Source organism: Leptospira dzoumogneensis (genome assembly GCF_004770895.1).
Lineage (GTDB): Bacteria > Spirochaetota > Leptospiria > Leptospirales > Leptospiraceae > Leptospira_B > Leptospira_B dzoumogneensis.
Genome location: NZ_RQHS01000015.1, coordinates 57,672 through 115,342 on the forward strand (window position 1 = coordinate 57,672; position 57,671 = coordinate 115,342).

General features: G+C 41.3%; 46 protein-coding genes (2 of these 46 cut by a window edge). 9 read left to right on the forward strand and 37 right to left on the reverse strand.

Annotated features, from left to right (window positions below; all coding sequences use genetic code 11):
* The 4 genes in view from EHR06_RS09645 to EHR06_RS09660 are tightly spaced (at most 14 nt apart) and all read right to left on the reverse strand, a layout consistent with a single transcriptional unit that may run on beyond the window.
* On the reverse strand, positions 1–6,034 hold the 5' portion of the coding sequence (locus EHR06_RS09645) for a TolB-like translocation protein (protein ID WP_135756809.1). Its footprint begins 1,559 nt before the window's first position; 6,034 of the gene's 7,593 nt are visible here — the first part of the coding sequence; it begins with the start codon at positions 6,032–6,034; the stop codon falls past the left edge of the window.
* 4 nt (positions 6,035–6,038) lie between these two features.
* A complete protein-coding gene (locus EHR06_RS09650) occupies positions 6,039–6,662 on the reverse strand; it encodes a DUF1318 domain-containing protein (RefSeq protein ID WP_135756810.1) in 624 nt (207 codons plus the stop codon).
* Positions 6,663–6,667: 5 nt separating this feature from the next.
* Positions 6,668–9,694: an LIC_11026 family protein gene (locus tag EHR06_RS09655; protein WP_135756811.1), complete on the reverse strand. Its 3,027-nt coding sequence runs from the start codon at positions 9,692–9,694 to the stop codon at positions 6,668–6,670.
* Between the two features lie 14 nt (positions 9,695–9,708).
* The gene (locus EHR06_RS09660) at positions 9,709–10,050 is read right to left on the reverse strand and encodes an STAS domain-containing protein (protein WP_008594836.1); all 342 of its coding nucleotides are present in this window, start codon (positions 10,048–10,050) and stop codon (positions 9,709–9,711) included.
* A gap of 198 nt (positions 10,051–10,248) precedes the next feature.
* On the opposite strand from EHR06_RS09660, the gene EHR06_RS09665 reads away from it, so the two are divergent.
* From EHR06_RS09665 to EHR06_RS09675, 3 genes are read left to right on the forward strand one after another with little or no spacing between them, the layout of a single operon-like run.
* Entirely contained in the window at positions 10,249–11,226 is a 978-nt protein-coding gene (locus EHR06_RS09665) for a glycosyltransferase family 2 protein (protein WP_135756812.1), read from the forward strand.
* Positions 11,223–13,157 carry a hypothetical protein gene (locus EHR06_RS09670; RefSeq protein ID WP_135756813.1) on the forward strand — a complete coding sequence of 645 codons (1,935 nt, stop codon included), beginning with the start codon at positions 11,223–11,225 and terminating at the stop codon, positions 13,155–13,157. Before EHR06_RS09665 ends, EHR06_RS09670 begins: the two co-directional genes overlap by 4 nt.
* Before the next feature lie 45 nt (positions 13,158–13,202).
* A complete protein-coding gene (locus EHR06_RS09675) occupies positions 13,203–15,218 on the forward strand; it encodes a PAS domain S-box protein (protein ID WP_135756814.1) in 2,016 nt (671 codons plus the stop codon).
* A 39-nt stretch (positions 15,219–15,257) separates the two neighbouring features.
* Here EHR06_RS09675 and EHR06_RS09680 read toward each other — a convergent pair whose 3' ends face one another.
* The 13 genes from EHR06_RS09680 to EHR06_RS09740 form a co-directional block, all read right to left on the reverse strand.
* Entirely contained in the window at positions 15,258–16,085 is an 828-nt protein-coding gene (locus EHR06_RS09680; protein ID WP_135756815.1) for a sterol desaturase family protein, read from the reverse strand.
* Positions 16,086–16,155: 70 nt separating this feature from the next.
* Positions 16,156–17,259 (reverse strand): AraC family transcriptional regulator, encoded by a 1,104-nt coding sequence (locus EHR06_RS09685; RefSeq protein ID WP_135756816.1) that lies wholly within the window; start codon positions 17,257–17,259, stop codon positions 16,156–16,158.
* The gene (locus EHR06_RS09690) at positions 17,256–18,020 is read right to left on the reverse strand and encodes a Rossmann-fold NAD(P)-binding domain-containing protein (protein ID WP_135756817.1); all 765 of its coding nucleotides are present in this window, start codon (positions 18,018–18,020) and stop codon (positions 17,256–17,258) included. Before EHR06_RS09690 ends, EHR06_RS09685 begins: the two co-directional genes overlap by 4 nt.
* On the reverse strand, positions 18,020–19,321 hold the full coding sequence (gene purB, locus EHR06_RS09695) for an adenylosuccinate lyase (RefSeq protein ID WP_135756818.1): 1,302 nt from the start codon (positions 19,319–19,321) through the stop codon (positions 18,020–18,022). The genes EHR06_RS09690 and purB overlap by 1 nt, the downstream gene beginning before the upstream one ends.
* A gap of 298 nt (positions 19,322–19,619) precedes the next feature.
* The gene (locus tag EHR06_RS09700) at positions 19,620–20,687 is read right to left on the reverse strand and encodes a hypothetical protein (RefSeq protein ID WP_135756819.1); all 1,068 of its coding nucleotides are present in this window, start codon (positions 20,685–20,687) and stop codon (positions 19,620–19,622) included.
* Positions 20,688–20,701: 14 nt separating this feature from the next.
* Positions 20,702–22,540 carry an extracellular solute-binding protein gene (locus tag EHR06_RS09705; protein WP_135756820.1) on the reverse strand — a complete coding sequence of 613 codons (1,839 nt, stop codon included), beginning with the start codon at positions 22,538–22,540 and terminating at the stop codon, positions 20,702–20,704.
* A 117-nt stretch (positions 22,541–22,657) separates the two neighbouring features.
* Positions 22,658–24,691, reverse strand: a complete 2,034-nt coding sequence (locus tag EHR06_RS09710; RefSeq protein ID WP_135756821.1) for a RelA/SpoT family protein — start codon at positions 24,689–24,691, stop codon at positions 22,658–22,660.
* Between the two features lie 2 nt (positions 24,692–24,693).
* Complete coding sequence (gene nadC / locus EHR06_RS09715; protein WP_135756822.1) at positions 24,694–25,566, reverse strand: carboxylating nicotinate-nucleotide diphosphorylase; 873 nt, start codon at positions 25,564–25,566, stop codon at positions 24,694–24,696.
* Positions 25,567–25,710: 144 nt separating this feature from the next.
* Positions 25,711–27,294 (reverse strand): lipoprotein LipL71, encoded by a 1,584-nt coding sequence (locus EHR06_RS09720; protein WP_135756823.1) that lies wholly within the window; start codon positions 27,292–27,294, stop codon positions 25,711–25,713.
* 41 nt (positions 27,295–27,335) lie between these two features.
* Positions 27,336–27,671 carry an STAS domain-containing protein gene (locus EHR06_RS09725; protein WP_008595243.1) on the reverse strand — a complete coding sequence of 112 codons (336 nt, stop codon included), beginning with the start codon at positions 27,669–27,671 and terminating at the stop codon, positions 27,336–27,338.
* A gap of 69 nt (positions 27,672–27,740) precedes the next feature.
* Complete coding sequence (gene tgt / locus EHR06_RS09730) at positions 27,741–28,865, reverse strand: tRNA guanosine(34) transglycosylase Tgt (RefSeq protein WP_167492286.1); 1,125 nt, start codon at positions 28,863–28,865, stop codon at positions 27,741–27,743.
* Positions 28,862–29,350: a Fur family transcriptional regulator gene (locus EHR06_RS09735; RefSeq protein WP_008595524.1), complete on the reverse strand. Its 489-nt coding sequence runs from the start codon at positions 29,348–29,350 to the stop codon at positions 28,862–28,864. Before EHR06_RS09735 ends, tgt begins: the two co-directional genes overlap by 4 nt.
* Before the next feature lie 139 nt (positions 29,351–29,489).
* Entirely contained in the window at positions 29,490–30,050 is a 561-nt protein-coding gene (locus EHR06_RS09740; protein WP_135756825.1) for an LPS assembly lipoprotein LptE, read from the reverse strand.
* Between the two features lie 134 nt (positions 30,051–30,184).
* Here EHR06_RS09740 and EHR06_RS09745 point away from each other — a divergent pair, with 134 nt between their 5' ends.
* A complete protein-coding gene (locus EHR06_RS09745) occupies positions 30,185–31,993 on the forward strand; it encodes a M23 family metallopeptidase (RefSeq protein ID WP_135756826.1) in 1,809 nt (602 codons plus the stop codon).
* A gap of 144 nt (positions 31,994–32,137) precedes the next feature.
* Here EHR06_RS09745 and greA read toward each other — a convergent pair whose 3' ends face one another.
* From greA to EHR06_RS09785, 8 genes are all read right to left on the reverse strand, one after another.
* Entirely contained in the window at positions 32,138–34,915 is a 2,778-nt protein-coding gene (gene greA, locus EHR06_RS09750; protein ID WP_135756827.1) for a transcription elongation factor GreA, read from the reverse strand.
* Between the two features lie 708 nt (positions 34,916–35,623).
* Positions 35,624–36,568 (reverse strand): flagellar filament outer layer protein FlaA1, encoded by a 945-nt coding sequence (gene flaA1 / locus EHR06_RS09755; RefSeq protein ID WP_135756828.1) that lies wholly within the window; start codon positions 36,566–36,568, stop codon positions 35,624–35,626.
* 19 nt (positions 36,569–36,587) lie between these two features.
* A complete protein-coding gene (flaA2, locus tag EHR06_RS09760; RefSeq protein ID WP_135756829.1) occupies positions 36,588–37,304 on the reverse strand; it encodes a flagellar filament outer layer protein FlaA2 in 717 nt (238 codons plus the stop codon).
* Positions 37,305–37,338: 34 nt separating this feature from the next.
* Positions 37,339–37,572, reverse strand: a complete 234-nt coding sequence (locus EHR06_RS09765; RefSeq protein WP_100710530.1) for a DNA-binding protein — start codon at positions 37,570–37,572, stop codon at positions 37,339–37,341.
* A gap of 324 nt (positions 37,573–37,896) precedes the next feature.
* Positions 37,897–38,703 carry a hypothetical protein gene (locus EHR06_RS09770; RefSeq protein ID WP_135756830.1) on the reverse strand — a complete coding sequence of 269 codons (807 nt, stop codon included), beginning with the start codon at positions 38,701–38,703 and terminating at the stop codon, positions 37,897–37,899.
* Positions 38,704–38,708: 5 nt separating this feature from the next.
* On the reverse strand, positions 38,709–39,722 hold the full coding sequence (locus EHR06_RS09775; RefSeq protein ID WP_244288562.1) for an LIC10775 family protein: 1,014 nt from the start codon (positions 39,720–39,722) through the stop codon (positions 38,709–38,711).
* A 92-nt stretch (positions 39,723–39,814) separates the two neighbouring features.
* The gene (gene radA, locus EHR06_RS09780; RefSeq protein WP_135756832.1) at positions 39,815–41,182 is read right to left on the reverse strand and encodes a DNA repair protein RadA; all 1,368 of its coding nucleotides are present in this window, start codon (positions 41,180–41,182) and stop codon (positions 39,815–39,817) included.
* Positions 41,179–41,817 (reverse strand): ribonuclease D, encoded by a 639-nt coding sequence (locus EHR06_RS09785; RefSeq protein ID WP_135756860.1) that lies wholly within the window; start codon positions 41,815–41,817, stop codon positions 41,179–41,181. Before EHR06_RS09785 ends, radA begins: the two co-directional genes overlap by 4 nt.
* Positions 41,818–41,923: 106 nt before the next feature.
* Between EHR06_RS09785 and EHR06_RS09790 the strand changes: the two genes are divergently transcribed.
* From EHR06_RS09790 to EHR06_RS09800, 3 genes are all read left to right on the forward strand, one after another.
* Positions 41,924–43,849 carry a glycoside hydrolase family 36 protein gene (locus tag EHR06_RS09790; protein WP_135756833.1) on the forward strand — a complete coding sequence of 642 codons (1,926 nt, stop codon included), beginning with the start codon at positions 41,924–41,926 and terminating at the stop codon, positions 43,847–43,849.
* 86 nt (positions 43,850–43,935) lie between these two features.
* Positions 43,936–44,397: a putative lipoprotein gene (locus tag EHR06_RS09795; RefSeq protein WP_135756834.1), complete on the forward strand. Its 462-nt coding sequence runs from the start codon at positions 43,936–43,938 to the stop codon at positions 44,395–44,397.
* Positions 44,398–44,410: 13 nt separating this feature from the next.
* On the forward strand, positions 44,411–46,255 hold the full coding sequence (locus EHR06_RS09800) for a hypothetical protein (protein WP_208757771.1): 1,845 nt from the start codon (positions 44,411–44,413) through the stop codon (positions 46,253–46,255).
* Here EHR06_RS09800 and EHR06_RS09805 read toward each other — a convergent pair.
* Genes EHR06_RS09805 through EHR06_RS09815 form a run of 3 tightly spaced genes read right to left on the reverse strand, consistent with a single transcriptional unit; the run spans position 46,238 to position 49,019 of the window.
* Positions 46,238–47,341, reverse strand: coding sequence for a SpoIIE family protein phosphatase (locus tag EHR06_RS09805; protein WP_135756836.1), 1,104 nt, complete (start codon positions 47,339–47,341; stop codon positions 46,238–46,240). The two genes, EHR06_RS09800 and EHR06_RS09805, sit on opposite strands and share 18 nt — an antisense overlap.
* Complete coding sequence (locus tag EHR06_RS09810; protein ID WP_100722915.1) at positions 47,342–48,157, reverse strand: hypothetical protein; 816 nt, start codon at positions 48,155–48,157, stop codon at positions 47,342–47,344.
* A 4-nt stretch (positions 48,158–48,161) separates the two neighbouring features.
* Entirely contained in the window at positions 48,162–49,019 is an 858-nt protein-coding gene (locus EHR06_RS09815; RefSeq protein WP_425269495.1) for a histone deacetylase family protein, read from the reverse strand.
* Between the two features lie 152 nt (positions 49,020–49,171).
* Between EHR06_RS09815 and pyk the strand changes: the two genes are divergently transcribed.
* A complete protein-coding gene (gene pyk, locus EHR06_RS09820) occupies positions 49,172–50,596 on the forward strand; it encodes a pyruvate kinase (protein ID WP_135756838.1) in 1,425 nt (474 codons plus the stop codon).
* Between the two features lie 80 nt (positions 50,597–50,676).
* Positions 50,677–51,057: a hypothetical protein gene (locus EHR06_RS09825; protein WP_135756839.1), complete on the forward strand. Its 381-nt coding sequence runs from the start codon at positions 50,677–50,679 to the stop codon at positions 51,055–51,057.
* 1 nt (position 51,058) lies between these two features.
* Here EHR06_RS09825 and EHR06_RS09830 read toward each other — a convergent pair whose 3' ends face one another.
* From EHR06_RS09830 to hisG, 9 genes are all read right to left on the reverse strand, one after another.
* The gene (locus EHR06_RS09830) at positions 51,059–51,928 is read right to left on the reverse strand and encodes a mechanosensitive ion channel family protein (RefSeq protein ID WP_135756840.1); all 870 of its coding nucleotides are present in this window, start codon (positions 51,926–51,928) and stop codon (positions 51,059–51,061) included.
* 49 nt (positions 51,929–51,977) lie between these two features.
* Positions 51,978–53,072 carry a 3-dehydroquinate synthase gene (aroB, locus tag EHR06_RS09835; protein ID WP_135756841.1) on the reverse strand — a complete coding sequence of 365 codons (1,095 nt, stop codon included), beginning with the start codon at positions 53,070–53,072 and terminating at the stop codon, positions 51,978–51,980.
* Positions 53,069–53,530 (reverse strand): NUDIX domain-containing protein, encoded by a 462-nt coding sequence (locus EHR06_RS09840; RefSeq protein WP_135756861.1) that lies wholly within the window; start codon positions 53,528–53,530, stop codon positions 53,069–53,071. The genes aroB and EHR06_RS09840 overlap by 4 nt, the downstream gene beginning before the upstream one ends.
* Positions 53,531–53,541: 11 nt before the next feature.
* Positions 53,542–54,279, reverse strand: a complete 738-nt coding sequence (gene rnc / locus EHR06_RS09845) for a ribonuclease III (protein ID WP_244288563.1) — start codon at positions 54,277–54,279, stop codon at positions 53,542–53,544.
* 67 nt (positions 54,280–54,346) lie between these two features.
* The gene (gene acpP, locus EHR06_RS09850; RefSeq protein WP_008594933.1) at positions 54,347–54,580 is read right to left on the reverse strand and encodes an acyl carrier protein; all 234 of its coding nucleotides are present in this window, start codon (positions 54,578–54,580) and stop codon (positions 54,347–54,349) included.
* 443 nt (positions 54,581–55,023) lie between these two features.
* Positions 55,024–55,788 carry a 3-oxoacyl-ACP reductase FabG gene (gene fabG / locus EHR06_RS09855; protein WP_135756842.1) on the reverse strand — a complete coding sequence of 255 codons (765 nt, stop codon included), beginning with the start codon at positions 55,786–55,788 and terminating at the stop codon, positions 55,024–55,026.
* 263 nt (positions 55,789–56,051) lie between these two features.
* Positions 56,052–57,056, reverse strand: coding sequence for a phosphate acyltransferase PlsX (plsX, locus tag EHR06_RS09860; protein WP_135756843.1), 1,005 nt, complete (start codon positions 57,054–57,056; stop codon positions 56,052–56,054).
* A gap of 5 nt (positions 57,057–57,061) precedes the next feature.
* Positions 57,062–57,262: a 50S ribosomal protein L32 gene (gene rpmF / locus EHR06_RS09865; protein ID WP_008593555.1), complete on the reverse strand. Its 201-nt coding sequence runs from the start codon at positions 57,260–57,262 to the stop codon at positions 57,062–57,064.
* A gap of 56 nt (positions 57,263–57,318) precedes the next feature.
* A protein-coding gene (hisG, locus tag EHR06_RS09870) for an ATP phosphoribosyltransferase (protein WP_135756844.1) crosses the window boundary here: on the reverse strand, positions 57,319–57,671 show its 3' portion. It continues 277 nt past the right edge of the window; the window shows 353 of its 630 coding nt (coding positions 278–630); the start codon falls outside the window, past its right edge; the stop codon is at positions 57,319–57,321.

The following is a 57,671-nucleotide window of genomic DNA, read 5'->3' on the forward strand; positions in this document are numbered from 1 at the left end:
GCGATATCCTATGCCCCATTTTTTTACGGTTCTCTAAAAATGCCAAATGCCTTGGATAATTCCTCTCTTGCGGATCCAATTCGATTTGATTTGAATTCTCCGGCCAATCTTCCTCTTCTTCCAAAAGAGCTTTTTCTTTTCTGATCCGAGCTTCCATCTTCTTCCAAGTTTCCAGATCCGAACCCGAAGAGATAAATTGTTTTGCAAGTCCAAGTTGAGAAGCAGCCAGATCGGGATAATAAGCCTCCAAAGCTAAATTAGAAAGTTTTAATCTAAATAAGAATGGATCATATTTATCCGAAGAAATACTGAAGCCGAGAGATATGCCTGGAAATTTTCCTTCTTTCAAGGCCAATATTGCATTTAAGATCTCATTCTTTGCTTCCGGCAGAATGATCCCACCGCAGTCCTTATATTCCGTTTCAAGTAATCTGGACAAACATAGATTCAATCCTAACTCTTTCTGAGAATTCAGATCTCTATTTTCATAACGTAAGGAAAAAATTTTGCCCAAAGAAAAATCAGGTTTTAATCTTTGGTAAGCCCTTAACAGGTCCGATTCGATTTTGAGAGCCAAATTAGAATTCGATTCCGCATAAGAACGTGCCTTATGTAGATCGGAAAACACTTCGGAAGAGTCCGAAATTCTTTCATCTTTCCTGGACTTAGCGAAAAGCCTTTCCGCTTCCCCATTTCTATTTCCGGATCTTTCCGGAAGTCTTCCGAAACGGATCCCGGAATTAGATGTTTTGCCTGAAAAAATTTCTCCCAAAGATTCTTTTACGCAAGTTTCTCCGGGGCATACGTACATCAAATTTACACCAGAACCGGAAAGCCCCGTATACGCCTTTAATATCTGTCGCCAGCTTGGCTTTTCGGAATAGGTAAATATGACTGCGCCTAATCTATGATCTCTGGAAAAAATTTCTCTTAATTCAAGTGTATCCTTTTTTCTTTCTCCAAAGGTAGAATCTCCTTTTAGATCCGGGAAAGAACTTACCAACACATCAGTATCTTCTAATATATCTACCCAGGAATCGGAATCTATCTTTCTATAATCCCATCCGCTAATAGGTAAAAAAGAAGAGATCACTTTTGAAGTTCTTTCTTCCCTATTAGAATTAGAAGAAGAAAGTTTAAAACTAATCCCGGAAATCTGAGAATTTAATATTTCTCCGATCGAAGTATTTCCGGGATCTAAAACAAGATTACGGCCGGAATTTTTAAAATTGGATTTAATCCAGGCTTCTGCCTTGGATCCATTCTCAAAATTCAGAAATTTGATAGTAGAAGAATTTCTAACTTTAGCAAATACGGAACCTCTGGATTCTAATAACCGAATTTCGGTTTCATTCTGATTTAAAACTTCGTCAGGAACCGGGCCGAAAGGATCCAAAAACGCAGTTTTTTTAGGGAATTTGGATCTTAACACTTCTAAAGATTTAGAAACTTGAGTTCCGGCTTGAGAAAGTGTAAATTCCTCTTTTTTAACATCCCCCCTTGTTTCCAAAGCGTTTTGGTATTTAAAATAAGTATTTCTGTAATTTTTCCAATCGGATTCGAATTTTATATATTCAGCCCTGGCTTCCCTAAATTCCCAATTTCCTTTTTGAAAATTACGGAAATTTAATAATCTTTGCAGCCTTATCCAATCATTAAATGCGGCATTCGTATTCCCCGAATCCAATTCCGCTCTGATCTTTGTTTCGTATAGATCCCTTAGTAAAAAACTTTTATTGTCCGAGATCAGGTGAAATTGTTTTTTAAGAAGATCTTCCGCCTTGGATAGTTTCACCTTTGCTTTATCCGGTTTTTTAGAAATTAGATCCAGTCTTGCTTGTAAAACCCAAGTTTGGATGAGTTCGGCTCCAAAATAAAATACATTGGCCATCTCTTCCGCGGCTTTTAAACATTCCTCCGCTTTCGCCAAGTCTCCCAATCTATAAAATACGCTGGCCCTGCTTAAAAAGTGAAATACCCTTTCTTTTCTTGGAAACGGATCCTTGGAAAGCCCAACAATCTCTTTCGGCAATCCGGAAGGAGTTTCGAGTAAGGAAGAAGAAATTCCCAATTTTTCGAAACCTTCCAACCATTCTCCTTTTTTAAAATTCTCCTCTCCGGAATAATAGAGTACCGTCGCTTTCAATATATCGAAATCATAATATTGTTTATAAAACGCTTCCGAACACGCAAAATTCCCTTCCAGCAGATCTTCCGTCCATAAAGAAAGGCAGTTTTCCATGGATCCTCTTTTGAACCTATCAAGCTCTTCCAGTGCTTTGTTCAATTCTTCCGAATATCCGGTTTTATCTTTTTTGTCGGAAGCTTCTATCGAAGCGAATAATGAATATAAATATCTTTTAAAACTGCCCGTGGACCTTCCCGAAAGATTTGCGGAGTCCTTTAAGAATTCATTCTCTTCAATAAATGCTAATTTGGCTTTTTCAAATTCATTTCTTTTATACTGAAAAAATCCAAGATCTGCATACGACTGGGATTGGACCAATTGTCCCGCCAAAGTTTTTTTCAGACCTTTTTTACTTACGTATTCCAATCTTCTGTCCGTTTCTTCCGCGGCTAAACGATAGTTTTGCTCTAATACAAGATTATTTACCCTGATCCCGGAAGATAATAATGGTTGGAATACTGGAGGTATAGCTTCCGGAAATCTACCTGATCCAGAAATACGGACCGAATCCGGAAGAACTGTTTCAAAAACGAAGTCCCAAATCGAATCCCAGACAGACTCCCAAAATTTAGGGCTTACCTTCTTCGGCAGCCAAAGAGTTTTACGGGAAGAGGCTTCCTTCTCCGCTTCTTTTAAATTTTCTTCCGACTTGGAAATATAACCTAACTTTTGATAAGAAATTGCTAATGCGTTTCTGAGATTGATCGGATCTACCAATCTAGACGGTTCATTCAGCTCCAATGCTTCCGTCAAATAAGGAAGAGCAAGTGTATATTCTCCCAATTCCATATGGGACAAGCCTGTCAACGTCCTGAGTAGAGTTAATTTTTCCCTATAACTTTGCAGGTTTTTGGCGTAATCCGTTCCGGAGTGTAACTGCAAAAATTCGTTTTTAGAATATATATCGGATGCGTTCTTTAATTTTCGAACAGCGTCCCCATACTTCGACATGTACATGGAAGCTCGAGCAGAGTTGAATAAGAAGACCGCCTTTTGTCTATAATCCTCGAATTGCGCCTTAGATATTATATAATTCGAATAGGATTCCACTAAAGAATATTGTTCATCTGCCTTAGGATAATTCTTTAATAAGAAATAATTATTACCTAAATTCAATCTCAGATCCGAGAGCGCTTTTTTGTTTTGGAAATTTTCTCCAAGCAACTCCAAGATCTGGCTGTATAATTCTATATTTTCCTCGAAGTTTTTTTCAGGGAAATATTTGGAATATACGTCTTTGTATTTATCTTCGTCGGCCGGTTCCTTATCGTTAGGCTTTCTGGACTTCATGATATCCACATACTGGTATAACCAGCCTAAAAGCTGGTAAGCATCATGATATGTCGGCTCTGCGAATATGATCCATCTTAGTTCGTATTCTGCCTGTTTGAAATCCCTAAGAGCCGCCTCTTTTTTGATACGGTCCATCGTTCCGGAATTATAATAGAATGTTTCCCGGATCACGGAACGATTGATCAGATAATACGCGTATCCGTATAATGTGGCTAGGTCCAAGAAGGCTCGAGCGCGGGGCAAAATTTTCTCTTTCTCGAAATACTGGTCTATATAAACCAGCCCTTCTTTTTTATCCAATGGATCATATTCGAGAGGATTCAAATTCCCTAAAATACCCGAAGCATTCTTTTCGCTTATCGATCTAGCTAATTTAAAAGAAGTATCCACCATCAGTTTTTGATAATAGATGGCATAGTCCTTATAAACGGTGTCCTGAAAGAGATTTTTACTCTTTGCCAGGAACATATTTTCGGTATTATAAAAATAATGTAGGGACGCCTGGAAGAAGTCGGATCGATTCTCATAATTCCTTGCCAGATTCTCAAAATAGATAAAGAACCTTTCCATCTCTTTATCAGAGATCTCCACTCCGGAATCATGATCATAATTTTCCAAAAATGTGCGAAGTGATTCCAAAGAGTAACGAACGCTTCCGAGACCCTTAAAATTAGAGGATCTTAATAGATGGATTTTTAAAAAGAGCGGATCTTTAGGAGTAATATCCTTCAACAAAGGTTCGAGCAAAGAATTACTTTCCGCAAACCCTCCCTGACCGGAAAGTCCTGCCGCCTTCGTATATATTAAAAACCTATATAATACGGGAGAGCGTTCTTTGATCTTATTCGAAGATTCTATCTTTTCCGAGAGAGAAATTTTCTCCGAGTCCGATTTGCCTGCCAATATCTGTTCTTCAAAAAGTCCGTACAAATTCCTAAGTTCTATCGTCTTGGATTCAGATTCATTGGCGGCTTGCAAAAGTGTAGAAGGAATGGTCCAGTCCTTCTTCTTTGCTTCCTTAAGCTGTAGAGCGCCTATATTTCTCAAAATTTCGTGGATATTATAATATCCCGGGAACCTAGTCACCAATTCCTGTTTTGAATTGAGTGAAGCTTCTATTTTACCGGATCTTTCTTCCAAATTTCCGATCTCTTCTAAGATCGCACCCGCCACTTGGGCATCCGCATTGTTTTGAATATTATGGAAATATTCTTTGATCTCGGAGATCCCTTTATTTTCGGATTCTAAGTAGAATACATAAGCGAGTCCCCATTTAGGATCCAAACGAGAGGCGTTCATCTCCTTTTTTATCTCAGAGGTTTTTCCCGACTTCCTATAGAGTGAATATTTTTCATTTAAGATCTTTGCTCGAAAAAGCGGATAGAGTGGATCTTCTTTATAATACAATTCTAAAGAATCCAATGCCAACAGATAATCATCCAAGGATTGTTTTTTGCCGTATTCTTTGGCCAACTCGAACTGTGCGGAAATATTGGAAGCCTTCGGAATAGAGCCACTCAAAGGAAGAAAATAGATATTTAAAGTTCCATAATATGATGCAGTGAACAAAATACTTCCTCCGTTAAAGGAAGAATATTTCGTATCGAATAAGGAAAAATTCCCGGAGGTAAGTCTTCTTTCTTTCATATCCGAAAGATCCAATCGGATAATCAGACTATTATCTCTCTCGTCCAATTTTCGATTCCCATCCGAATCGGAACGAATAGATGTATAGAATAAATATCTTCCATCGGCAGACAGACTGGGAGAAAAATCCAAATAAGGATCGTTGGTCAGTCTTTTGGTTCTCCTAGTCGCCAAATCCAAAGAATAGATCTCCCCTTCTCCGGAATCCGCGTAAGAAAGATATACAATCGTATTTCCATCCTGGGACCAATATGGATTCACTGCCCCTGATTGAGTGAGTAAAATCGGCTTTTCTTTTCCTTCCGTATCCCATAAGATCAGGTTGGGAGTCCCCGGAGTTAATCTGTCGGAAGAGAATAATAATACACGACTGTCTTTTCCCCAAATAGGATCCGAATCCGAAAAACGATCCGACTTTTGGATATCAGAATATTCTGGATTTGTAATAAACTCGAAGTCTTCGCTTAAGAATCTTTTTCCTTCTAAGATCTTTCTAACCCAAACTTCGGGCTCTATTTCCAGAAGAACTATATCCCCCGCAGTATCGTATTGCTCCGATACGAATGCTAGTTTTTTACCGTCCGGGCTGATTGCAGGTTTGTATTCCGAAGAAGGATGTTCCGTGATAGGAACCACAATGGAACTTTTGAGATCTCTAAACCATATATCATAATTTCCTTTTTGCCCAGTCGTATAAAACAGATATCTCCCGTCTTTTGTGGTCGAATTATAGAGGTTGTTTCCCCTCTGAACCGTCAAAGGAAACGGTTTATCATTTTCAGGATTGAAATAGTTCTTAGAGATGGGGCCGTAATCAAACTCGATAGGCTTTACCTTTTGTACAGGGATAAAAACAAGGCAATTGCCGAATAGAAGCAGGAAAAAAAATAAGACCCCTCTCTTCATTCTACTATTCCTTCTTTTTCCAATTCCCGGTAGAGGCCTCGTAATATTCTCCTATATCGACAGAACGAAGCCAAGTAGTCTGGATACTTTCCTTAATAGATACTTTTTCTTTTTCCGTAATAGTGCGGTTCGGATCCGAGAATGCCTTTTTTAATTTTTCCTTAATTACTATATCTCTATTCTCATTCGTAAGTTTGACTAGATCATCAATACGGGATTTTTGTTTCGGATCCTGAGAGATCTTTTCCACACCTGCCTCTCTGATCTTAGGATTCCATCTTACTTTTCCATCTAGTCCTTCCGCCAAAATCCCGAGACTTCTGTATTCTCTTAATTCTCTTGTCAGATATGCCAGGATACGAAGCGCCATATAGAATTGATTATCCGAAGTATTTCCGAATTCTTCTTTGATCAAATCTCTTTCCCAGATCTCCGAACCGGAAGAAGAAGTTTTAATGGATGCGATAAGCCATCCGTCTTTTTCCAGATTCCGATCCTCTCCCAACATTTGTTTTTCCGCGGCAGTTTGGGTCTGAGTAAAAGTGATCGGAGGGGCCTTGATAGGGCAATACACGAATAAAGGACAGATTACAAAAAGAATAATATAGGATTTCGGAATATTCTTCATAAGTTTCACTGATTGAAAGTTTCGATCTCGTTCTGGGCACGTTTGAGAAAGTTTGCCAAAGGCATTCTCTGTTGGGATACCTGGTTATTCTCTAACTGGATGATAGTTCCTAAAATGGAACGTTTAAATAAGATCACAGCGTATACCAAACCTTTGGACAATTCCAATTCTATCTTATCTACCGCGTAACTTCCGTAGATAAAATCGGTGAGTATATTGGAAGGTGCAAAAATATTGATCGCACTTTTCCCAAAATCGTTCCCGATCTGATAGATACTAAAGAACAAATTCAAATTAGGAACAGGATCACCCAGATTCCTTCCCCAAAGATTTAGATCCGCTTTCACTTTTCCATCATCAATCTTGGCTTGAGTTTTAGCAGGAAGCAATTGTTTTAGATCTATATCCTTGACTCTTAAAGAAACAGAATATTCCATTTTTTCAGGATCGCCGGAGCCCACGTTAACGATCATATCCTTACCCCAAATTTCCCCGTCCAGAGTATATACTTTGAGATAATCCATTCGTAAATAATTTTCCGAGTATTCCAGATTAGCGGAAAGTCCCGGAGAGTCCGCTTTGGGCCTGCTGTATTCGAAAGGAGTTCCTTTTAAGGAAGGATGATTTCCGATGATCTGTCGGATCGTAAAATTAGGAGCAGGTGTTCTGCCGTAATTCATCACGAATTTTCTTTTATTTCCTTCGATCAGATTTTTAGTTTCTTTGACCGAAAGATCGTGAGCGAAAGGAACATCCGCATTCCAGCCGTCTATCTTATATAATTTACAATCGTATCCCGGGCAGACACCGCTCTGCAAAAGTATATTAGAATTTTTAGATATTAAATCCCCTTGGATAAGACTTCCATACCAGTTAAATTTAGCCCCTGCTTCTCCCTGAAAGAATAGTCCTTTGATAAGCCCGGATTCTTTAGGAGATACAAGTTTTAATTCTCCTTTTAAACTCGGGATAAATTCTCCCAAAGAAGGAGAAGGTCCGGTTTTGGATGCCTTGGTTAATTCTCCACCAAGTCCCAAATATAATTTTTTGGAAAATGCGCTTAACTCTAGTTTATCGATCTTGATCTTAGAGTTTGGACTTCCGATCATCTTTAGATCTAAAGAAAGTTTTCCATCTCTCAAATTCATTCCAGGCAGATCTACGCCTAGACTTCCTTGGATATTCTGTCCATGATCTCCAAGTGAATAATAAAAATCTCCGTCCAGTCCGATCTTCTTTCCTACCTGGTTCCGGACCGGGATCAATGTTTCTCGGAGTGATAAAGGAAGAAGAGGAACAAGATATTCTAAGTCCAGATCCAATCCCGCTTTTTTCAGATCTAATACGAACGGTTCTCCAAGTCCGATCCTTCCGCCCGTATTCAATTTTGCTGCGGAGTTTCCTTCAGGGGAGAAGGCTTGCAGGTTCAAATTAGATACTAATATTTCCTCCAGACCCCAGGCTTTTTTAGGAAAATGGAATAGTGCTTTTAGGCCTCCTTCCAGATTTATATTTCCGGAATTTCCTCTGCCCAATGGAAATCTAAAACCTCTAGCTCGTAATTTTAAACCTGCATCCAGTTGCGAAAAATCTTTTCCAAAAGCGGAAAGTTCTGCCGAAAATTTTCCGGAATATCCCGTAAGATAATCTCCTAGTCCGAAATTGTCCAATTTCAGATCCAGATCCGGTCCTTCTGCCTGGGAATAATTCAAATTTCCCTCTAACAGAATTTCGTTATATATTGCTTTCAAATTTTTGAATGCAAAAGATCTCATCCATGGAAGAGGGATCTTAGGCCCCGGATCTTTTTCACTCTGCGGATCTATCCGAATATCCCAATCCAAATTGAATACCGGGATTGAATGCCTTTTCTTACCTACTCTGAAATCCAATCCGTTCCCGCGAACTTCTCCCAAAACTCTTAGATTGTTCCAATCACCTTCCGCTAAAATAGGAGCAAGGCTTGCTTCTCCGCTCATAGAGAATGAATCAAATCCAAGACTATGCAAAAAATCCGATAAAGGTGCGAGTCTTATCCTGGACTTTTGGATGGCGAGATTCACTTTTCCGGAATCCGGCGCAAAGTCCGAGATTTTCCCGCTTCCTTCTAACCAGGTATCCTCTCCTACTTTCCATTCTAAATTCCGGAGTAGTAGTTCCTTCTTCTCCGGCGAAACATCTAAATCGTATTTTATAGAAAAACCGAAAGGTGCACTGACCCTGTTTGCAATTCGTATAGGTATTTTTTCGGAGCCAAGGTCAAGTCTGGAATGGAACCCTGCCTTGGAACCTTCTACTCTTTCCCAAATTAATGTACATCTAAATGGATGGTCGAGGCCTCCGGAAGAATCTTGGAATCCGAGTTTTATCTGATTCTCCGGATTCAATTTCACCTGGAATTCATCTATCAGATCCAAAACTTTCAGATCGAATGGAATTCGAGTGAAACGATCCGTATCCAAAAGAAATCCAAGCTCTAATCCTTCGAGGCCTGCGGAGTAAGATTTGGATCCGTTTTCTGAATTTACGTGGACATTGATATCTTTCAGATCCAGTTCTAAGAATGCGCTGACTGGAATATAGGTCCGGATCTCAGTAAGAGGTTCTGATTTTTCGGCGGGGGCTTCTTCTTTTTTGCTAGGAGGGAAAACAGAGGAGATATTCCAAAGGTTTCCTCTTTGTTTAAGGTCTAACTCCAATCCATGGATGGAAATTTTGGAAATTTTCAATCTTCCGAATAGGATGAGAGGAAGATTGTAGGAGATCCCCAGTTCTTTAGCGGTCAGTACAGGCTTCTGACCCCAGTCGGCTGCGGGATATAATTTTATGTCTGTGAATCTGATCCCGTAGAATGGAGAAAAACTTCTTACATTCGCCTCGAACTTCCCCGCAAATATGGAAGATGCAATTTTATCCGTTAGGATCTGTCCTGTGATTGAGTTGAAAAGGAGATGATAGAAGAGAAAAATCCCCGCGATGATCCCAAGGCGGAGTTTTTTCTTTTTCAAATACTGTAGAAACTCGGAAGCCAACCGAAATGTTTAGGCTAATACTCGAAGGATTCGATAGCCTCTTCCAGCGTTTTGTAGATCTCGAAAATGCTGGCTAACTTTGTAATCTCCATTAGATTTTCGATATCGTTATTCAAATTGGTGAATACCATACGACCTTTCAGACCGTCTATATGTTTGTAGATATTAAGGAACATCCCCAAACCGGCTGAGTTGATGAAAGGAACTTTTTTCAGGTCGATGATAAACTTAGGAACGTCACCTTTCGAGATATACTCCTCGATTTTTTGACCAAGTTCGAATTCATTGCCCGCTTTGATCGGGCCTTCGATCTTGATGATGTGAACGTCGTTTTTAGTGGTGACTTTGATTTTCATAACCCTTTCTTGGATTTTTGTGCTTATATAAGATCTGCATTCCGGCCTCCTTGTAAAGCCCTTTTTTGCAGAATTGACTGACAGAATCCCTCGAAAGCTCCCAAAAATCAAAGAGAAACAAGGTTTTAGCTCCGTCAGAAATTACGGGAAATATTGTCGACATTTTGGGCGAATACAAACATCGTACCAAGGTCAGCAATGCCCGCAAAGCCCCCTCTTTTATCCCTAGTCATTCCCGTTTATAACGAGGAAAAAACCATCCCCGAACTTGTGAAAAGACTTCGGGGCCTTCTCATTATTTTAAAAGAAAAACATCACTTCGGTAAGGAAGATACTGAAATTCTTTTTGTAAACGACGGTTCTAGAGACGGCACCTTCGATGTATTAAAAAAATTCTGCGAATCAGAGCCAGGTTTTTTTCTTCTGAACTTATCTAGAAATTACGGACACCAATTGGCGATCACTGCCGGGATCGATACTGCTAGAGGCGAAACAGTCGCAGTCATGGATGGAGATCTACAAGATCCTCCTGAATTTGTCGCAGACCTTTACGCAAAAATGTCGGAAGGTTACGATGTTGTTTATGCTAGAAGAAAAAAAAGAGAAGGTGAGTCTTTTTTCAAACTGATCACTGCTCACGTATTTTATAGGATCCTAAAAAAACTGACCAGATTCGAGATCCCGATAGATACCGGAGATTTCAGGATCATGAGCAGAAGGGTGACTGATGTTCTAGTCTCCATGAAGGAACAACATCGTTATATCCGAGGACTGATCGCTTGGATCGGTTTCAAACAAACAGGTTTGGAATATGATCGAGACGAAAGGTTCGACGGAGAGACTAAATTTTCGGTGAGCAAGATGCTCAAGTTCGCTTTGGATGGGATCACTTCCTTCTCCTCTGCCCCGCTTAAATTTTCCTCTTATTTAGGGTTTACTTCCGCGTTTTTCGGAGCATTGTATACCATTTATATTCTCTACTTAAAACTGTTTACGGATAATACCATCCAAGGCTGGACCTCGGTTATGATCGTAGTATTGGTATTAGGCGGGATCCAACTGATCGCCTTAGGTATGATAGGCGAATATTTAAGCAGAGTCCACGATCAATCCAAGAATCGCCCTTTGTATGTGATCGAAAAGATCTACTCTTCGAAACCAAAAAGTAAAAAATGAACCGCACCTGGGATAGAGTTTTAGGAATTTTATTCGGCCTGATCGCACTATTTGCAGTTGGAGTTATGATCTCCAAGAACTGGCAGGCATTTTTAGAGATCTGTCCTATTACGGATCTTTTGACCTGGGATGAGAATATCCGCCTAACGGCAGTTTATGATCAGTTCCAAGATTATAGAGACGGCAAAATTTGGAGGGCAACACTTCCATTTTTAGAGGCAGCGACCTGGCCGCCTCTTCGTCCGATCTTCTCTCTTTTACTTTTAGCAAGCCCGGGAGAATGGCCGATCACTTGGAAAGATTCCTTCCTTGGTTTGGTATTCTACGCCCTTTGTTTTCCTTCTATCATCTATATCGTATCTAGAATTTCGAAATCTTTCCTTTTCGGAAGTTTAGTTTCTATTTTCGTATTAGCGTTAAGCCTTCATACTTCGGAGACTCCCGCTTATAGTCTTTCTTCTATGCTGGAAACCCAAGGGATGTTTATCCTTCTTTGGGTGTATTGGGGTCTGTATAAACTTTATGATTCCGTAAAAGACCTAAAACCCGGAGAAAGTTTACCTACAGGTTCCAAGGTGGCGGCTTTAGTTTCCGTAGTTTTGATCCTTCTATTTTTCACCAAGTATCCTTACGGACTTTTGTTATTTATCTCCATCTTTCTATTCGAGTTGATTTCCAGATTTCCGGAATGGATCGGATTTGTTCGATTCTCGGTGAAGGTACATTACAAAGGACTCAGACTTTTATTTTTGATCTTAGTAGTTCTACTCGTCCTTTCCCTGCCGGTACTAAGAGTTGTGACGGATTGGAACCTGGATCAAAGATCCTTTAAAAAAGTATTATATTTCCTTACAGTTCTTCTATTTTTAGATTTCAATTATTTCTTATATAAGAACAGAAAGGGTCTGGGGGAAATTTCTCCTCCTTCTATCAAAATACTTTATCTGTATGCGATCCTTCCATGTTTTATCTGGTTATTTACCAATATAGACAGGGTGATGAGTCTGGTAAACGCTCAGATGATCGTGAACAAATTTGTCCGCAGTTTTATCTTAAGTTTATTCGAATCACCGGAAGATAAATTTCCTGCGAGCCATGTATTCAATGAGCCTTGGATCTTTAGGACCTTCTTCTTATTTTCTTTGGCAATCATCGGATACTGGCTTTATCTGAATCGAAAAGAAAAAACTTCTCCTCCGGTAACAAAAGGAGAAGGAAGAATAGATTCCTTACTTTCTAAATTACAGAATATAGCCTGGCCTAAATTTTTAAAAGACCCGTTATTCGCGATCACTGTGATCGTATTCTTACAATACATAGTCATAGACGCAAGCACCGGAAACAAACAATTGAGACATGTATTTTATCCGCTGCCTGCATTGCTTACGATCTTAAGTCTATGGTCTTTCAGATTAGTTCAAATTTCTGAAAAGAGCGGAAAGTTATTATTCTACGGAATTTTTCTATTCTTCTTAATTTGGGCCTCGAGCCTATTTTTGAGAGAAGGTGGACTATTCAGCCAAACCTATCTTTCTAAAAACCAATTCTGTTTAAAAGGGTTCGACACTGCAACTTTCGAACCTGCAAGAGAATTTGCCAAGGAGATAGATCCCCAAGGGAAATACGTCGCATTCAATACATTCCACGATGAGGAGAACTTCCAGGTGCCTGGAAGAATTCTCGCCTCTGAATTCGATCTTTTGTTCAAACAAAAAACGTTTGAAAAAGGGAAATATCGCAACGACAGCAAATACAAATGGAAATCCTGGGACGAATTTGACAAGGCTCTGTATCTAGGGCCTTCCTGCGAACTGCCTCCCAAGGTTGTTTCAAGAGCGGAAAGTTTAGGAATTACCCTGGAGCCAATCAAAGAAATTAAACACAAGACCGGAGATTATTGTTTCAAAGAATTTCGTCTTATTAGAAAATAATCGGACTAAACCGAAACCAGTTTTCGGCAAACGGCTCAAGGCATCGTGAATCATCCTTGGTTATTACCCACCATTATCGCGGCTACGCCTTCCGCCTTTTTTCTATTTTTTATTTACCTATATTTATATAAAAAAGAAGGACAGAAGTCTTTGCTTGCCTGGTCCATCTGCTGGGTTTTCCATCTTTTAGGTTACTTCGGAAATATTTTACAAGTAGGAGGTGTTGATTCTTACAGATATTTCCCCGCCTTCTCTATCGATTTTATAAGAGCTCTTTTCCAATTCCTAGGATGTTTTTATTTTTTAAATAGGCCATTCTCCAGACCATTCCAAGTTCTATTTGCATTGGCCGGTCTATGGGCGATGTATTTGGATTTTGAGAAGATAAAAGATATTTATATGATCTGGCCTATCTATATTTTGATAGGCGGGTCCCAAATTTATACAGGCATCATTTTTCTCAGAACTAAAAACCTGATCCCAAGCTTAGGAAAGATCATTGCAGGTTGGATCTTTATCTTTTGGGGACTTCATGTTCTTAATTATCCTTTTCTGAGATTCCATCCTGAATTCGGATTTATAGGTTTCTTCCTCGCCGGCCTTTTTAGATTCTCTTCCGCGATCGTAATACTTTTAGTATTTTTCGAAGAAACAAAAGCGGCACTTTCCAAAACGGAAGAGAATTACAAAAAGATAGTAGATACCACCTTAGAAGGGATCTGGCTCATCGATAAAGAAGCCAAAACTAGATTCGTAAATCCTAAAATGGCGGAATTTTTAGGGATGAGTGAGAAGGAACTCATCGGCAAAAGTTTATTCGATTTTATTACGGTCGATCAAATGAACTTGGTGAACAAAAGATTGGAAGAAAGAAGACAAGGGCAGGCGGAAGTACATGATTTCTTTTTCAAACGTCCCGACGGAGAATCCGTTTGGCTTTTGATGTCTACGAACCCGATCTTCGATCCTCAAGGTAATTATGACGGCGCACTCGCCATGTGCACAGACATCACCTATTATAAAAAGACGGAAACTGCATTAAAAGAAAGTGAAAGACAACTTTCTACTTTGATCCGGAACCTTCCGGGTATCGCCTATCGTTGTGCATATGATCCTAACTGGACGATGGAGTTCATCAGCGAGGGTTGTTTCGAGCTTACCGGTTATTCTCCTTCGGACTTCGTTTCCAATCGTACGGTCGCCTTTGGGGAGATCATTCATCCGGATGATGCAGAAAGGGTTTTTAATGAAGTTACTACGGCTGTTAGTAAAAATATTCCGTATCGACTTCTCTATAGGATCTATCAGAGAAGCGGAGAAATGCGCTGGGCATTCGAACAAGGCTCCGGGGTCAAAAGCGAGAATGGAGAATTGATCGCTCTCGAAGGTTTTATCATGGATTTCACCCAAGTAAAACTTGCGGAAGAAATTATGGCGAATGCCCTCCATGAGAAGGATATCTTACTCAAAGAAGTTCATCATAGGGTCAAAAATTATCTACAGGTTTTATCCAGTTTACTTTCCATCCAATTGGAACAGGTGGAAGCAAGCAATCCTGTCCAAGTTCTGACCGAATCCCAAAATAGAATATTGTCCATGGCCTATGTGCATGAATCTTTATATGGAAAGCATAAGATCAGCGACGAATTTTTCCCGGAGTTCGTAAGCAGGCTTGTGGACAGTCTTCTCAAATCCTTCGGCCATAAAAAGGAAGAGATCCAAATTTTCCTAAATTGTGAATCTCTTCCGATCAAACAGAATTCCGCAATCCCGATCGGTTTGATCCTGAATGAGTTGGTTACTAACGTTCTAAAACATGCATTCTCTTTTAAAAAACATTCCGAGGAGAAGATCATCAAGATCTCCTTTTACAAGGACGGAAATTGGATCCATTTGGATGTTACGGATAACGGAAAGGGTAAATCTTCGGATCCTAAATCCGAGGACTCTATGGGTCTGGAACTTGTGGACCTTTTGACTAAGCAGCTAAAAGGTTCCGTGATGGATCTTTCTTCCGAGCAAGGGACTGTTACTAGGATAAGATTCCCAGCTTCTTATTAGAGATTTGGATGTAGGAGTTCCTACAGTGGAATCTCCATTCTAAATCCCCTGAACCTTCACCTCTCTTAAACTTGCTTCCCCCACTACCTCAGGTTCTCGATGAGTCACTTCTCTAAAAGTATCGAAGTAATTCTCATGATTGGTTCCCATAATCCTATCCCAAATATTAAAATACAAACTATAATTACAGTTAAAGTATTTATGATGCATATTATGGTGAGTAGTAGAATTATGAAGTCTTAGTATTCTATTCTCTATGAACCCTTTCGGAAAAAGTTCGAAAGAAAGATGTCCCAATACATTCAAAAAATTGCTGTAAAAGAAAAATACCACAAGAGCAGTCGTGTGCACTGGCAAGAACAGGATCACCAGCGGAACGATCCCTGCTTCTACAACTGCTTCGTAAGGATGAAAAGAAAATGCAGCCCAAGGAGAAGGATTCGTGGACTTATGATGGACCAAATGCATTCTTTTAAATAGAAGAGGATGGTGCATCAATCGATGGGTCCAATAAAAATAAGTGTCGTGCAGGAATATTAAGGCAACAATGCTGAATAGAAGATAAGGAACTCCATAGTCTTCTACTTTATCATAGATAAAAGTCCAGCCGGCCTTCTTCATTAAAACTACTAAAATTCCGGAAGCAGCAAAGATCAAAAGAGTGATCGCCGAATATTTGAGTTCGTAAGAAATTTTATCTTTTTCAGGAAGTTTTTTCTGGATAATCTTGTGCTTGAGCTTATCTTTAAAGATCACCCAAATAAAAATATAAGCGATCCCTGCCATCAAGATATAGCGGAACCATAGTATCCCTAAGGTAAGAAAATAATAAGCAGTATAACCAATTTGATCAGTGATCTCGTTCATCCCGTTCTCTCCGTGTATACACAGTTTACACGATAGGATGAGGTTAAGCCTATCTGAATTTTAAAAATCTCTAGCTGATTTCGAAATCGGCGGTACTTTTTAGGGATTCGTCCCTGCCACGATTGCGGCGGAATTCTGTAGGAGTGACCCCGGTAAGTTCTTTAAATGCACGGTTGAAAGGTCCTAAGGATTGATAGCCCAAATCCATAGCGACCCTAATAATAGGGATCTCGTCTTTTCCGGAGTCCAAAAGAATTTCACAGGCTTCTTGGATCCTGTAACGATTTAAGAAGTCCGGAAAATTCCTAAAACCCATTGCCTGATTGATCAACCTTCTGAGTTTATATTCCTGTACTTCTAGATCTTCTGCAAGCTGCCCGATCGTCAGACCTTCTTTTCTATAAAGTTTAGTTTCTTCGAATGCGGAGACTAATTTTTTCTTCAATGCCGGATCGGCATAAACTGCTTTTTCTTCTTTGTCCTCTGATTCTTCCGGTCTTGGATCCACGAGACCTTCTTTCAATTCGAAAACCAAATACATGAATGCGAGTATAAGTCCCCAAGCAAGGACCACATTCGCTAAATCTAAAATTTCAGATAAGACCTTACCTCTTAAGATCAGGTGAGAGAACATATTAAAAGTGATCACACTTCCGGTCATCAGAATATGGATCTCACGTAACCTTCTTCTTGTTTCGATCAAATCGTCCTTTCGTCCCGAATAGATCCGTATGATTGCCGCCACAACGAAGCCCAAGGATAGAAGAGTAGGAATAATGATATGAGCAAGGACAGTTTCCGAAACTATGGGTCCTCTCATATTGATCAGTTCCAGCACGGGATAGACTGACCAAGCAGAGACTCCAACCTTACCGATCAGTAAAAGCCAATACCAAAATTTGATCTCAAAATGATCTTCGAAGATTGCGAGGCTTATCATCCAAAAGAAAAAAGGTAAACTGATAAGACCGGCAAATAAAAATACGCGGATAGAATAAGGGATCTTTAAATCTGGATCCAAGGAAAGAATGATATAACATACGATCCCGAAAGAAAACCCTCCTGCGATCCGTATCCTAAAATCGTAAATATACCTCCATCCTAAGAGTCCGATGATGAAGATTAAATTCGAAAGACAGAATAAATGTAATATGTCCGTGATCTGTGAGATCAAATGAGTTCTTCCAGTTTTTCCAATTCTCCCCAAAAGTCCTTTGTTTGTAAACCAGGAAGAAATTTCCGGATCAAGCTGCTATCTATAAAACTGTCCTCTCTATCCATCTTTTCTTCCGGAACAGCCTGGATCTTGCCATGATCTTCTAAAAATCTAAAGATCTCTAACCATGTATGCCATTGCCCATCTGATAAAATTAACTCGGAAGGCAGATCGTTTCCGGGGTAAGATAGAAGTAAACGTACCGCTTCCGAAATATCATCCGCATGGATCAGATTCAATTGTCGTTTTGTCTTTTTAACAGAACCCTTTCTTGCCCAGTTGGCTGGATTTCTACCGGGTCCATAGATCCCGGAAAGGCGGAGGATCTTACCACCCTTCTCCAAAAATTGTAACTCCGTTTCGTAACGATCATGTTCCGGATCTAGAGAAGTTTTTTCGGTGATATCGGATGTGATCCTTTGATAGATGCTAGTAGATCCAAACATCCAGACCGTTTTGGAAATAGAGAATATAGTATCAAAAACCTGTTCTCTATTTTCCAATTTTTGAGCGGGGAAGGTGATAAGGCTCGAGTCAAATACTTGACCTTCATTTTCTTTGCGAAATTTTTCCAAGGCTTTCATATCGGACAGATCCAGAAGAATAGAACCTTCGACCTGCGTAACACGAGAAATCCCTATAACAGTATTCTCTTTTTTTAATGTACTTAGAATACGCAGGCCGGTATAACCCAGCCCAAAAACCGCAAACTTAGGCATTACTCCAGACCGAGTCTCTTATAGATCAAACCTACCTTATCTAAGTAAGGAGAAATTTGGAAGATAGAATCCAGATCTCCAGGTTTCAAAACCTTTTGCACCTTAGGATCTTCCGCAAGTCTAGTCTTCAGGTTCTGAGAAACATCCGCCCAAACTGCCATCGCATGGCCTTGCACGATCGTATACGCGTCTTCTCTGGTGATCCCGCCTTTTTCGATCAAATGAAGAAGAACTTTTTGAGAAAAGATCAGACCTCTTGTGGTTCCCAAAGTTCTTTCGATCGCATCAGGATACACATGCAGATTTTTTACCACGAATAACATTTTATCCAGAATATATTCAAGAGCGATCGTAGAATCCGGAACAACTATCCTTTCTGCGGAAGAATGAGAAATATCTCTTTCATGCCATAAGGCAACGTTTTGCAAAGCGGTAGAAACATTAGAACGGATCACTCTGGAAATTCCGGAGATCCTTTCACAAATCACTGGATTTCTTTTATGAGGCATTGCAGAAGATCCTTTCTGCCCCGGAGAAAAAGGTTCCTCCACTTCTCTGCCTTCCGTTTTTTGAAGAAGACGAACTTCAGTTGCAAAACGATCCAAACTCGCAGCAGTCACACCTAACGCGGACATATAAGCAGCATGTCTATCTCTGGAAACCACTTGTGTTGCGATCGGGTCCGGCTTGAGTCCTAACTTCTCACAAACATATTCTTCTATGTCGGGTTCTATATTGGAATAAGTTCCGACCGCGCCTGATAATTTTCCTACGGCAACTTCTTCTTTTGCCAGGGCCATACGCACCCTGTTTCTTTTCATTTCTTCGTAGAATAATGCGAATTTCAAACCTAAAGTCATCGGTTCTGCATGAATACCATGAGATCTGCCTATACAAGGAAGGTCTCTGTATTGGATCGCCTTCTCTTTTATCGCTTCGATCAACTGATCCGTTTTTTTCAGGATCAGATCCATTGCTTGGACCATCTGAACACAAAGTGCAGTGTCCCCGATATCGGAAGAAGTGAGGCCGTAATGCACATGGCGGCCTGCAGGTCCGATATAAGAATTCATATTAGTTAAGAATGCGATAACGTCATGGTGAACCTTGGCCTCTATCTCCAAAATTTCATCCACATTGAATCTTGCTTTGGAACGGATCTCTTCGAAGTCTTCCTTAGGAACCTCTCCCTTTTTCATCCGGGCTTCGGTTGCCAATATTTCTATCTCTTTCCAAATATCGAATTTGTTCTCCAATTCCCAAATTTTAGAAATTTCCGGATTCGAATACCGATCAATCATTCCAGTTTCCTCGGGGAAATACCCCCATTGATAGGATTTTTATCCCAGGTTGTCCCGTAAACGGCTTTTCCCCTAAAGTTTTCGCACGGAGTCCACAGAGGACACGGAGAAGAAACTGAGACGCTAAGTTATTTTCCACGCAGAGCCGCTGTGACGCGGAGAGAAAAAAACGAAGGAAGGAGTTCCTGCAAACAATTCCGCAATTTCCTAGGTCTACCCACCCTGAAAAATCCTCCGCGGCTTTGCGTCTCTGCGTGCAATTAACTCTGTGTTCTCCGTGATCTCTGTGCGAACCTACTTACCCTAGTTCAAAAGAACTCACGAACTCTTTGATCAGATTAATATGATCCACTTCAGGAGAAGGGTTTTCCTTACTAGGCTCGTATAGATGTTCATCAAAAACATGGTAATCGAAAATTTTAAGTTCAAAGTCGGGGATGGTGATGATGATATTTTCGGAATGAATGTCGAAGATCAATTTTTCTTCGGACGCGAGATAGCGGGTCACTTCTATCACTCTATGAAAGTCCAAAGCGATCTTTTTGAGTTTAGATTTATTGATGATCCCGAATCTGTGAGTATCGAAGTTCAATTTCCATTTGGGAAAAAGTGCATCCTGGATCGGGTTTTGTCTCACCTTCTCATTCAATCGAATGAATTCTTTTAAGTGTTTTCCTGGTAATAAATTTTGGTTATCACAAGGAGTCAGTGTGACCACAGGAATACCGAATGGACTCCTCCTAAAACGTAAGCCCATAAAAAATCGAGTGGGAAGTACAAGATCGGGAATCAGACTTTTTAGTTTCCAATAATGAAGTCTTTCCAATCCTAAACGAGCAAACTTAAAACGGATCTCGTCTCTTTTGGACTCTCCCCATACGGATTTTTGCAAATGATGCATGAGTCCGATCTCTTCCGGTTTTAAATAACGTTCCAGATTATTCTGCACTTCTTTATATAAAGAACCAAAAATAGGATCCGAAGGAAGTTTGGATTTTCCTATCTTGACCACTTGGTTCCAAGGAAGTGTGTATACGAATTTATAAGAACCTCTTCCTATATAATTATCCGAGGCGAGAGGCATAAAATTATCTAAAAATTCCCTCCCATATCTATGCGTTATCCGAAACACATGAGATACTGGAAAAAGTTTTTCGTAAAATTTTCGCGCAAAACCTGACTGCCTGAGGCGGAAGTCGATGGGCAGATCCTCTTTTGGGATCTGAGAATCCGCCCTGTCCGGATCAAAAAATAATTCTTTATCTAGACCCTTTTCCAGGATCTCTATAAAGCTGGGGATCCCGGGAGAGTTCCAAAAATTTCGGATCGCTTCTCCGAATTCGCTGAATCTTCCCTTTTTTGCCATCAGAATCCCAAACCTTATTTGGAATGGTAGTACAAGTCTCTTTTATAAGGAGGAAGAGCCGTTTTATTCTTCTTAGAATTTTCTAGAGCCTTGTCCTTTTCTTCGTCTATCCACCATAAAGACTTGGCTGCACCTTCACCGGAATATCTGGCGAGAGGATTTTCAGGAGTTCCGAATCGATTCCAATAAAGAACTCTTGTGGATTTAATTCCCCAAAGAAGAACGTAAGGCACCTCTTTAGTTAAGATCTTATCTATCTTCTTTAAGATTTCCGTTCTTTTTTTAATATCGAATTCCGTTTTTTGCTGCTCTATGAGTTTGTCCACTTCTGGGTTTTTGAAACCGTTATAATTATTCTGTCCGTTCTCATTCGCGTATTTAGAATCCCAATGATGTTCAGGGTCCGGGAAAGAACTTCCAGCTCCCCAAGCAGCCCAGGTAACATCGAAATCATACTTGTCCATTCTTTCGGACCAGTTCGCAAGATCAGTGCTTTCAATAGTAACTTGGATGCCCAATTCTTTCACTCTTTCCATAAATAGAGTAAAATATTTTTCTACACTTCTATCTCTTTCTAAAATATGGATCACAAATTGTTGACCGTCTTTTTCCAAGAAACCTTTTGCATTCGGCTTCCATCCCGCTTCTGCAAAAAGTTTTTTAGCAGCCTCCGGATCATAATCTATCGCAGGATTCGGTAATTGGCCTTCTTCCCAAACGGAGCCGTAATAAGAATCGGTGAGCTGGTATTCTCCGAATGCAAGTTTATCCACCATAAGTTTTCTGTTCACTAAATGAGCGATCGCCTTTCTGATACGAACATCGTCGAAAGGTTTTCTTCTCATATTGAATGCCCAGCCTTGGAAGCCCGACTTTTTATCATTATAGATCTTTTGTTTTACGATATAATTTTTATCGAAAGGTTCCCCTGTGGTTTCCTGGACCCAGGTAGCCGCCTTATATACGGGATATAGATCTATATCACCTTTTTTGAATGCTTGGAAAGCGACTGCATCGTCGTTAAATACCTTAAAGATCAGAGTATCGAAGTTATCCGTTCCTTTATAAAAAGGATAAGCCCTCATCCAATAATCGTTCCTACGTTTCATTTTTACGTAGATCCCTTTTTTAGCGGACTGCAATTCATAAGGCCCTGAGATCACAGGAAACTCGAAATTCTCCTTATTAAAATCCTTTCCGTTATAATAGTGTTCCGGAAGAATAAAAAAATCATAAGCGATAAATTCAAAGTTCTTCCAGTGGATCTCTTTTTGAGTGAATTCAACTTCGAATTCATTCACCAATTTAGGAGCTTCAAAACGAGAAAGATCGATCCGATGAAGTGCGGTATTATTCTTTTTGTTCATGATAATTTCATAAGTAAATAATACGTCTTTAGCAGTGATAGGTTTGCCATCACTCCATCTTGCGTTTTTGTCCAGATTGAATGTAAAAGTTTTTTTATCGGAAGAGATCTTCCAAGAAGAAGCAAGTTTAGGAAGAGGTTCCATCGTAATCGGATGTCTTTCCAAAAGTGGTTCGAACATCTGCCCAAAGATCTCTGCAGTGGTGGAGAAATTTTCCAAATACCAGTTCAGAGATTTAGGATACTGATGGCTATAGATCCTGAATATCCCTCCCCTTTTTGCATTAGGAGAAACAGAAGGATTCGGTTTTCTCAATGCTTCCGGTATACTATTCGGATCGCCCTCCCAAGGAATATCTTCGGTCGCTACTGAAATTTGGACTTCTTCCTTATCTTTACAGCCGTTGAATGAGAAAGTAATTACGGATAATAAAAGTGTAAAATAGCAAATGTTTAGGAATTTGGAATTTTTTAGAGCAAGGTTCAAAGCACACCTCTTAGGAATGTTCGTGTTCGAAAGCTTCCGGGAAAACCCGATTTCAGGCAAACTTAAATGTAAAATTTTCGATGAAAAGATAGAAGGACCAAACCTCGCGGAGAATCCTTATTTAACCCTATGAGCAAAGACAACGTCCGGGATCCGTTTCAAATTGCCTAGGATCTCCTTTAATTGGTCCAAATGTTCCACTTCTATCATGAAGCGGGCCATCAAAGTATCTTTTTGTACTGTAGAAGCTCCTGCTTCCAAAATATTCGTTTGGGTCCCGGAGATACTTTTTACCATCTCTAGATAAATTCCCTGACGATCCTTTGCTTTCACTTCCACCCGAACTGGCACAGGTTCCGTTTGGCCATAGTCCCAATCCACGGTGATCTGCCTGAGTTGTTCTTCTTCTCTTTGTTTTAAAGCGACACTACAGTTCTTCTTATGAACGGAAACACCACGTCCTCTAGTTACAAAACCGATGATCTGGTCCCCAGGAAGAGGAGAACAACAACCGGAAAGTCGCACAGGAATATCACGTAGTCCCGCTACCAAAATTTTCCCGCCTGCGACCTGGCCTTGTGCCTGAGTTTGTTTAGAAACTTTTTCGGAAGGTTTACGTTTAAGTTCTTCTAATACTTCCGCGTTGAGAGTAAGTTCTGCCGCACTCTCTGCACCTTGTGCAAGATCCTTGCTTGTCTCTTCTCTGAGTTTTCTAAAATAAGCGCGTAACTTTTGTCTGGCAGAAGGAGTTTTAACGATACGAAGCCAGATGGGAGAAGGTTTGGATCTTTTGTCCACTACAACTTCTACCTGATCACCACTGCGTAGTTCCGTACGAAGAGGGATCATTCTACCGTTGATCTTTGCTCCCTTACAATGCAAACCCACATCGGTATGGATCCTAAATGCGAAGTCTAGAACTGTAGCACCTTTTGGAAGTTGTATAATCTCTCCCTTAGGAGTGAAAACGAATACTTCATCTTCGTGAAGATCGTATTTTAATTCTTCTAAAAATTCTTTAGGATCTAAAGCGGAATCCTGCCAAGTCTGTAGGACTTCCAACCACTTAACCGTTAGATGTCTTTCATTAGCGTGGGTTTTACCTTCTTTATAGACCCAATGGGCAGCGATCCCGAATTCGGCGATCGCATTCATCTCTGCGGTACGGATCTGCACCTCCAAAGGTTTCCCATCGGGACCGATCACCGTGGTATGAAGTGATTGGTACATATTCGTCTTAGGAGTTGCGATATAATCCTTAAATCTTCCCGGAACAGGAGACCAAAGTGTATGCACAATTCCTAATACTCCGTAACAATCCTTGATCTCATCCGTAACGATACGGATCGCTCTTAGATCGAAAATTTCATCGAAGGTTTTTTCCTTCGTTTTCATCTTACGATAGATGGAGAAAAAATGTTTCGCCCTTCCTTCTACATTCGCGTTGATCTGTATTTCAGCGAGTCTCTGTTTCAGGATGAGCTGTAATTTTTCTATATAATCTTCTCTTTCTGATTTTTTAGCGCTGATACGCTTTTTAATGTCCTGGTATTCTTCCGGAAAGATAACCTGGAACGCTAGATCTTCTAGTTCAGATTTAACCGAGTAGATACCGAGTCTTCCTGCGATTGGAGCGTATAAGGAAAGAGTTTCGTTTGCGATCCTTCTCTGTTTTTCAGGAGGTTGGAAAGAAAGAGTCCTCATATTATGGGTCTTATCCGCAAGTTTGATCAGAATGACCCGAATATCCTGGATGGTCGCGATGATGATCTTTCTGATATTCTCGGCAGCTTCCGTTTCTTTGGATTGGCTTTTGATCTGAGAAATTTTAGTAACACCTTCCACAAGTTGAGTGATCTCTGTTCCGAAGTCACGGACCATATCTTCTCTTGTGTATTTTGTGTCCTCGATCACATCATGAAGGATCCCTGCGGAGATTACCTTCTCATCCAGTCCCAACTCATATAAAATAAAACCTACTTGGAGAGGATGAACGATATAAGGTTCACCAGAAAGACGGAACTGTCCCTGGTGAGAATCTTCGGAAACCTTATAGGCTTTTTCGATCATTTCCAAGGCTTCGGGACCCATGGTTTCCCGAACCCCTTCGATTAACATTTCTTTGGTGGCAGGAGCCTTAACAAATCCCATTCTTAGGTCCTTATATCCAAACCAAGATCCAAAAATCTGGTAGTATGAGTCAGGTATCCCATGCTCACTCCTACTCCAGGAAATTCGGACAATGCTTCTAATTTTTCAGGAGTGATCCCTCCGGAACATTCTATTAGGATTTTAGGATTTTTTTCTTTTACCCTTCGGAACGCTTCTCGTGTATCAGGTATATTAAAATTATCTAATAATAAAACGTCCGGTTCCGCTTCGAGTGCGTCTTCCAATTGATCCAAGGAATCTATTTCCAATTCCACCATTCTTCCCGGAAAATTGGATCTGATCTTTCCTACTGGGATTTTTGCAGATCCGAATAAAGCCAAATGATTGTCTTTGATCATCGCCATTTCAGAAAGATCCAATCTATGGTTGGAACCTCCGCCGCAATACACCGCATACTTTGCAAGTTTCCTGTAACCTGGGAGTGTCTTTCTGGTATCCAGGATCATTATACCCTTAGACCCGTACTGATCCACGATCTTTCTAGTCGAAGTAGAAATACCGGAAAGATATTGTAAGAAGTTTAGAAGGATCCTTTCTACACGCAGCATGGAGAGGAGACTGCCTTGTATCTCTGCGATCTTATCCCCTTTGACGAATTTTTCTCCGTCTTTAAAGAAGAAGTTAAACTGCAAATCTCCGTCGGAAAGTTTGGAGAGCACCAGAGAGACACCGCTTCCGCAGAGAATACCTTCTTCCCTTGCATTTAAGTACGCGATCGCTTTTTGATCTGGAGAGAATAAGGAAACAGACGTTATATCTTGGTCAGGACAATCCTCGTCCCATGCCATTTTAGCCAGGGGAAAATAATCCTCTGCGCTCGTCTCTGATATAGGCTTAGTATAAGCCCTCTTCACTTGGAATTCACCGCTAAGTAAAACTGTTTCGAATAATAAATGAGGATCAAGCGGAATTCGAAATTTTCATACTCCGTAAAAAAGAAAGGCCCGGAAAAATCCGAGCCTCACATTCGTTAGAGTTGCTAAAATATTAGACTTATATTAACGAGCTTCTTCGTCGCTTTCTTGTTCACCAGAATCGGAAGGCTGCTCATTTTCTGTAGAAGGTGCTGGAGTAGAAGGCTCTTCTTCTTCCGGTTCTTGCTCAGAAGTGGAAGCTGGAGGAGTTGTAGTCTCTTCCTTCTTCTCCTCTGGTGTAGAAGCTTCTACTTTGTCGCTTCCAGTCTGCTTTTTAGGATCGAATTTAGTGGATCCTTTAGCAGGTGGAATTAGCAATACTTGTTTAGGATAGATCAAGTTTGGATTTTTGATCTTTCCGCGGTTCGCATCATAGATACGTTTCCAAAGTTTAGAAGTACCGTAATGTTGTTTGTAAGCGGAAATTCTCCAGAGGCAATCTGCAGGAATTTTCTTACGAACTACGTATTTTTTCCAACCTTCAGGAAGTTCTCCGGAAGAAGAAGCAGTTGAATCTTCTCCTTTTCTGGTGGAAGAAGAACTAGAATCTCCTGCATCACCTTTGCGGCCCGCAACTGAAGATCCAGTGCGTAATCTTTCTGCGATATCATCAGACTGATCTACTACGATTCGAGAGAGTCTGATCGCTTCTTCCGATCTACCGATAGAATCTTCGTATTTTTCGGAAGAATATAGATCTTCTGCGGAAGCTAAAGACTCATCCGCTGCTTTTAAGTTCTCGTCCGCTCTTTGGTAAGAAGTTTGGAGATCTTTGCTGGATTTCAGTTTGGACTGATCGATCCCGGAAAGTTTATCCTTAGCTTTTCCGATAGAATCTTTTGCTTCTGCCTTCTTCTTGAGTGCGTAAGCTTGGATGTTTTTAGCTACAAGTTCTGCTGATTTTTTGCGAATATCATCTACTTCGGAATAACCTTCTTTGATCTTTCCTTCGTCGATTTTCGCCTTAGCAGCATTCAAACGTTCTCTAGTTTGAGAAACTTCTGGGTCCCCACCACCCGCATATCTGTCCGCATCATCCAGATTTTTTTCGATATCTGCAAGAGAATCGATCAACTGTTGTTTTTGGGAAAGAGCCAAAGACTTGGCATCAGTTGCCGCTTTTTTGGACTCTAAATATTTTTTATTACTTTGTTCGAACTGATCGAAAGCAGCAAGACGAGTCTTGAGTTTTGCATCGTCTCCGGATTCCTTAGAATAGGATTCCAAAGTGCGATCTGCATTATCTCTTAGAGTGTCCCCTTCTTTCTTAAGCTCTACTGCATTATTATAAGGTTCTGCAGCGAGTTGAGAAGCATAAGCCTCATCCGCTTCATTGATAGCGGTGTTAGCCTGAGTCTTAGAATCCTCAGTCAATTGAGGATAAGATTTTTCTAATGCATCATACGCCTTACTTTTTGCGTATTCGGCGCTTTTTTTGGTCTCGCCTAAGTCTTCGTTGGAAGCTTTTTCATGAGCAGTCAAAAGACTTTTGCGAGCTTCCTCGAATTCTCCGGAAGCGTATCTTTCTGCACCTGCGTCTTTAGCGCGAGTGATAGCGGTTTTTGCTTCCGCCAATTCTTTTACGGGTAGTTCCGACCCACAGGCAACTAGGAATCCTAAAACTCCCAGTACCAATGATGGGAACGATATAGCTCGAAAAGTTTTCATTTGTTTTGCACCAGCCAGAGGATCGTTAGAGTGTGCCTTACTTATTTGAAGGCAGCGACTGCATCAGCTTCGTTATCAAAGATCTCGAAGAATGATGTTAATTTAGTTAATTCAAATACCTTTCTTACGGAACCCGCAACGTTGATAATTTTAAGTCCACCCTGGTATTTTTTTAAGTTAGAGAGGCTGGAAATCAAAGCACCGATTCCGGATGAGTCGATATAAGAGACCTTTTCCAGATTGATAATCGTATAGTATTTCTGCTCTTCAATGAGCTTTGCGATCACATCCTTAATCTCAGGGGCGTTGTATAAATCGATCTCCCCATTGATGTCCAGAATGACGATGTTACCGCTTTCCCTTCTGGTGATTTCCATAAAAAATCAGCAACTCCTTTCTTTATCTGTTTGAACCATCCTACAATAGGGGGGTCATTCTCTATATAGTCAACGAGAAATTTCCGGTCTTTCGTACAAATTTTTCCATTTAACGAAAAACTCGCTGAAATTTCCAACTTCGATGGAATGTCGAAGTTCTTTCATGAACTTTTTCATAAAATGCAGATTATGGTACGTGCTCAAGGAAAATGCGCTTAGCTCTTTCACGTGATGCAGGTGTCTGATATACCCAATGCTGTATCTTTTACACACTTTACATTCGCATTCCGGGTCCATCGGCTCATCTAGAAGCTTCCATTTCTCATTTCTGAGATTCACTTTTCCTTGAGAGGTGAATACTTGCCCATTTCTAGCGTTGCGGGTGGGAAGAACACAGTCAAACATGTCGACTCCGTTCCGAACTCCTTCCAAAATATCCGGAACAGTTCCTACTCCCATCAGATATAATGGTCTAGTCCTGTCGGTATAGGAGGAAATTCCTTCCATAGTTCTAATAAAATCAGGTCTCGGTTCTCCCACGGAAAGACCTCCGATCGCAATTCCTGAGAATGGGAGTGATCGGATCTTGTCCAGACTTTCCAATCTCAGATCTAAATTGGTTCCACCTTGGAAAATCCCGAATAGAAATTGATTACGTTTGTCTTTCATCCAGTAATTCACGGCTTCTTCTGCCCAGCGATGAGTTCTGTCTAAAGCGTCTTTGATCCTAGAAACAGTTCCATCTCCCGGAGGACAATCGTCCAGCACCATCATAATGTCGGAACCGATCGCTCTTTGGATATCGATCACTTTCTGGGGTGTGAAAAAATGAGGACTTCCGTCTATATGAGAGCGGAACTCCACTCCTTCTTGTTTGAATTTTACGAGAGAATTCAGGCTGAAAACTTGGAAACCACCGCTGTCAGTGAGCAGAGCCTTTTTGTACGAAACAAAGTTTTTAAGTCCGCCGAATTTTTCCAGGACCTCTGTGCCCGGACGAAGATATAGATGATATGTATTTCCTAAGATCAGTTCGTAACCTAACTCATCTATATCGTCGGAATCCAGGGACTTGACGGCACCTCTTGTGCCCACAGGCATAAAAACTGGTGTTGGAATTTCTATTCCGTTGAGAGATAAGGTTCCGGTGCGAGCGAAAGAATTTGGATCCGAAACCCTGGATCTATAGATCATTTTTTGTTCGGACAATTCGGATCCAAACAAGTGCCGTAAATATTTAAACTATGACCGGTGATCTTAAATCCGTTGCTTGCAGCAGCCTGCTCTTGCAACTGTTCGATCCTTTCATCCATGAATTCTACGATCCTGCCGCAGTCTCCACAGATAATATGATCGTGATGAGTATGACCTATGATATGTTCGTAATACTTATAATCTTGGCCGAAATTATGCTCCTGCAATAATTTCGCTTCCACCATGATGGATAGAATTCTGTAAATGGTGGCCTTGGAAATTTTATCCCTCTGGTCCTTGAATTCTTCCAAGAGGCTTTCCGCAGTAAAGTGATTGTGCAGGGAGAAAATACGTTCTGCGACTAACATCCTTTGGTTGGTGATCTTCAGTCCCTTCTTCTGTAAGTAATCAGAAAAAGTTTTCATCTCCATCCGGATGGAATCGTCTACGGTTTTCAGAATTTCAGTTTCTCGATCTTTATTCATTTTTCAGGAGAAGATGGAACTAGTTTGCAGAATTTTCCTTTCGGATCAAGGAATTTCGAGTGTTCACATTCTTTTCCACAATTTAAGATCCGGTTATGAGAATTATCAAGTGGAATTTCATTTTTAGGAAATGAAATACTTACTCTTCCTCACCTTCTATCTTGCCCGCTATAGAATAGTACCAGGCTCTTTCCAATTCTTCTGCGATACGGACCGCAAGAATTTTGAGTAATCTGGTCTGGGCCTGGCCCTCTGTTTCCATAAAACCAACTTGGTCCGAGTAGATAATTCTCGCGGGGATTTCAGTTCTTTCTAATGGAATTTTTTCGCCCCCGGCTTTTTGGAGTTCCACCTTACAGACTACGAACATCTCTTTACTCAGTTGCTGGCCGCCCTGATCCAAAAGAGCTCCTACCTGTTGGTAATGACTGACCTCTCCGTAGATACGATATGCGGCTTGGGATTTCTCCCTAGTCTGGATAAATCTTCCTCTATAATTGATCTCTTGTTTTACCAGATCGGAAAGAGTGGTATGCATTGCGATCCCATAAGAATTGTTCCGAAAATTCTGCACATACACGGTGCGTTTGGAATCCGGGATGGGAATGCCGTCAATTTTAGGAGGATTGCCGGGCTCCCGAGTCATATAAGTGCAAGAACTTAGGCAAAATACCAGAAAAATCGGAACTAAAATCCTCATAACATCATGCTTTTCCCGGAGTACAGAGAGGCAAGGATAAAGTGCAGACATTCAGTCACCACCCAAAGAGCCTTCCGGTAAATTTCTCAGATTTCAGGCTTTACAATTTAGAGGAACCGGATCTGAATTCGCAAATGGGAAAAAATTTCCTAAAACTTTTTCCACTGATCTCACTTCGATCCGGGTTCCTAATTCTTCTGCTCTTGCTTTCAGGAGGAGAAGGTAATGCAGGCGAAACCGATCCTAAAGTATCTGCAGTTTCCCCCAATTTAAAGACAAGTCCTACGGTTCAAAAAAATATTTGGGACGATCTAACACCAGAGGTTTTAGCTGATCTGGGAAATTTAGGTTTTCCAATGGAGATGGAAACCCCCATCTCAGGTTCCTATGCGGAATACAGAGTGCACCATCTTCATATGGGATGTGATTTTAAAACATTTCACACGAACGGGATCGCGGCAATCTCTCCATTCCAAGGATATGTAGAATCGATAGGCCAATCCACAAAAGGATACGGTTCTAATATAATTTTAAGATCTTCAGGTTCCAATTTAAAGGCAAAGTTTGCCCACTTACTGGACTTCAAAGGTTTCAGAAAGGACCTAGATCTACTGAGAGAAGCTTTGGCATTACTCAGCGGCGGGGAGTTTCAGGTAAAACTTTCTCCAGGTTCTTATAATCTCCCCAAAGGAGAAAATATAGCAAGGTTAGGTGAATCGGGAACAGGGGTCAGCCACCTTCATTTTGAATTACATTTACCTAATGGAACTTTAAATCCTCTCCCCTATTTGCCCTTAAGAGGAAAGGACAGATATTCCCCGGAACTTTTATTACTATACGTGGACTCCGAAGATGGAGTGCAGGCAAGACTACCATTAGAAAAAAAGGGCGAAGGCAAATTTACACTTCCAGGAAATCAAAAACTGAATTTGGCGGGAGGAGTTCGCTTTAGGTTGGGAGCCTACGACCAAATGACCTCTCGCAACAAAAACAATTTATTCTTTGCAGGACTCTATAAGGACGAGACAACTTTATACGAAAGATCCTTCCGAGGAATGAGCTATGAAGAAGCAAGGATCCATCATGATATCTTCGACTCGAACCGATCTTCTTTAAATCCACCCGTTTATGTTTATAATCTATTCCCTGCAAAAGGACCTAGCATCGACCTTAGGAATTTCGAAACTGGAAGTATAGTCAAGCTGACTCTCAAAGCATCGGATCACGCAGGAAATCATTCCATTCTCCCCTTAGAAATAGAAGTCGGGACCATCCATACCAAAAAACCATCCATTACAAAAACTGAATTTAATTCCTCGGATGGGATCCTAAAGATCAAAACTCCCAACAAGACGACCTATGGGCAAGGCTCCTTGGTCTTCAAAAAAATCGAAAAATTGGAAGAAGATCTGAAACTACCGGAAGGACTCAAATCAAAGGGTTCCATTTACGAATTAGAATCTTCCGACCTCTCTTGGGTGGGAGAAGCTGAACTTACATGGAGAGGCGCAAGCTTAGGTAAAAAAGACGGGATCTATATCTACGATAAGGCTTCTAAAAAATGGTCCGCCTTAAAACAAAAAGGCCAAATTGTATTACTCACTAAGCTTGGGGCATTAGCAATTCTGACGGATGACGCAAAACCTGCAGTGAATTATCCATACCTGATCACAAGACATAGAAGGATCAAGGGCCAGGAAGAAGAAGGTGTCGAAGAAAGATTATACACGGTTTCCGACACAGGCTCCGGGTATGCAGGCGGCGCGGAAGTTTTGTTAGAAGGGGAAATTTACCCCAGTGAATTCGATGCAGACCGCAAAATGCTGATCATCAAATTCCCCAAAACTTTCTCTGCATGGAAAAAGTACATGTTACTTCAGATCCGGATCAAAGATCGCGCAGGAAATTCTTCCGATTGGTTTACTGATCTGGTGAGATTTTAGTTTTAGAGACGCGGAGTTTAAAAAAGCCGCAAAGAAATTCTCACGCAGAGGCACAGAGTCGCGGAGAATTGTTAGCATGTAGGAACTCCTACAAGACTCTCTGCGTCTTCGCGGCTCTGCGTGAACTTGTTTTTACTCTGCGCCTCAATCCTGGTTTTGTAGAGAGTATCTGCTGATCTGCAGAACCTTAAACTTGGTTTCCGCTCCACCAAGATTTAAAGAAGCGTTATCTCCCACTTTTTTACCTAAAAGAGACTTAGCTAATGGAGACTGGTAAGAAATAATATTTCTTTCAGTATCCGCGTCCCAAGCTCCCAAGATAGAATAAGTTTGGTCTTCTCCACTGGACTCGTTTTTGAGTTTTACAGTGGTTCCGATATTGATACGATCCGTTTTTACGTTGGAAAGATCTAGAACGATAGCAGCCTTGAGTTCTGCTTCCAGTTTTTTGATCTGAGCTTGGAGCTGGACTTGTTTTTCCATAGCGGCTTTGTATTCCGCATTCTCTCTTAAGTCCCCTCTTTCCTGAGCCTCTCCGATATCTCTGGAGTTTTCAGGCATCTCCACGTTCACCAAATGATCGAACTCCGCTTTTTTAGCGTTTAGAGCACGGCGAGTAACCATAACCGCGTTTTCTGGAATTCTTGCCAGAACGTCCTCGTCCTCTTCATCATCATCCTCTTCTTCCCAGATCAAATCAGGTTTCAGAACTCGGATGAGAGACATCAATTTGTCTTTTTCAGTCTCTTCGATATAAGGAACTTCTCTATAAAGAGCGTACACTTTGCGAATATACTCGGAGTCTCCGTTTTGGATCGCCTCGCTGATCACTGCTGCATCGTTCCCGAATAGGATCTCTTGGCAGGTGTTCTTAAGCTTGGTTCCTTTTTCCTCGATCTTGTTCAGAGGTTTTAATAAGCGAAGAACTCTCAGGATCAGATCCTGTCTAGAAACATTCATCCATTCTTCTTCCCAGGTTTTGAGAAGGATAGATTTTGCCACCCAAAGGAATACTTCAGGATTTTCTTTAGCGCGGCTGGATGAGGTTTCGATGAATAAATTCAGTTCAGCGAATTTACCGTCCGCTTCCAGAACGGAAACAACGTATTTGTTATTCTTAACAGGAACTTCGAATAGAAGTCCGACAAGGATATTGACCCAATCGGAATGTGATTTTTTCACTAAGTCTACGAAAGACTTTTTGATATCCAAGTTGCTGATCTTAGAAGAATATTCCAGGACCTCTTCTCTTTTGAGAGATTTAACGATCTTGGAAACATCATCCAATTTTTGGTATCTTTGGAAATCATAAGGACTTCCGTCTTCTCCTTCCATGGTAGAAGCGACTTCGTCCAGATATAGATAGGCAACTATCTTGCGGAAAGAATCGTGAGTCTGCTCTTCTTCGAAATAATGATGAGCGAAAGTATCGATCGCCGATTCAGCTTCTTCTTTGTTTCGAAGTGCTTCGATAGCGATGTCCAAACGTTTAGCAGGATCCGCGTTCGCGTTGAATTTTTCGGTCAATTCTTCCGCGTAAGTGATCGGTTTTTCTCTATACCAGAGTTCGTCTTTTTTCTTAGGGTTAAAGCCCAGGTTATCTTCTTTTTTGATAACATTCTTAGCTTTATTCCACCATTTAGACCAATCAACAACAGGGATAAATTTCCCTGCGATCTCCGCCTTCATTTCTGCAACCAACATATGGTTTTCGAAAGAAGTTAATAATTCCTTAAAGAAGCCGGGAACATCGGTCTCGAATAGAGAAACAACGGAAGCTTTGTCTTCGTAGAATCTCACCCAGATATGATCTCCTTTTAAAGGTTTCAAACTGGTGATCGCCATTTGGATGGAAAGTTTATGATTCTTCTTATCTTTGAAGTCTACGAAGATAGAATCTCCGTTAGGCGAAATAGAAACGATCTTGCCTACTCCCCAGTTCCTATGAAGAACATAGTTGCCGGTATCGAATACGATGTTTCTTTCGAAGTTGGAAATACAAACCTTAACAGGTTTTCTGTTATTTCCCAACTCGGACATTTTTAAGAAATCTTCCAACAAGCTGTGGTTGGCGTATTTCAGTTTATAAACTCTGATCAGTTCGTTTCTTGCTTTGTTGGAAACAGGCTCATGATCCAGGATCTTTTTCAGAAGATAGATCACTCTATCCCAATCTTCGGTGATCTTGAACGGTTCCACTAAAGGATAAAGATAACCTGCAAGACGGGTCTTTTCGCGGTGACCTAAAAGGATACGTTCTATCTTTTCTACGAACTGGATATCATCGTAGCTATTAGTTACGAAAATCGGCCAGATCTCTTCGAACTGTACGTATTCTTTCGTTTTTGCAAAGGTTTCGATCGCTTGTTTTAGATAAGCGACCGCCTTCTCTTTGTTTTCATCAAGAATTGCTAATGCGTATTTTTTAGCGATTTCCGGGTTCTTGCGGTCTTGTTTTGCAAGTTTTTCCAGGATAGGCTTCAGCTCTTTATTCTTCTTTAGTTTTTCAAGAGCTTCCGCTTTGAAACGAAGAGCGTAACGGTCCTCTCCGAATTTTAGAATATTATCAGTGATATGTTCAATGATGACCCATTTGCCGGCTTGTTTGAAAGAATCCAGAAGGGTTTTGAAATAAGAAGCAGCGTCTATACTTCCTTTTTGTAGTCCAAGTAATCCAAGCATGTATCTTGCGGAAATACTTTCAGAATGATCGGCAAGATGTTCTTCCAATTTTGTTTTGGCAGAATCTATAAGTCCGGATGATTGAAAGGATTCTATAAGATCGTCGTAAATTTTAAATTTAGATGCTGGAATGGAATTTGCGTCCGAGCGTACATAAATCTCCTCGTTAAAAAGAGAAGTCAGCTTGTCCAGTTCGCTGGCAGGCTTAGTTTCCGCGGTTGTCGCAGTTTCGTTAGACATAGGAATTACTCCGCCGACGGGGTCGGCATTCAAAAATAGGTTCGGATGGGCGGTTTTTTTGTCTCTTAAGAGCCCTTTCAGATCAATTATAGCAGCTTAGGCTTATCCGTAAACTAGAATTTGGGAGGAAGAGACTTGGAAGGTCTTTACTTGTCACTTAGGGAAGCATTTTGGCATTTATTTTTGTTTTAGAGACAGAGAGATTGAAGGAGTCGCAGAGCTTATGGCACGCAGAGGCACAGAGCCGCAGAGGATTTAGGTAATAGGAGTTCCTACAATCTTAAGTCTCTGTGTCTTAGCGTCTCTGCGTGAGAAAAATCTCGGTGTCTCTTTTACCTCTGCCTTCTCCGTGCGAAACCGTTCGGGAATAAAAAAGATGCGGGAAAAATTCTCTCTCCGGAAATTCCACAGATCAACCTTCTCTTTGTGAGAAAGAGTAGATCTTTCCTATTCGATACCATTTTTTACAAATGGCAAATTTTCAAAAGAAAACATACCTTTTCAGCGGGACCTTTCATAAAGCCCTGTCATGAAATCTAACAAATAGGATATAATTTGAAATAGCCTTTAGTGTGAAAAATCTCTGCGCCTTGGCGTCTCTGCGTGCCATAAGCTCTGCGACTCTTTCAAACTCTGTGCCTCTGCCCCTAAAACAAAAAAACGCGGGAGAGTTCCCGCGTTTCGTCAGAGTCCGACTGTGAGAAAGGCTTACTTGCCGTTTCCACCACCTTCACATTCTTTCTCAGCTTTCACTTTCAACATCTTATCCAACTTACGTTTGGAACGACAGTCGTCCGCATCGAAGTCGATAGAAGCTCCGTCGAAGTGAACCTCGAATACGTCGGAAAGAACCCTTAACTCATCAAAGAAAAGATAAACAGTTTCTCCACTCGTATCGTTACGAGAGCGAATTTTAAATTGTTTGAATACAAGTGTCTTCACTTGCGGATAAGAGTTTACGTCTTGAGGAACTCCGGTAGGGATCTCGAAAGTAAGAGGTCTCCAGCCGATAAAGTCCAGATCTCCGAATTGGAAGATGTGAGAATCGCCTTTCCAATCTTCTAACCAACCTTCAAGATTATATTCGTTACCACGACCGCAAACCCAAACAGAAACCGCTTTTACGATCCCTGGAAATTCTACACCATAGATCTTGAATTCTTTTCTTTTGTTGTTCGCATCCAAGTAAGCCATTTTACGAGTGATCTCATATTCAGGAGTACGAGGTGGACGGATAGTAACTGAGTTATCTCCAGGGAAAGTGAATGCGAACTTCACTCCCAAAACTTTTCCTGTCCCTGCGTCTACGTTCTTGATGTCTCCAGGTTTTCCAGGAAGAAGTTTAACTTCTCTCAATGCTTGCGCGTTAGAAGCAGCAGGCTGGTACTGACCCTGTTGTTGTCCTTGAGGAACTTGGGTATCCTTATCAGTGCTGACTTCCCAACCGTAAGGAGCAGAACCGGAAGGATTATCCCAGGATTCCACAGTGATGGAACGTAACTCCATCCCGCTTACGTCGATACCGGTAGGAGTTTCGATCCCGCCTTTTTTCTTTTTGATAAATTGCGCACTTACGGTCCCGAGAAGAAGGATGGAAGAAATACCTACTACTACTGCCGCGGTGATTTTAGTTTTTTTGCTGAGGTTTTTCATACGTTTCCTACCCGGAAGATCACCAATTGTCCTTAATTTCAGAACCAGGATACTTCGTATCAGATTTATCGGCACGAACTTCCAAATCATCTACATAAAAGTAGAAGCTTCCACCCACTTCATGAACATCGCTGGTCACGAAAAGGGAAACGAATCTTAGGTTCTTGTCCAATAATGCAAATCTGGTACTTTGAGGAACAAATCCCGGAACAGTTGCAGTTAACTTTCTCCAACCGAAATAATCCAAGCGACCCATTCTGATATTATGGGTTTTTCCTCTATAGTCTCTCAGTTTAACGAATAGAGTATGACGGAATTTTCTTCCCAGAGCCCAAATAGAGATCTGGCGAGCTTTTCCTTTTACGATATATTCGTGAGGAGGGAAAACTTCTACACGATCGAATCCTCTATCGTTATAAAAAGTTTTGATACCGAGGATATGGTTCTTTTCTAACTGGTCTCCACCATTATCCGGAACGGTATTCTCATCGAACACGTCACGGATCAGACCTCTTTGAACCATCTTAAGAGTTTTAGTCTCTCCCAGGGGAGTAGTAGACTTAGCTCTCCAGTCTTCGGACTCCTCGAAGTTTTCGAGTATAATTTTCTCGAGGGGATCCGGTGCTTGGCCGCCTTGACCACCGCCTTGGTTCCCTCCCGCTGGCTGCTGACCGGAAGTCCCGGTAATCGCCAAGAAAAAGAGAACGCTAGCTAATAAGTACGTCTTTTTCCCCATGAGAACATCTCCTAAAGATTTAGTGCAATCCAATCTAATTCTGAGAGGGAGGGATGTCCGTAATTTCTCCATCCTGAATCAGGTCTTGGAACTTACGTAATACCTCGATCATCTTTCCGACACCTTCTGCCGGAATGAATATGGAAGATTTTTTGCTATTGGACCATTCGGAAACTTTTAAGTAGTATCCGTTCTCGTTCCGTTTTAGATCTACCAGAAACTTTTTGTTCTGGGTGGCGACCTTCTCCGTTAGGATTTCGGGGTCCAAATAGATTTCTCCTTCCCGTCTCTGTGTATAAATATCGGTAGCCTAAGTTCCAAAATTAGCCAAGTAAAAAGTTTTTTGCGTATCGGAAGAAAAAATCGAAAAAATCCCACCCGTAGACCGAAAAGCAGGCCACATCCCCGCGGTATATTATGAGACATAATTCGGCAGAAGTAGGGTTTTTACACAGAGACACTAAGACACAAAGGGTTTTAGATTACTTTCTGAAGAATAAATATATTGTAGGAACTCCTATTTGTCAAAACCTCCGCGGCTCTGCGCCTCTGTGTGAGCATAACTTTGTGCCTCTCTTCAAACTCCGTGGCTCTAAACTCCGCGTCTCTTATTCCAGACCAAGATCCCGATGATCCAAATATAGTTCAAAGCGAGAAGGCCCGCAAGTCCAAGGACCCCCATATTGAACAAAACTTCTTCCGGATTAGAGATCGGGAGAAGTATCCGGGGGTTTTTAGGAAGATCGAAACCGAACTTTTTACAGGCATCCAGGACCGCTTCCGCATAATACGAGTTCAACCCTGCGATATTGGAATGGGACAGAGACTGCCCTACTCTGGCGTTCTGCTTCTCCCAATCGCATACTTTTTCGGAAAATTGTGGGCATACGGCCCAGGTTAGGACCTCGTCACCTTCTTTCCAATCGGATGAAACCCAGGGCGCCACATGGAAATACAATGTTTTCTTAATGGAACCTGGAGTGGTCTTAGTGACCTGGTATTTGTATAAGAATTTAGAATCCGTGAATCTATAGATATGAGAATTAGAAGGTCCACTGTCTTTTTGGAAGATCGTCTGTTCCGGAGATTTTAGTCCGAGGAAGAAGCCGAATGCATGGCTCAAGTAAAGTGCAGAAACAGGTGCTGAGATAAATCCAAGGAATAAAGCGAAGAATATACTATTTCCGTAAAACTTGGTCAGCCTTAGGGTCATAAAGAACATAGGAAGAAATAAAAAACCAAGGCAGGCGATCGTGGAGATCAATGTTCCGAAAAGGCCGATCGGCAGGAAGAGTGCTGCCATTCCGTTTACGAACAGAAGGCCTAGGCCGAGTAATCTCCAAGGAGGTTCCGGCTTTTTAGGTTTTTGGTTTTCCCAGTTTTTGACTAAGGCAAACATCTCCTCTATTCTACGACGACAGAGGAAGAAAATCCACTCCAGATTTTAGTGCCTAGGGCCTCTAATTTGCTTGGATAGGCCAAAGAGAATAGGATACCTCTGGTCCCTCTCAAATAAAATTTTTCCAAAATGATGATCTGACTTTTACGACCATCTTCTCCCACAAAATCGAAACTCGTTCTATATAGGTCCCCTTCTTTTTTGCGAAGATAATTCCATTCTCTCATCGTCCTGGAATTGATCCCTCTGAGTGAATCCCATACAAGATAGTAATTTTGAGCGTTAAAGATAGAAGGATGAAAATGAAGTGTAGTTCCTACAGTGAATACGATCCGATCCGGCCGAAAAAATAGGATCCCTTCGCTGCTCTTTCTATATTCTTTCTCCCAAGTAGAAGGTCCTCCTTCCACAGGAAAGTTTTGGTAGAATCTATGCACCTGCCAAAGATAATCCGAGTCTTCTCCGGAAAACTCTCTGTCCTCGTCCGGAAATAAATAAGTCAGATCGGGAGGGAGATCGAATGAATATGCAAAGTCTGAACTTCTGATCTTTAAAACTTCAGGAGTCCAGCAACCGAATGGATCCGTAAGTCTTTGTAATTCTTTTTCTTTATGAGAATATTGGTCTAAAAATTTTCCCAGAAGTTTTGCCGTTTTTTCATAACCTTCCGGTACCAGTTTTCCGTACCGCAAACGATAGCAGTACATAGAACCCCTGAGCAGGCGAATTGCAGAATATGGATTTGCATGTTTTTGCAGACTTTCCGCCTCGCTATAATGCAGATCCAATTCTTGTCTGTTTGGAAACACTTCTTTGTAATTCCGGTCCAGGATCATCTCCACTTTTCCGTCTTTGTAAAAACGATAATTGCGGGATCTGGAGTCTGTTTTCCAAACATAATGAGCACTTAATCTAAATGCAGTCTGGAGTCTGTTATAAAGTAGTTCTTCCTTCTTTTCTTGGTCTGGAAACCAAGGCTGGCGAAGAAGTGGATCCACTTCTTGGGAAAAAATTGGCACAGCGAGAAAAGCGGCCGAAAACAGAAAAATAGTATATAATGATTTTATAATATAAAAGACATAGGCCTGCGGATACGCAGAAGAGGAAAATCTCACTTGAACAGACCTTCTAACTCTCTTAATGCGCTTATCCCTACGATTTCCATTCCGGGGATTTTTTCCAGCTCTGCCAGATTTCCTTTGGGAAGAAAAACTGTTTCGATCCCTACACCCTTCAGTTCTTTCAAACGAAGAGAAACTTGTCCAACGGACCGAACTTCTCCGGATAATCCTACTTCTCCAATGACAGCAAAACCTGATTGGACAGGTCTTTCCGTATAACTGGAAAGTATAGAAGCACAGATCGCAAGGTCGAGTGCGGGTTCGTCCACCTGAAGTCCTCCTGCCAGGTTTCCGAATATATCACATTCCGATAATGTATGCCCTAAGTATTTTTCGATGACTGCGGCAAGTAGGATGAGTCTTCGAGTGTCCGGGCCTTCTGCCATTCTTCTTGCCTGAGAATAATTGGTCCTGCTCACCAAGGCTTGGACCTCTACACTCAGGGCACGGCTTCCTTCTACAACCGAGCTGATGACAGAGCCGCTTTTTCCTTCTGTGAGGGAACTGATAAACACTCTTTGTCTGTCTTTTACTTCTTTTAATCCGGATTCCAACATTTCAAAAACGGCAAGGTCCCCCACCGCGCCGAATCTGTTTTTTACGGCACGAAGAAGTCTGAAATAATTCAGTTTGTCCCCTTCGAAGTACAATACCGTATCGACTAAATGTTCCAATACCTTAGGACCTGCAATCGCTCCGTCCTTAGTAATATGACCGGTCATTACGATAGGGATGCCGGTGCGCTTTGCAGTTTCTAGAAGCACCTGTGTACATTCTCTTAATTGTGTGACAGTACCTGCTTGGTTCGGAAGAGCTTCTCTTGTAAGAGTTTGGATAGAATCCACGAATACCAGATCGGGGGCGACATCCTCGATCATTGCGGAAATATTCTCCGCGTATGTTTCGGAGGAAAGAAGAAGGTTCTCTGATAGAACATTCATCCTTGCAGCTCTCAGTCCGACTTGGGCCGCAGATTCCTCGCCGGAGATGTATAATATTTTTCTTCCATTGGAGATCATACTTCTGCTGATCTCTAGGATGAGAGTGGACTTACCTACTCCAGGTTCTCCACCTACTAAAATTAAACTTCCAGGAACAAGTCCCCCGCCTAAAACCAAATCCAATTCGGAAAGACCTGAACTCAGACGTTTTGTATCATCCGAAGGAATGGAATCTATAGGAACAGGTTCTTTATAGACTGCGGATTTTTTATAACTGGGAGTAGAAGAAAAACGATCTCCTCCCGATTCTTCTACAATCGTATTCCATTTACCGCAGGATTCACATTTACCTGCCCAACGGGAAAATTCCTGTCCGCAGGATTGGCAAAGAAAGACTTTGGAAATTTTCTTTTTCAATGTTCGAATAAATTCTCCATTTGGAGCCAATCGATCTGATTGAATACGGGAAGACATTGGAAAGCCTCTTGAGCGAGTTCATATCTTCCTTCTCGGATCAATATCTGAGTGAGTTTTTGGGAAAGAGAGATCAGGAACAGAACATCACCCGATGCATATTCAATCTGATCCTTAGTTAAACTTTGAGCTCCCCAATCGGAAGACTGATTTTTTTTGTCCAAGGTCTCGTCGAAAAATTCTCTGATAATATCTTTCAGACCATGTCTGTCCGTATAAGTGCGCGCAAGTTTGGATCCGATCTTCGTGCAAAAAATTCCCTTAGTCAAAATCCCAAGTCTGTATCTTAAGAACAGAGTATCCATACGAGCGAAATGGAATACTTTGATAATATCAGGATTTTCGAATAATTTTTTGAGCAGAGGAGCCTCAGTTTGGTTGGGCAGAATTTGCACCAGGCTCACCCTATTTTTGGAATCGCAGATCTGGACCACGCAAAGACGATCTCTTCTCGGATTTAAACCCATCATTTCGCAATCCACAGCCAAATGATCATCTTCTGAATATTCTTTGAATCTCTCTTCGGAAAGATCTCCCGGAAAAAGATCCGGTTTATTGTTCGCGCGGTTAGATGCCATAAAGCCAAAATAATCGAATAGGATCTCAGGTCCGCAAGAAAAGTCCGGCCTCTCCACCGGTTTTTTTCCTTTTCTATCTTTCGAATCAGTAAACCATCGTCCTAGAATGAAAGCAGTTTTGCGAACCCGTATCTATGAAGAAGAACAAAAGTCTCAGTTTGAGTTCCCGGTAGGAAGATCCGAGACCAAGAGCGATTGCGGGAATTATAAGTTTTCCTTTAAATTAGTCAAATCCCCGGGAAAATCCACGTATGCTCCCGTTTTAGAATGGATCGCGGAAAGAAGACCTCCTGCAGGTTTGGAACTATTGACCTTCGAGTGGGAACTTCCTTCTCATGGGATCAAAGAAGGTAAAATTTTCAGACATGGATACCAATCCTGGAGTCTTTCCGCTGCTGAAAATTTAGAAGACGCGGATATTTCTCCTAAATTAGGATTTTTGCAATTCTCCCAAGAAAATATTTATTCCGAACATGCGGGAGAAGAAGGTAACTGGATCTCGGAAGCCTACGTTATCCTTTTACCTAAAAACGAAGACTCTAAATTTTTTGCAGGAGCCGTTTCCAAAGGAGAAGAAGGAGTTAAGTTTAAAATTTTAACCTCTCCTTCTTCCAAAAAGACAACTGATGATTTTTTCAAAGGGGATATTCGAGTCGTATATGATTTCTTCCGATTCGAAGATTTTAAAGGAAATAAACTTCCGCTCACTCAGATCAGAATTTCCAAATTCACAGGCGACGAAGCCATCTTTATCAAAAATTATTTCGCCGAACTTGCAAAAAATCTAAAAGTAAAACTTCCGGAAACTCAGGTGCCAACCGGCTGGTGTTCTTGGTATCATTATTATACCAAAATTTCAGAGAAGATCATTTTACAAAATTTGAAAGAGCTTAGATCCAAAAACCTAGGACTAAAAGTTTTTCAAATAGATGATGGTTACCAAGCAGAAATAGGAGACTGGTTAGAAACAAACGATCGTTTTCCAGGCGGAATGGGTTTACTTGCAGAAGCGGTCCGTTCCGAAAAATTAATCCCTGGGATCTGGCTTGCTCCATTTTTAGTTCGTAAAAAATCCAAATTTTTCCAAAAATTTCCGGAGGCCGTTTTAAAAGACAGGGACGGAAATCCGGTGCCCGCACTTTGGAATCCGAACTGGGGAGTGGATTATACGTATAGTTTGGATGTGACCCACCCTGCTTCCAAAGAATTTTTAGCCACAGTTTTCAAAACGATAGTAAAAGAATACGGATACAAATATCTAAAACTGGACTTCTTGTATTCAGCATTGCTGCCCGGCTGGACTTACGATCGCAGCCTATCGCCTCATACTCGTTACGCGGAAGCCATCAAGTTTATCCGAAAGGTAGTCGGAAAAGATATATTCATTCTAGGTTGCGGGGCGCCAATGCTTCCTTCTATCGGACTATTCGATGCGATGAGAATTTCCTGTGACGTGGCACCTTTCTGGTATAGAGAAAAATCCAGGATCCTAGTAAAAGACAGGAACGGACTCTGCACTGAAAGAGCGCTAATCAATGATATTACCAGAGCTTCTATGCATAGAACACTTTGGCTGAATGATCCGGATTGCCTATTGGTTCGTAAAAAGAAAAACAGCATGACGGAAGCCCAGACAAAGATCATGGCAAGTATCATGTCCGTATCCGGAGGAATGTTATTCGTATCTGATGATCTTTCCCTGGTGAATGAAGACAGACTCGAATTATTACAAAAAAGTTTAACACTCCAATCCAAATGTAGAGGTAAAACTCCTCTTCCTGTGGGACTTGGGACCGAATTTTTCCCGAGCGCTCTATACAATCCTTCCGGTTATTTAGGAATTTGGAATCCAAGCGACGAGAAGAAGGAGATCTCACTTTCCTTATTCTTCCCTTGGGACAAAAAGAATTCCATAGATTATTGGACCGGAAAAAGGCCCGACTCTTTAGAGATAGATTCCCGCAAAAAAATTCTTAAAATTGAAATGGAACCTTGGTCCACAGTGGTCCTACATTCCGGAAAACAAAGTTGACTCTTACTGAATTCAAGAAGAGAATAGGCGCGAACGTGTCAGAAACTTTCTTCCAAAATTCGGAAGACCAAAGGCGAGGTACATCAATGAAATTTTTTCACAAAATTATGGGAACAGGCTTACTTACATTCGGTATCCTACTCTCCCAAAATTGTTTTATAGATTCCATTTCAAATTCACTTTCTAAATCTTCGGATTCACTACAAAGTATTTCTAATGCTGTGGTCTCCGTAGTTTCTTCCGTTTCCTCTTCTTCCAAAGACGAGGCAGCAGAAAAGAAAGGATATAAAAGAGATGTGGAAAATCTAACCGCATTCTATTTACAAACCGGATCCACTCGTTCTTCTGAATTTGAATCCGACCTGGCGGAACTTGCTTCTAAAAACGGAGTGATCAACTGGAAAAATTCCGAAAGCACTTATGTTTCCATCGGAAGAGGACTTAAAAAGGCAGGAGTAAGCGAAGAAGGTTTTAAAAATTTTGCGGCAAACGTAAACTTCAAACCTGAGGTCGCAAAAGCTCTGGAAAGAGGCTATCTTTCCCTCTAATTTGAGATTACGCGTGTGCAAGCGGTCGGCGATCGGCCGCTTTCTTCTATTCTTTTTACTTCTCCCCTTTTCTATCCATTCTCAAGAAGTTTATATAGATTTTATCTATGTGGATGCAAATACCGGGCAATCCAGCGGCGGACATTCCGCACTTAGGTTCGATGATACAGTCATCCATTTCCAATACTATCCCGACGAAATATTCAGAGTAGTCCGAGAATCCTACGAAAGATTTTCCTATTCTTATAATACTTACTCCAATCGAACCAGTAAGATAGCAAGAGTAGCAATCTCGGAAAAAGATCTAGACAAGATCAGGACCGGTTTTGAAAAACTGGCTCTGATACAATTCAAACATATTAAAAATTTAGGATCTATTAGAGCGGATGTACAATTCCTAAAAGAGATCATCAGACCGGAAAAGAATATCAGAATTAGGACATTCGGTTATTTCAAAAAAGAAGAAGTAGCCGAATCCACTTTTGCTTTAAAGGAAGAATTAAACTCTGGATTAGGAAAAGGCTGGCTCGGAAAGGCCCGGAGCCGGATCAAAAATGAATTAAACTCAGCATACTCCGAAGGAAAATTTGCGGCGTTTACCGAAGCGCCTGCCGTCCAAAACGGGATCTATCCATTTTATAAAGAAGGGATTTCTTCCTGGTTTTTACCCAGGCTCGAAAAACTATCCGTTTTAGAGATCCTGGATCTAGGATATTCATTGGACCCGGAAACAATCTTTCTTTCTTCAGGCAAACCACTCAGCGAAGAAGAAAAAGGTAAACTGATCTCATTACGAGATTCGCTCAAATATTCCATCCTAGAACTGATCAAAGAAGAAAATTCAAACTGGGGTCATAGCGTATTAGTCAACCTGGCCAGATTTTTAGTTTTGGAAAAGAGTATAAAAGAGGGTAAATTATACTTCTTAGTCACTTTTCCTGAATCAGTTTCTCAGATCAGACCTACCACCTGGTCCAAAGACAAAAAAGGAGTAGAAGCAAGTTCGGATCTATTATTAGAAGCTTCTAAAACTTTCAGAGAAGAAAGAGTAAAATCCGAAAATCTCACGGAAGAAAATTATCTCACCTGGGAAGATTTAGAGAATAGGGACTGGGAATTGAGAACAGGATTGAGTAGAGGGATCTCCATCCGAAATACATTCGATAGACTTTCTCCGGATCTGTCCGGAAATTTTGTATTTTCTTTTCCGGCTCCAGAGGCCGAGCTGATCTCAGAATATCTGAACCGTTCAGAAAAAGAAGAAGAAACATATTATGAGAATTTAAAACGCTTTTATACTTTCAAGCTGATCACCAAAAACTGCACTTCTGAAATTTTTGATTCTTTAGAATTTATACTAAACGAAAAAGAATATGAAACCGTTCTTGGAAAAAGAATAGATCCACATTCTTCTCTCACTTTTATCCCGTTTATCGCTTACGATTCCATCACCGAAAAATGGAAGGTAAAAGAAGAAACTATGGAGCTTTCTCACAGGAAAGTCGCTTTGGAACAATTATACGAATCGAATCCCAAATGGAAAACATATCTAAAAGAATCCAATGTTTTCAGCTCCAGTATCTACAGAACCAATCCGGATGATCCTTCCTTTGTATTTTTTACGGACGATGTTATTTTACTCAGACCGATTTATGGGATCGTAAATTTAGGCTGGGGAATCGGAAATTTTACTTTGGGGATATTCACTAGTCCATTCGATAAAGGCAAAAGAGCCCAAAACGGTTTGAACTCGGTATTCTTCTCTTTACCTGAATTAGTATTTTTCAATATTCGAAAAGGTACGTTTCCGAATGCAAAACCGGATCGATCAGAAAAGAAATTAGAGTCTCAGAAGTAGATAACTGGAATCGTCCCTGAATTCTCTGGTAGGTAAACTTACTTTACTAAAAGTGCGGATCGCTTCTTGGTAATCTTCTATACTTAAACCTTTTTTACGGACCTCTTCCAGTTCTTTGAATAGAGGACTAGAGAGGCTGTTTAATAGTCCGTCACTGTATAAGAACAAAACATCACCTGACTCGTAAGAGATCTCGTGAGATTCGAATTCCAATGCATCCATGATCCCAAGTAATTGTCCTGATTTTTCATTCAGAAGTTTTTGTCCGGCAGCCTGGTATAGAACAGGGAAAGGATGACCTCCTCTCGCATATTGGATCGTCTTTTTTTCCAGATCGATCACCGCAACTGCAGCAGTTAAACTATGAGTTCCTATCTCTTGGGAAAGTTCCAAGTTCATTCTTTTCAGAACATTAGAAGGGTCCTGGCTTTCTTTATAAGCTTCTCTTGCGATGCTTGTCATTAGAAGTCCGATCAGTCCGGAAGTCACTCCGTGATCCTCTATATCTCCAAGCAGGACCATTACCTTATTCCCAATTTTAGAAAGAACATAAAAGTCCCCGCTCACGAAAGAAGCAGGAGTATTGTCCACTGCAACTTCCAAAGGAGAGATCACCGGAACGGAGAGGATCTTTTTTTGGATCTTAGAAGCAAGTCTTAGATCTCTAAGTATATTTTCATCCCTCGCTTCCTTCTCCTTTAGCAAAGTATAATAATCCAATGCTCTTTGGACCGCGATACGGACTGTCTGGAGAGAAAACGGTTTTAAAAGAAAATCGGAAGCCTTATGAGTGAGAGAAGTCACCACATTATTGATATCCCTTTCTCCGGTCATCATGATGACCTGGGTGGCAGGATTCAAATTTTTGAAATAAGGTAGGACGTCCAACCCGCTTGTTTTAGGCATGTGGATGTCCAGGAAGACGATAGGATTGGTTTCTTTTTCGAAATATTCCTTACCCTTCTCCACTGAATCAAAAAAAGTAGAATTGTAACCTAGTTTGGAGAGAAGAATTTCCAGGGCTTCTCCTACGTCCCGATCGTCGTCTATGATTAGAATTTCAGGTTTAATCGTAATTGATGTCATCTAATCGATCCTAGAAAATTCCCTGGTCTCGGAAATTCTGGCAACCATAGAATCATACTGTTCGTCAAACAAGGATTTTTCGAGGTACGGATTGGTCGCGGACACCATTTCTCCGTAACTCCAAGAGTATACTGCAGAGGTCTGGTTATCTAAAATTTTTCCGGAATGGATGGCACCGGAGAGAGATCTCAGATTTTCTTTTTTAAAACATCTGAGCAGCGCCCTAAATTCTCCCTCTTTTTCAGGAGATAAGTATCTGAAATTTTTATGAAATAAAACCGCGTCGTGAAAATATTCGGGAATATTAAAAGCTCCTGCTGCTCCGATTTTTCCGGAAAGTAAACGGATAAAAGAAGTGATCTCGTTCATTATATTCAGGCCCGGATACTCTTGGCCTTCGAATAATTTTTTCTTTTCTCCCAATTTTCCGAGCCTTACGTTTTGGCTTAAAAGCCAATCGATATAGATCATCGGAAAGGATTCGTTTATCTTTTTGAAAAGGAAGTCCGAAAACTTCAAACGCATATGGACTAAAATTTCGTTCTCTTCCGTTTTGATATAGATACGATTATCTACTTCTGAAATTCCATGGATCTCTAATTTAGTTTTTTGAAATCCTCGAAACTGCAACATTTCGAACATTCCGGATTGTTCCAAAAGTTCGTGCACTTCCTTAGCGGAGAATCGATTGAATAGTGTATCTTCTATCCCTAAATGTGTTTTGAATTCCCTGTTTACGTCTATGAGGCCTAATGCCTCTGGATCGATATAACTCTGACCCGATGTGGATTTATCTGAACCGGAAAATATACTCATGTAATTAAATTAAGGAGGCGAAAACCCTGATCGTATTAAAATGGATACGAACTGTGTCGTGGAAATTTCTTGCGTAACCGCCGGCTGGCATAACTACCACGGGAATATCCAAAGAATCCGCAAAAGTTTTTACCATTTTATCCCTTGCCTTCAATCCATCGAAGGTGAGCTTCAGATCTCCTAAAGAATCATCTTCGAAAGGATCAGCACCCGCAAAATAATAGATCAGATCCGGTTTGAATTCTTTTTGGATCTTATCCAAACCTTCTTGTAAACGGGAAAGATATGTTTTGTCGTTCGTCCCGTTCTCCAAAGGTATATCCAGATTGGACTTCTCTTTTTTAGGATATAACTCGTCTTGGTGCATAGAAAAAGTCCAAACAGAAGGGTCTCCTTGGAAAATTCTAGCGTTCCCGTTTCCCTGGTGAAGATCCAGATCTATAAATAAAACCTTTCTTTCCGGATATTTTTGAAGATAAAGTTTCGCAGCGATCGCTGCATCGTTTAGATAACAGAAACCTTCCGCGCGATCCGGCATACTGTGATGGAAACCGCCGCCGATATGATACACATATTTATAATTTTCCGTCAGTTCGGTGGCGAGAATAGTACCTCCCACTCCTAGACAAAAACTTCGGACCATGGTTTGGTTGAGAGGAAGCTCCGAATACATGGTCCGATCCGTATATCTTAAATTTATAAAGTCGGAAATGAATTCCGGAGTATGGACCAGGCTTAATTCTTCCTCTCCGACCGGGGCCGGTTGGAGGGCAGGCAAAGAAGAAAGTTTAGGATCTTCCTTGACTTGATTGTATATCATTGCGTATTTACGTGCGGGGAATACGTGGGGACCAAGGTCCATATTGTATTCCGGATGATAAACTAGAGCGAGCCGTTCTAACAGTTGGCGCAATTGGGTGTGCCTTTTTTTTCCCAAGCTTACCCTTCCGTTTCGCCCCGTAAAGAACGAAATAGCATTCTTAAATACGTCCAAATTTTCGGAGGTTCCCATTCATGTTTAGCCCGGAAAAAAAAACCAAAATGGTCTGCACCATCGGCCCTTCTTCCTCAGATGAAAATATTATCACCGCACTTCTCCGAGCCGGAATGGACATCGCGAGAATGAATTTCTCTCACGGCACTCACGAAGTTCACAAAAAGGTTTTTGAAACTTTGCGAAAATGCGAATCCGAGTCCGGCGTTCCTCTAGGCATCATGGCGGATCTGCAAGGACCCAAAATCAGAACCGGAAAACTCCGGGTTCCCCAAATCGAATTAGAAAAGGGAAACAAGATCAGACTTTTACCGGACGCGGAATACTTAGGAGATTCCGAGGCGGTCGGCACTACCTACCCTGCCATGATAGAAGATCTTCGTTCGGGAGACAAACTATTAGTAGATGACGGTAAACTCGTACTAGAGGTTGAATCCAAATCAAGCAAAGAAGCCGTTTTAAAAGTTATAATAGGAGGAATTTTAAAAAGCAACAAAGGAATTAATTTGCCTGGAACTCCTATATCCGCACCCGCACTTTCCGAAAAAGATCTACTGGATCTGAAGTTTGCATTAAATTTAGGAGTGGATTACGTCGCATTGAGTTTCGTAAGAAGAGCCTCCGACCTAGAACTTGCCAGAGAAATGATGAGAGGGACCCAAACGGGACTCATCGCCAAAATAGAAAGACCGGAAGCGATCCGTAATATAGACGAAATTTTAGAAGCGGCAGACGGGATCATGATCGCAAGAGGAGACCTAGGGGTCGAAGTGGAAACGGAAAGAGTTCCGGTTTTACAAAAAGAACTTATCTATAAAGCGAACCGCGCGGGTAAACCTGTGATCACCGCGACACAAATGTTGGAATCCATGGTGGACAATCCAAGACCCACCAGAGCGGAAGCAAGCGATGTTGCAAACGCGGTTATGGATGGAACGGATGCAGTCATGTTATCCGGAGAATCCGCCAGCGGAAAATATCCGGTAGAATCCGCAGAGATGATGGCAAAGATACTAAGAGAAACTGAGAACTTAGATCGGATCTATGAGATACATTGGAATTTAAAAAAATCAGAATTAGAAATAGAAAGGGCAGCACTCGGTTCCGCAGCGAGAGAGATCGCACATAGTATCAATGCAAAGGCGATCGTGAATTTTACAAGAAGCGGATATTCTGCGCTTATTACTTCCGAGATGAGACCGAAAGTTCCTATTCTTTCTTTTACTCCTTATTTAGCCACCGCAAGAAAAATGAAATTATATCGAGGTGTTCAACCTTATGTGATGCCATTTATGGAAACTTTCTTCGATATGATCCGTTATATGGAAACCAAACTTCCGGAAGATGGGATGTTGACCCCGGGAGATATAGTGGTTATTCTTTCCGGAGCGCCGGGAGGAGAAGCTAAGTCCGTAGACTTTTTACAAATTTATAAAATAAGATAAGTCCCTAAAACGGATATATATCAACTTCCGATTACGGTTTTTTCCTTTTTATCCAGCAAGAAGAAGGATAAAAAACGATCATGAGTAAATATATCTTCAGTTGGTTCCTTCTTCTTTTAGCCGCATTGCTGAATGCCGCCGTCCGAGAATTAGCGTATAAGGATTTTTTCGAAGAACATCTTTCCCATCAGATCTCCGTTTTTACAGGACTATTTCTTATTTCCGTTCCGATCTTCTATGTTTCCCAAAAATGGCCGTTCAAAGACAAGGCCCTAGCGTTTGTAGTGGGACTTGTATGGTGTATTATGACGGAACTTTTCGAATTCTTAATGTTCTTACGAGTTTCAGAGGACCCATATAAGGATTTCCTAAAGGTCCATAATATTTTCGCCGGAGAATTTTGGATATTGATCCTGATCTGGATCGTAATTTCTCCGGTTCTGTTCTATAGATCCAGATAAATTAGATTATCTGGATCCCGGACTCCGCAAATTCTTTCAAAACTTCTCTGGAGATCCTTGCTTTCTGATTCCTTTTTTCTTTGATATGGGTCAGATAACGAAGGGAGAATAATACTCCGCCTTCTTCTATATTCATATACACGATAGGTGTGGTCTTGCCTAAGCGGACCAAATAGTTTTTGGAAAGTTCTCTTACCGAATAATCTATTTTATGCTGGTCTATGATGGATCCGTTTTTCAGGATCCCGTTCAGGATTTTTTCGGCGGTTTCCCAATCGGCACCATGAGGGATCTTAATCCTGAATTCGTCCCATACGAATCCCATTTTTTCCTTCACCACATACACTTTATGAAGAATGATCGTATGGTTCGGTAGATGCACCAATCGATTCGTGGATTGTTCCGATTTAGGATCCGGGCTTAACTCCATCAAAGTAAAACGATTGATCCCTATATTGACCACGTCCCCTTTAATACCTTCGATCTCGATACGGTCCCCTACTTCAAAACCGTTGCTGCCATGGATCAACAACCAACCCACATAGTTCAAGGTAATATCTTTTAAGGAGATAACGATACCCGCTCCGGCAAGACCCATCACAGTAGGAAGATAAGATAAGCCGGAAAAAATTACGGGGAGAAGGGAGACAGCTCCCACAACCACAAACAGGATCCGAGTTACTCTTCTGCGATTATACCTAACAGAATTATCAGCGGGAGGACTGATCCTGTCGAAGGTCAAAACGAAAGTTTTATAAACGATCACCAGGGTCAGGATAAAATACACGACCAGGACGAACTCTTCCGTGATGGTCCTTTCCTTCGAGTTCAGAAGGGAAATCGGATTTAAGAGCCGAAGTATTTCTTCCATGACGAGAGAACCCAGGCTAAAGAAACTATAAGCCAGGGCAAGGCGAATTCTATTCCATTTTCTTCTGCTTTCTAAAAGCGGAAGCGATCTCATCCAGCTCGACCGGAATATCCCAAATCGGATTTCCAGGAGACTGAAGAAGAACAAATCGAACTGAATTGCCTACATTCTTCTTATCATGAAGAGTATGTTTCGCAACCTGCGCGGATTTACTTTTATCATGATAAGGAAGATCGTATGCTTTCAGGATTTTTTTTAAGTTCTCTATCCAAGAAACATCCAATCCTTGTTTTTCCGCGGATAGAATGATCGCAGTCAAAAGTCCTATGGAAACCGCTTCTCCATGAGAATATCTTCTGTAATTCGTAAGAGATTCAATCGCATGAGCGGTTGTGTGACCCAAATTCAGTACTTTTCTTAAACCTGTTTCTCTTTCGTCCTGGGAAACTATATTAGCCTTATATAAAATAGAGCCTACGATCAATTCCAAAAGTTCGGGAGAAGTATGGTCATAGACTGATTTATCGTTCGAACGGACCTTCTCCAGGTATTCTCCTCCGGACAAAAGGCCGTGTTTTACGATCTCTGCCATTCCACATCTCCACTCTCTTTTAGGTAAAGTGGACAATGCGATCAAAGGTAAATATACGAATTCAGGCTGGTAGAAGGAGCCGATCATATTTTTCCCAAGGTCGGCATTCACAGCCACTTTTCCACCCACGGAAGAATCCACGGAGGCAAGTAAGGTCGTAGGAATTTGTGCGAAACGAATTCCTCTTTGGAATGTGGATGCGATAAATCCCGCAAAGTCACCCACCACTCCGCCGCCAAGAGCAAGGATCAAACTTTTACGATCCGCTCCAAGCTCTATCAGTTTATTATAAACTTCCGCGGTGCGAAGTATATGTTTATTTTTCTCCCCGCCCTTGATATAAATTTCGTGGAATGGGATCCCGGGACAGGAAAGTTCCGATTCGTAAAACTTGGAAAATAATCCTGAAAGTTTTCTTTCCGTAAGTATAAATATGGAAGAAATAGGATAAAATCTTTTGATCGTTTCTCCCAATCCTCTAAAATCAGAATGGATCTGTACTTTATATTCTTTCGAGAATGCTTTGATCTGTACTTCCCGGATAGGATTCATTTATCATATACCCATTGGCTTCGAACAAAAGGAGCCGGTTTGTATTTTCCGGAAGAAAGAAATTCCTTAATATCCGGTCTTATATCCATTTCTAAAACCGCGCCCAAAGGAAAATAGCCGAATCCTGTGATCGCTTTCTCTTTAAGGTTCACTTCCGGGTCTTGTTTTTTGACGGTTGCTAAGAATACTAACTGAAGAAGGTGACGATTTCCCTTTGGATCTATGGACTCATTCAGAAATAGAAAATTTGCACTGGTGATATCCAGAGAAAGTTCTTCTTTCAGTTCTCTTTTCAGTGCGTCTTCCGCACTTTCTCCGAATTCAATTCCGCCGCCCGGCAATAACCAATAATAGGCATCCTTCTTTTTTTGCTGCAGAAGTAGGATCTCTCCCTTACGATTTCGGATCAAAGCGGCCACTCTGACCCTTAAACCTTTCTTTTTAAAAAAGAATTCCATATTAGATTTCATTAAACCTTTATCTTTAAGGCCTTCAACAATTGTTTCGCAGCGTCTTGTTCCGCGAACTTTTTATTCTTTCCTTTACCTTCCGCAGAATGTTTGTCCCGGATGGATACGCTGACGTAAAATGTCTTTTCGTGATCCGGTCCTATCTCTTTTAGCAATCTGTAAGAAGGTAGAAGTTTGAATTTTTTTTGGCAAATTTCCTGGAGGATGGATTTATAATCCGCGGCCTCTCTTACCTTATCGGAATTTTTAACGTAATCTATAAGATGTTGGAGTATAAACTTCTCCGCTGCTTCCATTCCTTGGTCCAAATATACCGCACCGACCAAGGACTCGAACAGGTTTGCCCCCAGTTTTTTTTGGGCGCCTCCCTGACCTTCTCCTCTTCCTAATAAAACGTAATGAGTTAGTCCTAATTTTTCACTCAGCCCGTTTAACATTGCCGTAGAAACCAAGGTTGCTTTTTTTCTGGAAAGTTCTCCTTCACTCGCGGAAGGATTTGTTCTGTATAAATATTTTGCGACCACGAGCCCTAGAACAGAATCTCCCAAGAACTCCAATCTTTCGTTGTCTTCTTTGTACTGTGGATTTTCGTTCCGGAAAGAACTATGTATGAATGCGATCTCTAAGTAAGAAGGTTTATTAAATTTTAAACCAAGTTCGGACGCAAGTAGGGATGGATCCTTTCTATTTTTAGGATCAGTCTTGTTTTGGTTCTGATTGTGTTTTTTTTTTATCAAAGGATTTTGATAAAAGGAAAGGAAGAAAGACTTCCGAGTTCCCGTGAGAACCCGGAGGTCTAGTCAATTAGGACTTTAGAGTGTCGATGAACTTAATTACGTCTCCGACGGTTTGGATCTTTTCAGCATCCTCATCGGAAATTTCAACGCCAAACTCTTCTTCAAGAGCCATAACGAGTTCAACTGTGTCAAGAGAGTCTGCACCAAGGTCATCAATGAAGTGTGCTTCAGGAGTCACTTCAGACTCATCCACTCCAAGTTGCTCAACGATAATAGACTTAATCTTTTCGAAATCTGCCATTTGTTTCCTCCGTACCACCAAAGTGGTATGTAAGTTTTAGTTAGGTTTAGAATCGGGGATGAATTCATCCACCGATTTTTAAACATTTTTTTCTCAAATGTTTTGGCAAGCGATAACGGATTGGAAACGGGAAAAAAACAGAATATTGTCCAAGTTTCTTTTTATATTTTTTTCAAAGAAGATGTTCTATAACTTACGACGGATCGACTCAATCCGATCGAAAATTCCGCATAGTTCCCCATATTCAAATAATCAAAAAGTCACATTTCTAATATTAGATCTTGAGACTGTTCTCGATCATTCGTTCGAACGCCGTTCGGATGTATAATTTTTTAGAACATTACAAGAACCTTTCTAAGAAGGTTTTGTTGGTTCTGCAAAAAAACAAAAGCCCGGAAAATTCCGGGCTTTTCTACCTATCATTCAGATTAAGATCCGAAGTATTAGGCTTGGACTCCCGGAAGGAATCCCCCACCGTTCACTTCGATCACTTGTCCCGTAATGAAAGAGGAAATATCGGAAGCTAAGAACGCGATAGTATTCGCGATATCATCCGGCTGTCCTGCTCTCTTTAAAGGGATCGCAGCTACCATTGCAGTACGGATCTTTTCAGGGATTGCGTCTGTCATTTCAGTAGCGATAAATCCCGGAGCGATCGCATTACAACGGATCTTACGGCCGGCCATTTCCAGAGCGACTGCTTTGGTCAGACCGATTACCCCTGCTTTAGAAGCGGAGTAGTTAGTTTGTCCGATATTTCCGTTCACTCCTGCAATGGAGGAAAGGTTGATAATGGATCCACCGTTCGGATTTTTTGCCATAAATTTAATAGCAGCTTGGATACAGTTGAAAGTCCCGGTCAAGTTCACTGCGATTACAGCGTCCCATTGCTCTTGTTTCATTCTAAGCATAAGAGTGTCTTTAGTGATACCTGCGTTATTCACTAGGATCTCTATAGAACCGAAATTATCCACTACAGCTTGGATACCTGCTTGAGCGGATTCTGCGTTCGCTACGTTTACAGCGACTCCGATTGCTTTTACACCTGTAGCTTTTGCGATCTCTGCCGCAGTAGCTTTACTTGCCTCTTCGTTTAAGTCGGCAATGACAACGTTTGCGCCTGCTTGCGCGAGTTTAAGAGCGGTTGCTTTACCGATTCCGCGGGCAGCCCCGGTTATAATGGCGTTTTTGCCTTTCAAATCGATCATTGGTTTTTTCCTTACCAGATTCTGCGGTTAGCGTATTTTTCAGGCCTGGGGGGTCAAGTGATTCTAGTACGGAGCCGCGAAGGGAAGGAAGACTCAGAGGATTTCGGCACGCAGAGACACGGAGGCGCAGAGTTTTTGGGTTTTTTAGTAAGTAAATCTTCAGGAATCATGGAAACTCAATAGATCCTAAAACCTTTATTCTCCGCGACTTTGTGTCTCTGCGTGAGAATACTCAAGCGACTCCATAGTCTCTGCGACTCTAACTAGAACTTTGCCTTCTCTATATCTTCTTTGATGCGCTGGTTCACATCCCTTTCGGCACATTCTACCACCACTCGGATCGCGTTTCGGACCGCATGTGCATTGGAAGAACCGTGGCCGATCAAACAGGTTCCTTCCACACCAAGAAGAAGTGCTCCGCCGTATTCCGCGTAATCCAATCTTTTCTTGATCGCGGTGAATGTAGGTTTAAGAAGAAGTGCCCCTGTTTGTGCAAGGCTGGACTGAGCGATACTTTCTCTCAGCACGGCGAATATGGATTTAGAAAGACCTTCGGTTGCTTTCAGGACTATATTCCCTACGAAGCCGTCGCAGACCACAACGTCCACATCCCTTCCTCCACCGTAAAGATCTCGTCCTTCTACATTTCCTACAAAATCGATCGGGAGTTTTTTAATAAATTCGAAAGCCTTTAAGGTGACTGAGTTTCCCTTCTTATCTTCTTCTCCGTTGGATAAGATCCCAACCTTCGGTTTGTGAATATTGAAGATAAGTCTGGAATAGATCTCTCCCATGATCGCGAACTGGGCCAAATACTCCGGCTTACAATCCACGTTCGCACCTGCATCCAGAAGAAGTGTAGGAGCTCCCTTCTCTCTTGGAATGGGGGCAGCGATCGGAGGTCTTAAGACTCCGGGAATTCTTCCTAGATATAATAGTGCAGCCGCCATGGTAGCGCCCGTATTTCCGGGAGAGAACATTCCGACGCATGTTTTATCGGCGACCAGTTGAGCCGCTTGCACAACGGAAGAATCTTCCATAGCACGTACCGCTATGGAAGGAGAATCGTTCATACCTATGATCTCACTGGCGTGAACGATCCTGATCTTATTTGTATCGTATTCGTATTTGAGGAGGGTCTCGCTGATATCTTCTTCTTTACCAACGAGAATGACGTTTCTGCCGTCTTGGTTTACCGCGTTAACGGCACCTTCTACGATCCTATCAGGACCGTAGTCGCCGCTCATTGCATCGACGGCGACCCACATATTGATTAGTTCTCTTCGCTAGTCTTCCTGACTTTCGGTTCCACCACTACACGGTCTTTGTAAAAACCGCAAACAGGGCAGATTCTATGAGGAGGTCTGAATGAATTACAGTTCGGGCAAGGGACTAGATTCGGTTTCCCGATCGCATGATGGGCCCGTTTCATCCTCACTTTTGATTTAGATTTTCGTCTCTTAGGAACTGCCATTGTTTTTCTCTATAGATAATGTCGATTTACGACTATGTTTTTTTTAAAGCCGGAATTCACAACTGTTTTTCAGTCAAAGCGAATGATTCTAAGAATTCTCCGACTTCTGCCCGTTTTGTGTATAATGCAGAGCGGTTAAACACCAATCTCGCCGTAGATTCCATAATAACTTCGATCTCTTCCAGATTATTGGCTCTTAAAGTGCCGCCCGTGGACACCAAATCCACGATACAATCGGATAAACCCACCAAAGGAGCGAGTTCAATACTTCCGTAAAGTTTAATCACTTCGCAGTTAATCCCTTTTTTTAGGAAGAAATCCTTGGCGATATTCGGATATTTTGTCGCCACACGGACCTTTCTTTCCCCGGAGCTAAGGCTCCAACCTTTCGGGCCCGCTACTGAAAGTC

What these genes read in the sequence shown, in the direction of transcription:
- EHR06_RS09680 (WP_135756815.1), bottom strand. Translation starts at nt 16,085, where the DNA reads ATGAACGAGATCACTGATCAAATTGGTTATACTGCTTATTATTTTCTT.
- EHR06_RS09660 (WP_008594836.1), bottom strand. Translation starts at nt 10,050, where the DNA reads ATGAAAATCAAAGTCACCACTAAAAACGACGTTCACATCATCAAGATC.
- EHR06_RS09840 (WP_135756861.1), bottom strand. Translation starts at nt 53,530, where the DNA reads ATGGAATTCTTTTTTAAAAAGAAAGGTTTAAGGGTCAGAGTGGCCGCT.
- EHR06_RS09825 (WP_135756839.1), top strand. Translation starts at nt 50,677, where the DNA reads ATGAGTAAATATATCTTCAGTTGGTTCCTTCTTCTTTTAGCCGCATTG.
- greA (WP_135756827.1), bottom strand. Translation starts at nt 34,915, where the DNA reads ATGTCTAACGAAACTGCGACAACCGCGGAAACTAAGCCTGCCAGCGAA.
- EHR06_RS09795 (WP_135756834.1), top strand. Translation starts at nt 43,936, where the DNA reads ATGAAATTTTTTCACAAAATTATGGGAACAGGCTTACTTACATTCGGT.
- EHR06_RS09790 (WP_135756833.1), top strand. Translation starts at nt 41,924, where the DNA reads ATGAAAGCAGTTTTGCGAACCCGTATCTATGAAGAAGAACAAAAGTCT.
- aroB (WP_135756841.1), bottom strand. Translation starts at nt 53,072, where the DNA reads ATGAATCCTATCCGGGAAGTACAGATCAAAGCATTCTCGAAAGAATAT.
- EHR06_RS09810 (WP_100722915.1), bottom strand. Translation starts at nt 48,157, where the DNA reads ATGAGTATATTTTCCGGTTCAGATAAATCCACATCGGGTCAGAGTTAT.
- EHR06_RS09805 (WP_135756836.1), bottom strand. Translation starts at nt 47,341, where the DNA reads ATGACATCAATTACGATTAAACCTGAAATTCTAATCATAGACGACGAT.
- EHR06_RS09745 (WP_135756826.1), top strand. Translation starts at nt 30,185, where the DNA reads ATGGGAAAAAATTTCCTAAAACTTTTTCCACTGATCTCACTTCGATCC.
- EHR06_RS09740 (WP_135756825.1), bottom strand. Translation starts at nt 30,050, where the DNA reads ATGAGGATTTTAGTTCCGATTTTTCTGGTATTTTGCCTAAGTTCTTGC.
- EHR06_RS09710 (WP_135756821.1), bottom strand. Translation starts at nt 24,691, where the DNA reads ATGGGATTTGTTAAGGCTCCTGCCACCAAAGAAATGTTAATCGAAGGG.
- EHR06_RS09700 (WP_135756819.1), bottom strand. Translation starts at nt 20,687, where the DNA reads ATGGCAAAAAAGGGAAGATTCAGCGAATTCGGAGAAGCGATCCGAAAT.
- EHR06_RS09665 (WP_135756812.1), top strand. Translation starts at nt 10,249, where the DNA reads ATGCCCGCAAAGCCCCCTCTTTTATCCCTAGTCATTCCCGTTTATAAC.
- flaA1 (WP_135756828.1), bottom strand. Translation starts at nt 36,568, where the DNA reads ATGAAAAACCTCAGCAAAAAAACTAAAATCACCGCGGCAGTAGTAGTA.
- plsX (WP_135756843.1), bottom strand. Translation starts at nt 57,056, where the DNA reads ATGTGGGTCGCCGTCGATGCAATGAGCGGCGACTACGGTCCTGATAGG.
- EHR06_RS09650 (WP_135756810.1), bottom strand. Translation starts at nt 6,662, where the DNA reads ATGAAGAATATTCCGAAATCCTATATTATTCTTTTTGTAATCTGTCCT.
- EHR06_RS09670 (WP_135756813.1), top strand. Translation starts at nt 11,223, where the DNA reads ATGAACCGCACCTGGGATAGAGTTTTAGGAATTTTATTCGGCCTGATC.
- flaA2 (WP_135756829.1), bottom strand. Translation starts at nt 37,304, where the DNA reads ATGGGGAAAAAGACGTACTTATTAGCTAGCGTTCTCTTTTTCTTGGCG.
- fabG (WP_135756842.1), bottom strand. Translation starts at nt 55,788, where the DNA reads ATGATCGATTTGAAAGGCAAAAACGCCATTATAACCGGGGCTGCCCGC.
- EHR06_RS09690 (WP_135756817.1), bottom strand. Translation starts at nt 18,020, where the DNA reads ATGCCTAAGTTTGCGGTTTTTGGGCTGGGTTATACCGGCCTGCGTATT.
- EHR06_RS09785 (WP_135756860.1), bottom strand. Translation starts at nt 41,817, where the DNA reads ATGGCATCTAACCGCGCGAACAATAAACCGGATCTTTTTCCGGGAGAT.
- tgt (WP_167492286.1), bottom strand. Translation starts at nt 28,865, where the DNA reads ATGATCTATAGATCCAGGGTTTCGGATCCAAATTCTTTCGCTCGCACC.
- EHR06_RS09725 (WP_008595243.1), bottom strand. Translation starts at nt 27,671, where the DNA reads ATGGAAATCACCAGAAGGGAAAGCGGTAACATCGTCATTCTGGACATC.
- acpP (WP_008594933.1), bottom strand. Translation starts at nt 54,580, where the DNA reads ATGGCAGATTTCGAAAAGATTAAGTCTATTATCGTTGAGCAACTTGGA.
- EHR06_RS09735 (WP_008595524.1), bottom strand. Translation starts at nt 29,350, where the DNA reads ATGAATAAAGATCGAGAAACTGAAATTCTGAAAACCGTAGACGATTCC.
- EHR06_RS09815 (WP_425269495.1), bottom strand. Translation starts at nt 49,019, where the DNA reads ATGGACCTTGGTCCCCACGTATTCCCCGCACGTAAATACGCAATGATA.
- EHR06_RS09720 (WP_135756823.1), bottom strand. Translation starts at nt 27,294, where the DNA reads ATGAAAACTTTTCGAGCTATATCGTTCCCATCATTGGTACTGGGAGTT.
- EHR06_RS09770 (WP_135756830.1), bottom strand. Translation starts at nt 38,703, where the DNA reads ATGTTTGCCTTAGTCAAAAACTGGGAAAACCAAAAACCTAAAAAGCCG.
- purB (WP_135756818.1), bottom strand. Translation starts at nt 19,321, where the DNA reads ATGATTGATCGGTATTCGAATCCGGAAATTTCTAAAATTTGGGAATTG.
- EHR06_RS09830 (WP_135756840.1), bottom strand. Translation starts at nt 51,928, where the DNA reads ATGGAAGAAATACTTCGGCTCTTAAATCCGATTTCCCTTCTGAACTCG.
- pyk (WP_135756838.1), top strand. Translation starts at nt 49,172, where the DNA reads ATGTTTAGCCCGGAAAAAAAAACCAAAATGGTCTGCACCATCGGCCCT.
- rpmF (WP_008593555.1), bottom strand. Translation starts at nt 57,262, where the DNA reads ATGGCAGTTCCTAAGAGACGAAAATCTAAATCAAAAGTGAGGATGAAA.